A 56,475-nucleotide genomic window follows, 5' to 3' on the forward strand; every position below is an offset into this window, starting at 1 on the left:
GGATCCTCAGATGTCACGGCCGGGCAAAGTGTCAATGCCACAGCTTCGGTGGTGTGCTTGAGCCCCGCTACATTGTCGGCGCGGAATCACTTGACCAGTGAGCTATTACGCACTCTTTAAAGGGTGGCTGCTTCTAAGCCAACCTCCTGGTTGTCAATGCAACTCCACATCCTTTCCCACTTAGCACACGCTTAGGGACCTTAGATGGTGGTCTGGGCTGTTTCCCTCTCGACTACGGAGCTTATCCCCCGCAGTCTCACTGCCACGCTCTCACTTACCGGCATTCGGAGTTTGGCTAACGTCAGTAACCTGGTGAGGCCCATTAGCTATCCAGTAGCTCTACCTCCGGTAAGAAACACGTGACGCTGCACCTAAATGCATTTCGGGGAGAACCAGCTATCACGGAGTTTGATTGGCCTTTCACCCCTACCCACAGCTCATCCCCTCAGTTTTCAACCTAAGTGGGTTCGGTCCTCCACGACGTCTTACCGTCGCTTCAACCTGGCCATGGGTAGATCACTCCGCTTCGGGTCTAGACCCAGCGACTAAATCGCCCTATTCGGACTCGCTTTCGCTACGGCTTCCCCACACGGGTTAACCTCGCCACTGAGCACTAACTCGCAGGCTCATTCTTCAAAAGGCACGCTGTCACCCCACAAGGAGGCTCCAACGGATTGTAGGCAAACGGTTTCAGGATCTATTTCACTCCCCTCCCGGGGTACTTTTCACCTTTCCCTCACGGTACTTGTCCGCTATCGGTCACCAGGGAATATTTAGGCTTAGCGGGTGGTCCCGCCAGATTCACACGGGATTTCTCGGGCCCCGTGCTACTTGGGATACTTCTCTGGAGTGCACATCATTTCGTCTACGGGGGTCGCACCCTCTGTGCCGGGCCTTTCAATGCCCTTCGACTATAACGCGCATTTTTGACTCCATGTCAGAATGTCAGTACTGACTGAAAAGTCCCACGACCCCGACCATGCAACGCCTGACAGCTATCACACATGATCGGTTTAGCCTGTTCCGCTTTCGCTCGCCACTACTCACGGAATCGCGGTTGCTTTCTCTTCCTGTGGGTACTGAGATGTTTCACTTCCCCACGTTCCCTCTACCCACCCTATGTGTTCAGGTGGGAGTGACTGGACTTGCCTCCAGCCGGGTTTCCCCATTCGGAAATCCTCGGATCACAGTCTGGTTATCGACTCCCCGAGGCTTATCGCAGATTCCTACGTCCTTCTTCGGTTCCTGGTGCCAAGGCATCCACCGTTTGCCCTTATAAACTTGAGTTTACAAAGATGCTCGCGTCCACTGTGTAGTTCTCAAGGTACGGGCGGCCCCTTCCCCGTGTCGGTGCCTACCGCAGTGTGTCTGTTCAACAGCACCGTGCGGTGGTTCATCCGTGGGAAGGGTCCTGGCCGATCTACCGGCCTGAGGTTCAAGCTTTCGCCCGAAGCCCTCAGGACCCAACAACGTGTCAGGCGCCGGCACCCTCTCGTTCGCGTTCCCAGTCCGAAGACCTGTACTTGCTTGCGAGTTGATGTCAGCGCCAAATAATCGATGTTCCACCCTTGAGCTCCTGGTGTAGGACATACGCCTACAGACCAGGCTCTGGATCGCTTTCGCGACCAGTGCTCCTTAGAAAGGAGGTGATCCAGCCGCACCTTCCGGTACGGCTACCTTGTTACGACTTAGTCCCAATCGCCAGTCCCACCTTCGACGGCTCCCCCTCAAAGAGTTGGGCCACCGGCTTCGGGTGTTACCGACTTTCGTGACTTGACGGGCGGTGTGTACAAGGCCCGGGAACGTATTCACCGCAGCGTTGCTGATCTGCGATTACTAGCGACTCCGACTTCATGGGGTCGAGTTGCAGACCCCAATCCGAACTGAGACCGGTTTTTTGGGATTCGCTCCACCTCGCGGTTTCGCAGCCCTTTGTACCGGCCATTGTAGCATGCGTGAAGCCCAAGACATAAGGGGCATGATGATTTGACGTCATCCCCACCTTCCTCCGAGTTGACCCCGGCAGTCTCCTATGAGTCCCCACCATTACGTGCTGGCAACATAGAACGAGGGTTGCGCTCGTTGCGGGACTTAACCCAACATCTCACGACACGAGCTGACGACAACCATGCACCACCTGTATGCGAGTGTCCAAAGAGTTCTGCATCTCTGCAGCGTTCTCGCATATGTCAAGCCTTGGTAAGGTTCTTCGCGTTGCATCGAATTAATCCGCATGCTCCGCCGCTTGTGCGGGCCCCCGTCAATTCCTTTGAGTTTTAGCCTTGCGGCCGTACTCCCCAGGCGGGGAACTTAATGCGTTAGCTGCGGCACGGATCTCGTGGAATGAGACCCACACCTAGTTCCCAACGTTTACGGCATGGACTACCAGGGTATCTAATCCTGTTCGCTCCCCATGCTTTCGCTTCTCAGCGTCAGTAGTGGCCCAGAGACCTGCCTTCGCCATCGGTGTTCCTCCTGATATCTGCGCATTTCACCGCTACACCAGGAATTCCAGTCTCCCCTACCACACTCTAGTCTGCCCGTACCCACCGCAAGTCCGAGGTTGAGCCTCGGATTTTCACGGCAGACGCGACAAACCGCCTACAAGCTCTTTACGCCCAATAATTCCGGACAACGCTCGCACCCTACGTATTACCGCGGCTGCTGGCACGTAGTTAGCCGGTGCTTCTTCTGCAGGTACCGTCACTTTCGCTTCTTCCCTGCTGAAAGAGGTTTACAACCCGAAGGCCGTCATCCCTCACGCGGCGTCGCTGCATCAGGCTTTCGCCCATTGTGCAATATTCCCCACTGCTGCCTCCCGTAGGAGTCTGGGCCGTGTCTCAGTCCCAGTGTGGCCGGTCGCCCTCTCAGGCCGGCTACCCGTCGTCGCCTTGGTGAGCCATTACCTCACCAACAAGCTGATAGGCCGCGAGTCCATCCCAGACCGAAAAACTTTCCAGACGATAGCCATGCAGCTTCGTCTCGTATCCGGTATTAGCTCCGGTTTCCCGGGGTTATTCCAGAGTCTGGGGCAGGTTACTCACGTGTTACTCACCCGTTCGCCACTGATCCGGTAGGAGCAAGCTCCCACCATCACCGTTCGACTTGCATGTGTTAAGCACGCCGCCAGCGTTCGTCCTGAGCCAGGATCAAACTCTCCATTGATGTTTAGCTCGTAGTCCGAAGACCACGAAACTGCTACCCAAGAAGGGTTGTTTCACTGACTGAGCAAGAACAACTAGCTATTGCTAGAAATTCATTGTCAACCAAAGGATTTTCGTTCGACGTGACTGCATCCCCAAGCCGATGGCCTGGTTCGCTGCCACCTCGAGACGAGGTAATTGRCATCGATTTTTGACACGCTGTTGAGTTCTCAAGGTTCGGACGCGCACCATCGACGGACCTTTCGGTCTGTGTCCGGGGCAACCCTTCAAAGTTACTCGCATCGCTCTTGGGCGTCAAATCCTTGCGCTTCCAGCTGGAAGCGGTGGATCGAGCGCGCTTGGCTCTCCGCGAGGTGTCCCACACTAGCAGGCTGTTTCCGTTTCCAGAAACTCGCTGTCCGGCGTCCGACTGCCCTCTCAGGCGGTGCGGATGCCCTCCGGCGAAGCACTTGCTTTGCGGTGGGGCGCCCACTGTAGCAGTCTCTCGACCCGCTCCTGACCACCCTTGCGGGCGCTCCGAAGCGTCCTGGTTTCCCAGGTGCTGTTCGGTGGGGTCTGCCCCGGGACCGGCCTACTTCGCGTGAACTTTCGTTCACCGCGGTGGTGTCCGTTCCTCCCTGTCGGGCTGACGTCGAGAACAGTAGACGGGGCTTGTCGCAAAACACAAATCCGCAGGTCAGCGGCCTGCGCTCCTCAGTGGCGAAGGCGCCCAGCGGCCAGGGACCTGCGTCCACGCCGCAGGAGGGCCACCCGCCCGTGCAGGAAGTCGGCCGGCGCGAGCTGCTGCTCGGGGTCGGCGAGCCTGACGTTGTTGAGCGAGGCACCACCGTCGCCAATCGCCCGACGGGCAGCGTTCCGGGAGTCGACGAGCCCCACGGCCACGAGGGCGTCGGTCACCGACATCCCCACTGCCACCTCTCCCCCGGGCAGCTCGCCGGTGACATCGGCGAGCGTCTGTTCGTCGAGCGCCGACACGTCCCCCTTGCCGAACAGCGCCTCGGAGGCAGCCTGCACGGCCGCGGTCGCCTCCGCGCCATGGACCAGCGTCGTCACATCGGCCGCCAGGGCCTTCTGCGCCTCACGGAGGAACGGCTTGTCTGCCAGGGACCGCTCGAGCTCCGCTACCTGCTCCTCCGTGCGGTCCGTGAAGACCTTGAGGAGCGTGACCACCGAGGCGTCCTCGGTGTTGATCCAGTACTGGTAGAAGGCGTAGGGGCTGGTCATGGCGGGGTCGAGCCAGATGGCGTTGCCCTCGCTCTTGCCGAACTTGTTGCCGGCTGCATCCGTGAGCAGGGGTGTCGTCAGCAGGTGCACCGACTCCCCCTCTACGCGGTGGATGAGGTCGGACCCCGCGGTGAGGTTGCCCCACTGGTCCTGGCCCCCGGTCTGCAGCGTGCAGCCGTAGTCGCGGAAGAGCTGGAGGTAGTCCAGCCCCTGGAGCAGCTGGTAGCTGAACTCGGTGTAGGAGATCCCCTCCTCGGAGTTCAGCCGTGCCGCGACCGCGTCCTTCTTGACCATCTGGTTCACCCGGAAGTGCTTGCCGATGTCGCGCAGGAAGTCCAGCGCGGTCATGGGGGCGGTCCAGTCGAGGTTGTTGACGAAGATGGCCGGGTTGTCGCCCTCGACGGACAGGAACGGACGCACCTGCCGCTCGATGTTGGCCACCCACTCGGCCGTCTGCTCCTTGGTCTTGAGGACGCGTTCGGACGAGGGGCGCGGGTCACCGATGAGCCCGGTCGAGCCGCCGACGAGGCAGATCACCCGGTGGCCGGCCCGTTGGAGGTGGCGCATCACGACCAGCTGCACGAGGTTGCCGAAGTGCAGTGACGGTGCAGTGGGGTCGAAGCCGCAGTACGCCGTGATCGGCCCGTCGGCGAGGGCGTCGCGCAGCGCGGACTCGTCGGTGGTCTGGGCCACCAGTCCCCGCCACTGCAGCTCGTCGAGGATGTTGCTCACGGTGGGTCGCTCCTTCGCGTCGCACGACGTGCCGCGCACTCGCGGCACGAGCACAGCCTGCCCTATGCCGAGGGCCTGCGTGCACGGGACGTGGTTGGTCGATTCGGTGCCGGTCGGTACGCCGAGACCGTGGGCTCACCCTCCAGCCAGAAGCGCCAGGGGTATGCCGCGACGTCACCGCCTGCTCCCGACACCCCGACGCGGGGGCCGGACCGCACGAGGCCGTCCGCCCCGCGGACCGGACCCGCCAGGGTGACGGGGCCACGCGGCATACAGGCGTCGAGGCCGGACTGCTCGCCGCGCAGGGCGAGGGTCGTCGCGAGGCGAGCCGGGCCCCGCGCCCAGTCGCGGCGCACCACCCCCGCACGACGAGCAGCGGCGAGCTCCTCGCCGGCCACGACCTCACCGGCGCGCAGCAGGACCGCGCTGGCCTCCCCTGTCGGTCCGCACACGATGTTGGCGCACCAGTGCATTCCGTAGGTGAAGTAGACGTAGAGGTGACCGGCCGGGCCGAACATCACCTCCGTGCGTGGGGTGGGCCCTCGAAAGGCGTGTGAACCGGGGTCGGACTCCCCGGCATACGCCTCGACCTCGGTGAGCCGCACGGTGACCCCGGCGTGCGTGATCGTCGCCCCGAGGAGCGCTGGCGCCACCTTCAGGACGTCGCCCCCGAAGAACGCCCTGGTCAGGCTCCGCGACGTCTGATCTTGTTGCCCAGCCACACGACGGGATCGTAGTGGCGGTCGACGACACGCTCCTTGAGCGGGATGAGGGCGTTGTCGGTGATCTTGATGTGTTCGGGGCAGACCTCTGTGCAGCACTTGGTGATGTTGCAGTAGCCGAGGCCGTGCTCCTCCTTGGCCGCGGGACGGCGGTCGGCCGTGTCGAGCGGGTGCATGTCGAGCTCGGCCACCCGCATCAGGAAGCGGGGGCCTGCGAAGTTGGTCTTGTTGTCCTCGTGGTCGCGCACCACGTGGCAGACGTCCTGGCACAGGAAGCACTCGATGCACTTGCGGAACTCCTGGCTGCGCTCGACGTCGACCTGCTGCATGCGGTACTCGCCGGGCTGCAGGTCGGCGGGCGGCGAGAACGCCTGCACCTCACGCGCCTTCTGGTAGTTGAACGACACGTCGGTCACCAGGTCGCGCATCACCGGGAAGGTGCGCAGCGGCGTCACCGTGATGGTCTGGTCCTCGGTGAAGGTGCTCATCCGGGTCATGCAGAGCAGCCGCGGCATGCCGTTGATCTCGGCGCTGCACGACCCGCACTTGCCTGCCTTGCAGTTCCACCGGACCGCCAGGTCGGGCGTCTGCGTCGCCTGGAGCCGGTGGATGATGTCGAGGACGACCTCGCCCTCGTTCACCTCGACCGCGTAGTCCTCCAGGCCGCCGCCTGCGGCATCGCCCCGCCACACCCTGAACTTGGCCTCGTAGCTCATGACTGGTCGCTCCCCTGCGCGCTGTCGGCACCGCCCGCGTCGAGGCGGGACAGTTCGGGTTCGGTGAGGTACTTGGACAGCTCGCCGCGCTCGAAGAGCTCGAGCAGGTCCTGGCGGATCTCCGGGACGGGCTGCCGCTTGAGCTGCACGCCGTCGGACCCGTCGAGCGTGCAGATCAGGTTGACCCCTCGCCACTGGGGATCCATGCCCGGGAAGTCCTCGCGCGTGTGTCCCCCTCGGGACTCGGTGCGCTCCAGTGCCGCGAGGGCGACGCAGCGGCACACCGCGAGCATGTTGCGCAGGTCGAGCGCCAGGTGCCATCCGGGGTTGAACTGGCGATGTCCTTCCACCCCAACGGAATCGGCGCGTTCGTCCAGCCCGTCGAGCATCTCGAGCGCCTCGCGCACCTCGCCCTCGCGCCGGATGATGCCGACCAGGTCGTTCATCTTCTGCTGGAGCTCCTGGTGGAGGGTGTAGGGGTTCTCCTTCGCGTCGCGGAACGGCGCCAGCGCCGTCTCGGCGGCACGGTCGACGTCGGCGTCGTGAATGGCGGGACGCGAGTTCCCAAGCGCACCAATGTAGTCCGCAGCACCCACTCCGGCCCGTCGCCCGAAGACCAGCAGGTCCGACAGGCTGTTGCCGCCGAGGCGGTTGGAACCGTGCATGCCCCCTGCAACCTCGCCCGCGGCATACAGTCCGGGCACGCTGGTGGCCGCGGTGTCGGCGTCGACCTCGACCCCACCCATGACGTAGTGGCACGTCGGGCCGACCTCCATGGGCTCGGCCGTGATGTCGACATCGGCCAGCTCCTTGAACTGGTGGTGCATCGACGGGAGCCGGCGCCTGATCTCCTCGGCCGGCAGACGCGTGGACACGTCGAGGAAGACGCCGCCGTGCGGCGAGCCGCGCCCCTCCTTGACCTCGCTGTTGATGGCTCGCGCCACCTCGTCCCGGGGCAGCAGCTCAGGGGGTCGCTTGTTGTTCTCGGGGTCCTTGTACCACCGGTCCGCCTCCTCCTCCGTGTCGGCGTACTGGCCACGGAAGACATCGGGGACGTAGTCGAACATGAAGCGCTTGCCCTCGGAGTTGCGCAGCACTCCTCCGTCGCCACGCACCGACTCGGTGACGAGGATGCCCTTGACCGACGGCGGCCAGACCATGCCGGTGGGGTGGAACTGGATGAACTCCATGTTGACGAGCGACGCCCCGGCTCGCAGGGCCAGCGCGTGGCCGTCACCGGTGTACTCCCACGAGTTGCTGGTGACCTTGAACGACTTGCCGATGCCGCCGGTGGCCAGGATGACCGCCGGCGCCGAGAACAGCACGAAGCGGCCGGACTCCCGCCAGTAGCCGAAGGCCCCCGACACCGCACCGTCGTCACCCTTGAGGATGTCGGTGATGGTGAGCTCGGCGAACACCTTGAGCCGGCCCTCGTAGTCGCCGGTCTCGCGGTGGTCCTCCTGCTGGAGGCTGACGATCTTCTGCTGGAGGGTGCGGATCAGCTCCAGGCCGGTGCGGTCCCCGACGTGCGCGAGCCGGGGGTACTCATGGCCGCCGAAGTTGCGCTGGCTGATCTTGCCGTCGGGGGTGCGGTCGAAGAGGGCACCGTAGGTCTCGAGCTCCCACACCCGCATGGGGGCTTCCTTGGCGTGCAGCTCGGCCATCCGCGGGTTGTTGAGGAACTTGCCCCCGCGCATCGTGTCGCGGAAGTGCGTCTCCCAGTTGTCCTTCTCGTTCGCGTTGCCCATCGAGGCCGCGATGCCGCCCTCGGCCATGACCGTGTGCGCCTTGCCGAACAGGCTCTTGCAGATCACGGCGGTGCGCAGTCCCTGCTCGCGAGCCTCGATCGCCGCCCGCAGCCCGGCACCGCCGGCTCCGATGACGATGACGTCGTACTCGTGGCGTTCGAGGTCGGTCAAGGCGGTCCCTTAGTTGATGAGGCGGAGGTCGGAGATCGCGCCCGAGGACACCAGCGCGATGTACGCGTCCGTGACGACGAGGCTGCCGAGGGTGACCCAGGCGTAGGTCATGTGGCGGGCGTTGAGCTTGCCCACCACTCCCCACGCCTTGTAGCGCAGGGGGTGCTTGCTGAAGTGGTTGAGCCGCCCGCCGACGATGTTGCGGCAGGAGTGGCATCCGAGGGTGTAGCACCACAGCAGCACGACGTTGGCCAGCAGGATCAGGGTGCCCAGGCCGAGGCCGAAGCCGCCGTCCCTGCCGCGGAACGCGTGGAGCACGTCGTAGGTGTTGATGAGCGAGATGACCACGGCGGCGTAGAAGAAGTAGCGGTGCAGGTTCTGCATGATGAGCGGGAAGCGGGTCTCACCGGAATAGCCCTGGTGCGCCTCGGGCACAGCGCACGCGGGCGGGCTCATCCAGAACGACCGGTAGTAGGCCTTGCGGTAGTAGTAGCAGGTCAGCCGGAAGAGCAGCAGGAACGGCAGGGTCAGGGCCGCGAACGGGATCAGCGCCGGCCACTCTCCGAAGGGCGTGCCGAAGTGCGTCGACCCCGGGACGCACGAGGTCGACAGGCAGGGCGAGTAGAACGGCGTGAGGTAGCCGTAGTCGGCGACGAAGTAGTCCTTCTGGAGGCTCGCACGGACGAGGCCGTAGAGGAGCCAGGCCGTGAAGCAGACGAAGGTGACGAACGGCTGGAGCCACCAGCGGTCCTCGCGCAGCGTGCGTGCCGCGATGCGGGCCCGGCCTGGTGCATGAACGCCTCCGCTGAAGGGGACGTAGGCCACCTCAGTGGTCCCTGGAGGGGCCGACGCCCTCGTCCTCGGCATCGGACCACAGGGCGGGGTCGTACTCCTCGTCCGTGATGAAGACGATCTCGCCCGGGCCCCCGGCGCGGTCCTGCGAGCCGACTCCGGCACCTCGGGCCACGAGGTCGACGTCGTCGGCAAGGCGCACGATGTCGTCCCGCAGCCGCTGGATGTCGATGGTGTTGCCGAGCTCCTTGGAGAGCGCGGTCACCGCCCGTCGTAGCCCGGCCACGTGTCCCGCAGCCGTCGTGAGGTCGTCCCTGACGCCCATGACACCGTCCCTTCGCAAGGCGGATGCGGATCGCCTGTGACCCGCGCCACGAACCTATCGCGTGGCTCCCGAGATTTCTCGGAAGCCGGCCGACGGGTATGCCGTCAGCGCACCACGATGGGGTCGCTCGCCCAGGCGCGTGCGGCGGTGACGGCCTCCACGACCCGGTCACGTTGCTCCGCGACCCGGGTCGGGGCGGTGCCTCCCTTGGCGTTGCGCGAGGCCAGGGAGCCCTCGACGCTGAGGACGCTGCGAACTCCCGGCGTGAGGTGCTCCGAGACCTCGGCCAGGTCCGAGTCGCTCAGGTCCCACAGCTCGATCCCCCGGTCCTCGCAGGCCCGGACGCATGCGCCGGCGACTTCGTGGGCGACCCGGAACGGCACTCCCTCACGGACCAGCCACTCGGCGATGTCGGTGGCCAGCGAGAACCCCTGTGGCGCGAGCGAGGCGAGCCGGCCGGTGTCGAACACCATCGTCGCGACCATCCCGCTGAAGGCAGGGAGGAGGACCTCGAGGGTGTCGACGGCGTCGAAGACGGGCTCCTTGTCCTCCTGGAGGTCGCGGTTGTAGGCCAGCGGCAGTGCCTTGAGGGTCGTCATCAGGCCGGTCAGGTCACCGACCAGGCGACCGGCCTTGCCGCGGGCCAGCTCGGCGACGTCGGGGTTCTTCTTCTGCGGCATGATGCTCGACCCGGTCGAGTAGGCGTCGTCGAGCCTGACGAAGGAGAACTCCTTGGTCGCCCAGATCACGACCTCCTCGGCCAGTCGCGAGATGTCGACCGCGGTCATCGCCGCGACGAAGGCGAACTCCGCGACGAAGTCCCTGGAGGCGGTGCCGTCGATGGAGTTCTCGACCGACGTGGTGAACCCCAGGTCGGCAGCGACTGCCTCGGGGTCGAGGCCGAGCGAGGAGCCGGCGAGCGCTCCGGAGCCGTAGGGCGACACGGCCGCCCGCACGTCCCAGTCCTGGAGCCGCTGCACGTCGCGCAGCAGGGCCCAGGCGTGGGCGAGCAGGTGGTGTGCGAGCAGCACCGGCTGGGCGTGCTGGAGGTGGGTGCGTCCCGGCATCGGGACCCCGGCGTTACGGGTGGCCTGGTCGACGAGGGCGTCGACGACGTCGAGCACCAGCCCCGCCACGGACCGCGCGTGGTCGCGCAGGTACATCCGGAACAGCGTGGCGACCTGGTCATTGCGGGAGCGGCCGGCACGCAGCCGCCCGCCGATGTCGACTCCTGCCCGGTCGATCAGGCCGCGCTCGAGGGCGGTGTGCACGTCCTCGTCGTCCTCGGCCGGCAGGAACGCCCCGGAACGCACGTCGTCGGCCAGCTGCGCCAGCCCCGCGATCATCGCGTCGAGGCCGGCATCGTCGAGCAGGCCGGCGGTGTGCAGCACCCGGGCGTGGGCGCGTGACCCGGCGATGTCGTACTGCGCCAGCCGCCAGTCGAAGTGGGTGGACTTGCTCAGCGCGGCCAGCGCGTCGGCTGGTCCTCCGGCGAAGCGCCCGCCCCACAGGCTGACCTTCTGCTCGCTCACTCGTTCTCCTCCGTGTGCGGGGTGGCCTGGCCGAGCAGGTCGGAAGCGACCGTGCGGCTGGCCGCGGTCCCGGTGGTGATGACCATGATGGTGTCGTCACCGGCGATGGTGCCCAGCACCCCCGCGAGGGCGGCGTGGTCGATGGCCGAGGCGAGGTAGTTCGCCGCCCCCGGCGGGGTGCGCAAGACGACCAGGTTGTGCGACGGCTCGGCCGTCACGAGGAGCTCCTCGCAGACCCGGCGCAGCCGTGCTGTCAGCTGCGACCCGTCGGGAGCAGGGCGCGCGGTGCGGTCCCCACCCTCTCCCGGCACGGCATACACGAGGGTGCGTCCGGAACGGACCTTGACGGCACCGATCTCGAGGAGGTCGCGCGACAGCGTGGCCTGCGTGACGTCGATGCCGTCGTCGGCGAGCAGGTCGAGCAGCTCGTTCTGCGACCGGACCTCGGTGCGTCCGAGGATGGCCACGATCCGCTGCTGGCGACCGGTCCTGGTGGCGGCGATGCTCATCGCTCAGGCCTCCTCGGTGTCCTCGAGGAGGAACGACAGGAGGGCCTTCTGGGCGTGCAGGCGGTTCTCGGCCTCGTCCCAGAYCACCGACTGCGGTCCGTCGATGACCGCCGCCTCGACCTCGAAACCGCGGTAGGCCGGCAGGCAGTGCAGGAAGATCGCGTCACTGCTGGCCGTCGCCATCAGGGACTGCGTCACTGCGAAGGGCACGAACGGGCTCTGCGCCCCCTGACGGTCGCCCTTCTCCCCCTCCATCCCCATGGACACCCACGTGTCGGTGACGACGACGTCGACGCCCTCGACGGCGGCGACCGGGTCGTCCGTCACGAGGACCGAGCCGCCCTGCTCCTCTGCGATCTCCTGTGCCCTCGCGAGGATCTCCCGCGACGGTGGGTGGGTCGCCGGGGTTCCGATGCGCACGTGCATGCCGGCCAGGGCACACCCCAGGAGGTAGGAGTGGGCCATGTTGTTGGCGCCGTCGCCGACGTAGCCGAGGGTGAGGCCGGCGAGCGCTCCCTTGTGCTCGAGAACGGTGAGCAGGTCGGCGAGGATCTGGCACGGGTGGAAGTCGTCGGTCAGGGCGTTCACGACGGGGACGCCGGCATGCGCTGCCATCTCCTCGATCCTGTCCTGGCCGTAGGTGCGCCAGACGACCGCTGCGGACTGTGGGCCGAGGACGCGCGCGGTGTCGGCCACCGACTCACGGGTGCCGATCTGCGCGAGGTTGCCGTCGACGACCAGCGGGTGGCCGCCCAGACCGGTGATGGCGCCCGCGAAGGAGACCTGGGTGCGCAGGGTCGGCTTGTCGAACACCACGGCCACCGTGCGCGGCCCCTCGAGCGGGCGTCGGGAGAACGGCGCGGCCTTGAGCTCGAGCGCCCGCCGGAGGACCAGCGCCTGCTCCTCGGCAGTCAGGTCGTCGTCGCGCAGGAAGTGACGAAGGCTCATGCGGTGTCCTCGGAGTCGGCGGCTGCGTCGAGCAGCGCGGGCAGGGCGTTGACGAAGGAGTCCAGCTCCTCGGTGCTGATGACCAGAGGCGGTGCGAGCCGGATCGCTTGCGGCGCAACGGGGTTCACGATGAACCCGGCATCGCGTGCAAGGGCTGCCACCCGTGCCGCCACCGGCCGGGAGAGCACTATGGCGCGCAGGAGACCGGCACCACGCACCTCTGTGATGAGCGGATGTCCAAGCGCGAGAACGGAATCCGCGAGGTGCTGGCCGGCCTCGGCGGCGTGCGCGACGAGCCCCTGGTCCTCGATGGTCTCGAGGACGGCCAGCCCGGCGGCCGCCGCCAGCGGGTTCCCGCCGAACGTGCTGCCGTGCTGGCCTGCCGTGAGCAGCCCGGCCACCTCGGGACCGAAGGCGACGAGGGCGCCGATGGGCACTCCCCCACCGAGTCCCTTGGCGAGGGTGATGGCGTCGGGGACGATGCCGGCCTGCTGGAAGGCGAACCACGTCCCGGTACGGCCGATGCCCGTCTGGATCTCGTCCAGGACCAGCAGGGCTCCGTGCTGGCGGGTCAGCTCGCGGGCCAGCTGGAGGTATGCCGTGCCGGGGCTCAGCACGCCGGCCTCACCCTGCACGGGCTCGAGGACCACTGCCGCCGTCTCGGAGGTGACGGCGGCGCGCAGGGCCGCCTCGTCACCGAACGGGACGTGGCTGACGCCGGCGATGAGGGGCTCGAACGGCTCGCGGTAGGCAGGCTTGTGGGTCAGGGCGAGGGCACCGGTGGTGCGTCCGTGGAAGGCCCCTTCTGCGGCGACGATGCCGGAGCGGCCGGTGCGGCGGCTCAGCTTGATGGCAGCCTCGATCGCCTCGGCCCCGGAGTTCGCGAAGAAGACGGCGGACCCCTCGGGAGCACCGGCGAGCTCGATCAGCCGCTCGGCCAGGGCGATCTGGCCCTCGGAGGTGAACAGGTTGGAGACGTGGATCGCCTCACCGGCCTGCTTGCTGATCGCGCTGACGAGCGCGGGGTGCCCGTGACCCAGCGCGTTGACGGCGATGCCGCCGACCAGGTCGAGGTAGCGGTTGCCGTCGACGTCCCAGACGTGGCACCCGCTGCCGTGCGACAGCACGAGGGGCGGGAGTCCGAAGACCCCCATGACCGAGCGCTGGTAGCGGGCCAACAGCTCGTCGTTGCGCGCACCCATCAGGACTCCTCGTCCGGGACGATCATCGTGCCGATCCCCTCGGAGGTGAAGACCTCCAGGAGCAGGGAATGGGGTTGGCGGCCGTCGATGACGTGCGCCTGGGGGACACCACCCCGGACTGCCCGGATGCACGCCTCGAGCTTGGGGATCATGCCCGAGTCGACGTCGGCCAGCAGTTCCTGCGCCCCTCCCACCGTCAGCGACGACAGCAGGGAGTCGCGGTCCGGCCAGTCGGCGTAGACGCCCTCCACGTCGGTGAGCATGACGAGCTTGTGGGCCTTGAGCGCGACGGCCAGCGCGGCGGCGGCGGTGTCGGCGTTGATGTTGAGCACCTGGCCCTCGACGTCGAGGTCGGGCGCCACGGTCGACACGACCGGGATCCGGCCTGCGTCCAGGATGTCCTGCACCGCCCCGGGGTTGACCGTCTCGACATCCCCCACGAGTCCGAGGTCGACCGCTTCGCCGTCGACCTGCGTGCCCCGGCGGCGCGCGCCGAACAGGGCGGCGTCCTCGCCGGACAGCCCCACGGCCACCGGGCCGTGCTGGTTGAGCAGCCCGACGAGCTCGCGACCGACCTGGCCCGTGAGGACCATCCGCACGACGTCCATCACCTCGGGGGTCGTGACGCGCAGCCCACCACGGAACTCGCTCTGCAGGCCGAGTCGGTCGAGCATGGTGGCGATCTGGGGTCCGCCGCCGTGGACGACGACGGGCCGCAGCCCGGCATACCGCAGGAAGGCGACGTCCTGGGCGAAGGCGGCCTTGAGGCCGTCGTCGACCATCGCGTTGCCACCGTACTTGACGACGACGAGGGCGCCCCGGAACTGCTCGAGCCAGGGCAGCGCCTCGACGAGGGTCTGGGCCTTGCCCTGGGCCACGCGCAGCGCGGCGGCCCCGATGTGGCCGCGGACGGTGTTGGTGGGACGGCTGGGCGGTGGGGTCATGAGGAGTAGGCCGAGTTCTCGTGGACGTAGTCGTGGGTGAGGTCGTTGGTCCAGACCGTGACCGAGTGGTCTCCGGCGTGGAGGTCGACGAGGACATGGACCTCGCGCGGGGTGAGGTCCACGAGGCTGCGGTCCTCCCCCACGCCGCCCGCGCGGCAGACCTGCACGCCGTTGATCGACACGTCGAGCTCGTGGGGGGCGAAGGCAGCCCTGGTGGTGCCCACCGCGGCGAGCACCCGCCCCCAGTTCGGGTCGTTGCCGAAGACGGCGCACTTGAAGAGGTTGTTGCGGGCGATCGACCGAGCCACCTCGAGCGCGTCGTCCACGGAGGCCGCGGTGCGCACCTCGATCGCGATGTCGTGGTGGGCGCCCTCGGCGTCGGCGATGAGCTGCCGGGCCAGACTCGCGCAGACCTCGGTGACGGCCGCCGTGAGGTCGGCCACGTCGACCGCGACGCCAGAGGCGCCGGACGCCAGCAGCACCACCGTGTCGTTGGTCGACTGGCAGCCGTCGGAGTCGATGCGGTCGAAGGTCACAGCCGTGGCGGCCCGGAGGATGCCCTCCAGCTCCCCTTGCCCGACGACGGCGTCGGTGGTGACGACCACGAGCATCGTGGCGAGCGCGGGGGCGAGCATGCCGGCGCCCTTGGCCATCCCCCCGACGGTCCAGCCGTCGCGCGGGGCCTGCGCCACCTTGTGGACGGTGTCGGTGGTCTTGATCGCCGCCGCGGCGTCCACGCCGCCATCGGGTGCGAGCGCTCCGGCCGCGCGCTCGACTCCTTCGAGCAACGACGGCATGGGCAGCAGCTCGCCGATCAGCCCGGTCGAGCAGACGACGACGTCACCCGCGGAGATCCCGAGGACGGCGGCGACCTTCTCGGCCGTGGCGTGGGTGTCGGCGAAGCCCTGGGCGCCGGTGCACGCGTTGGCGCCACCGGAGTTGAGCACCACCGCGTCGACCCGGCCGTCACTGACGACCTGGCGCGACCACGTGACCGGTGCCGCCTCGACCCTGTTGCTCGTGAACACCGCGGCGCCGTGGTGGTCGGGGCCGTCGTTGACGACGAGCGCGAGGTCGGGGGCTCCGCTGGCCTTGAGTCCCGCAACCACACCCGTCGCCCGGAAACCCTGCGCGGCCGTCACGCTCATGACGTGCCTCCCGAGAGCCTGGCGGGGGCAGCGGTGTTGCCACCGCGCTTCCAGGTGGCCATCGCCTCGTCGGCATGCTCGGAGCCGATGAGGATCCAGTCGGTGTCGTAGGTCGACAGCGCGAGGATGCTGATCCCCTGCTTGGCGAGCGGCTCGAGCAGTCCCGACAGGACGCCGACCGTCGAGAAGTCCAGCGGCCCGGCGATCTCGAACGCGATCAGGGGTCCCTGCACCCGGGCGTCCTTCGGCACCGAGTCGAACGCACAGACGACCGAGGTCTCGCTGTCGGTGTAGGTCATCGAGGCGAGCGGGCCGGTCCGCCAGTCCCAGTCGGGGTCCTGGCCTCCCGGCAGCCGGACGAACGCGACCGGCTCGGCGTGCCGCATGAGGTGCAATGGCAGGCTCATGGCGCCACCCCTGCGATCGGCAGCCCGGTCGTCTCGGGCAGCCCGAGAGCAAGATTCATGCACTGCACGGCGGCACCTGCCGTTCCCTTGGTGAGGTTGTCGATCGCCGCGATGGCGACGACCCGCCGGGCACGCTCGTCGAACGTGACCTGGACGTGCACGCAGTTGCTGCCCAGCACGCTCGCGGTGGATGGCCACTGCCCTTCGGGCAGCAGGTGCACGAACGGTTCGTCGGCATACGCCTTCGCCCACGCCTCCCGTATGCCACGTGCATCTGTCTGGCTCGCGACGTCACTGAGGCGGGCGGTGCAGGTCGCGAGGATTCCCCGGGGCATCGGGGCGAGGGTCGGGGTGAAGGACACCCGGACGTCGGTGGTGGCGGCTCCGGAGGCCGCGGTGAGGTTCTGCTCGATCTCCGGGGTGTGCCGGTGCACCCCACCCACGCCATAGGGGGACATCGCACCCATCACCTCGGCCCCCAGGAGGTGTGGCTTGAGCGACTTGCCGGCGCCGGAGGTGCCCGAGGCCGCCACGACCACCACGTCCTCCCCCGACAGCAACCCCGCGGCATACCCGGGGGCGAGGGCGAGGGAGACGGCGGTCGGGTAGCAGCCGGGCACGGCGATGTGGCTGGTCCCGGTCAGCGCCTCGCGCTGGCTGCCACCGCCGCCCACAGGAAGCTCGGGAAGGCCGTAGGCCCACGAGCCCGCATAGGGCGTGTCGTAGAAGGTCGTCCAGGCCGACTCGTCCCGCAGCCGGAAGTCCGCACCGCAGTCGATCACCGTGACCGAGTCCGGCAGCTGAGCCGCGAGTGCCGCCGAGTGCCCGTGCGGGAGGGCGAGGAAGACGACGTCGTGACCGGCGAGCACCTCGACCGCGGTGTCCTCGATGAGACGGTCGGCCAGCGGGGTGAGGTGCGGGTGGACCTCGCCGAGGCGCTGACCGGCACTCGAGCCCGCCGTCAACGCACCGATCTCGACCTCGGGGTGCCCGAGCAGCAACCGGAGGATCTCGCCTCCGGCATAGCCGCTTGCACCTGCCACCGCTGCTGACTTCACCTGCATGACTATACACCGCGGTGTGAACTTATGCACCGAAGCGTCCAGGGTGCGTCTGCGATACCTCGCGACTCGGGACTGCCTCCAAGGTAAAGGTTTGACCAGAACCCTACAGCTTCTAGCCATGTTCCCCTACGGTGCTGTCACCGAGCCGCCCGAGGGGGGGAGGCTGACGAAGGGAGGCGTAGTGAGGATTACCCATCTACTTGCAGCGGCGGTTCTTCCGGTGGGACTGGTGTCGATCGCGCCGCCTGCGAACGCAGCGAGCGGCTCCGCCACCAGATGTGAGTACACCGTGCAGTATCAAGTCTTCACCAGGGCATCCGGATACGCGTCGACCAGCGCGGAAAGCTATTGGCTGACTGGCCCCGGTTCGATCTCCTACACCGAGAGCGAGGAGTCGTCCCACGCAGTGGGTGTGAATGCATCCGTCACGATGAGTGCCAGCGCCATCGTGGCGAAGGCAGAGGCAACCTTCGGCGTCGACTACACCTACACGTCTTCGAAGACAACGGCTTGGGGTTACAACCTGAGTGTCCCGTCGGGAAAGACGTCTCGCGGTCTCGTCCTTCATCGTGCCGACAAGTCCGGCGTCAAGAAGCTCACCTACAACGCCACCACGTGCACTGTCAGCCGAACCGATGACGGGACTGCCTGGTACCCGATCAACTCCACCGCGAACAGCACCTACTGCGTGGCCCGAGACGACATGCCCGCATTCAGCGGCTGGAGGGCGACGTGCGCCGCTACGTAGCGCGGCTGACGCTCATGACGCTCGCGACCTCCGCCATGATCAGTGCGTGCGGCGACGACAGCACGCAGCCGCGGGCGGCGCCATGTCGCGGTCTTGTCGACGTCTCGGACTCCGCTGCTTTCGTGAAGTACGGCGTCGACGGCGCCAAGTACTGGGATGTCACCCTGGCCATGCTCCAGAATCCCTGTCCCCACTCGATCGACATCGTGTCAGTCGACGTGGGCACCGAGGCTGACGTCACCGCGCAGGGGGTTTCCGTGGCACCCAAGCCCGATCAGGTGTTCGCTGCTGCGCCGGTCGAGCCCGTGGCCCTGCCCGCACTCGAGCCGTTCGTTGTTCCCGCCGGCGGCACCGTTCAGGTCGTCGGCAGGTTTGCCGTGAGCGGTGTCCACCCCGCGCGCGTTCCCCCTGCGGCCCTTGCGTTCCGAGTTGGCCAGGACCCTGGCACGCTGACTCTGACCCCCACGGTGTCGCTGTGCACCTGCGGACCACCTGCCTGAGGCCAGAGAGGAGCTCAGCGCAGAATCAGGCCAAGGACGACCCGTTCACGTGAGCGGGTCGTCGTCGCCCCACCGCAGCAGTCCCAGGGTGCGGTCGGACTCGCCGAGCCCCTTCGCGGCACGGACGCGGAGCGACTCGGGGGTGTCGACGCCGGCGCGCACCAGGCGACCGTTCCAGTCGTCGAGCTCGCCGGCAGCGATGGCGAGGAGCAGCTCGGCCACGACCGCAGGCTCGGTCCACTCCGTGCGGTCACGATGGGCGTCCATCGCCTCCGTCATGTCGGTGCGCACCACGCCCGGGGCGAGGTCGAAGGCGCGCACGCCGTGCCTCGAGTTCAGGCCCGTCGCGGCGGTGAGGCGGGCGAGCGCGCCCTTGCTGATGTTGTAGGCCGTGGCGATGTCGTAGTTGCGGTAGGCCGCGCCGGAGTTGATGTTGACGATGCGTCCGGCTCCCGCCGCCACCATGTGCGGAAGAACGGCGTGTGTCATGAGGTAGGGACCGCGCAGGTTCACCTCGACGGTCCGCCACCACTCGTCGGGATCGCTGTCGAGCAGCGACACCTCGGCGTCGATCACGCCGGCGTTGTTGACCAGCAGGTCGACGCGCCCGTGCCGGGCGACGATGTCACCCACCCAGTGCTCCACGGCCGGTCGGTCGGTGACCGGTGCGACGGAGCGCGAGCCGCGCTCCACGGCATACCCGGCCTGCTCGAGTGCGGTGGCCAGGTGGTGGCCGATGCCGCGGGAGGCACCGGTCACCACGGCAACGGGGGCGGCGCTCACCGCTGGATCGCGCCGGTCTGCGCCGCGGCCGCGGCGACGGCCTTGTCGCGCAGCGCGCTCACCTCGTCGGTGGTCAGGGTGCGGTCGGCGGCGCGGAAGGTCAGGCGGTAGGCCAGCGACTTCCTGCCGGACCCGACCTGCTCACCGCGGTAGACGTCGAACAGCACCACGGACTCGAGGCTGTCCCCCGCACCCTCGCGCAGGGCAGCCTCCACGGCAGCCGCGGGCACGCCCTCGTCGACCACCAGGGCGACGTCGGTGTGGGCCAGCGGGTAGGTCGAGAGGGCACCTGCCTGGAGGGGTGTGCCCGTCGCGGTGACGAGCACGTCGAGGTCGAGCTCGCCCGCGACCGTGCGTGCGGGCAGCTCGAGCGCTGCCGTCACCTTGGGGTGCAGCTCACCCGCGTGTCCCACCACCGTGCCGTCGGCCAGGGCGAGCTGGGCGCAGCGACCGGGGTGCCAGGGAGCGCGGACGGCGGACGTCACCACGAGGTCCAGCCCCACCGACCGGCCCACGGCCAGCGCCCAGGCCACGGCGTCCGAGGTGTCGGCCTTGCGGCCCGGTCCCCACGGTCCGCCGTGCTCGACCTCACCAGCTGCTGCGTATGCCGCGTGGCGGGGCTGCGGAGGCACGGCACCCAGGATGGCGGCGAGCGTCGCGTTGTCGGGGCGCTCGTCGATGCCGGGGACGGGCGCGCTCGTGGGGTCCTGCTGGGCGCGCGTGACGAGGCCGATCTCGTAGACGGCGACATCGCGCGCCCCACGAGCGACGTTGCGTCGCAGGGTGTCGAGCAGGGTGTCGAGCACCGACGTGCGCATGACGGGCGCCTCGTCGGACAACGGGTTGACCAGCGACACCACCTGTCTGCGCTCGTCGTCGGCGGCCAGGCCGAGCCGGTCGAACAGCGACCGGGCGACGAACGGGTAGCTCAGCACCTCGGTGAGGCCCTGGTGGGCCAACGTCGTGGCGACGACCCGACGGATGCGCTGACCATGGGTCAGCCCGCGACCGGCCGCCTTGGGCTGTGGCAGGACCGACGGGATCTGGTCGTAACCGCGCACCCGCGCGACCTCCTCGACCAGCTCGGGCCCGTTGGTGAGGTCGGGCCGCCACGAGGGCGGGAGCACGCTCACGAGGTCTGCGCCGGGCCCGCCTTCGGTGTCGGTGCCGGTGCCGGTGCCGGTTCCGGTGCCGGTGTCGGTGTCGGTGGGCGTCACGGCGCACCCGATCGCGCGCAGCGTCGCGACCACCTCGTCGCGGGGGTACTCGAGCCCGACGTAGCGGGTCGGCAGCATGGTGTCGAAGACGAACGGTTCGGCGGGCACGCGGTGGTCGACGTCGGTGACACCCGCGTCCGCACTGCCGCCCCCGTGCTGGACCAGCAGGTCGACCGCCAGCTGGGCCGCAGCCGCGGCGACGGCGTGGTCCACGCCACGCTCGAACCGCTTCGACGCCTCGGTGGTGAGGCGGTGCCGACGCGAGGACCGGGCCACCGTGATCGGGTCGAAGTGGGCCGCCTCGATCAGGACGTTGGTGGTCGTGTCGGTGACCTCCGACGCTGCGCCACCCATGACGCCGGCGATGGCCAGCGGGGTGTCGGCCCCGTCGACGATGAGCAGGTCCTCGGGGTCAAGCGCGCGGGCCACGTCGTCGAGGGTGGTGAGCTTCTCCCCGGGCCGCGCGCGACGCGTCCCGATCGAGCCCGAGAGGGTGTCGAGGTCGAAGGCGTGCAACGGCTGGCCCAGCAGCATCATCACGTAGTTGGTGACGTCGACCGCCAGCGAGATCGGTCGCATCCCGACCTGGGTGAGCCTCTTCTGCATCCAGCGGGGGCTCGACGCGGTGACGTCCACGCCGCGCACGACGCGGGCGACGTAGCGGTCGCAGCCGGGAACGCCCTCGAGCGGCGAGGCGTCGGCGAGCTGCACGGCATACCCGGTGTCGTCGGGCTCCGGCGTCGTGACCTCGGCCGGGTCGCGGAAGGCGACACCGGTCGAGAGGGCGTACTCACGGGCGATCCCGCGCAGGGAGAAGCAGTAGCCACGGTCGGGAGTCACGTTGACCTCGACGACCTCGTCGGCGAGGCCGAGCAACGCGATGGCGTCATCACCCGGCGTGAGGTCGGCGGCAGCGTCGTCGCCGAGCAGCTCGGAGAGCACGATGATGCCGTCGTGGTCCTCACCCAGCCCGAGCTCGCGGGCCGAGCAGATCATGCCGTTGGAGACGTGGCCGTAGGTCTTGCGCGCGGAGATCTCGAACCCGCCGGGCAGCACCCCGCCGGGCAGCACGCAGACGACCAGGTCCCCGGCGCTGAAGTTGTGCGCCCCGCAGACGATCTCCTGGGCCTTGCCCTCGGAGACGCGCTGGCCGTGCTCGCCCACGTCGACGGTGCACCAGTTGATCGTCTTGCCGTTCTTCTGCGGCTCGGACTCGACGGACAGCACCCGGCCGACGACGAGGGGACCGGCGATGTCGCCACCGTGCAGGCCCTCCTCCTCGAGGCCGACGCGCACGAGCGCAGCAGCGATGTCCTCACCGGTGGCGTCCGCGGGGACGTCGGCGAGCTCGCGCAGCCAGGACACGGGCGCGTGCATCAGATCTCCATTCCGAACTGCTGGGAGAAACGCACGTCTCCCTCGACGATGTCGTGCATGTCAGCGACGTTGTGGCGCAGCATCAGCGAGCGCTCGATGCCGAGCCCGAACGCGAAGCCGGTGTAGCGGTCGGTGTCGACCCCCGCCGCGCGCAGGACGCGCTGGTTGACCATCCCCGACCCACCGAGCTCGATCCAGCCGGTGCCACCACAGGTGCGGCACTTCTCGCCCTCAAGCGAGCCGGACCCGCCGCAGATCCAGCAACGGCAGTCGATCTCGGCGCTCGGCTCGGTGAACGGGAAGTAGTTGGGACGCAGCCGGGTCACGATGCCCTCACCGAACAGCCGCTGGACGAACGCGTCCAGGGTGCCCTTGAGGTGCGCCATCGTGATGCCCTCGTCGACGACGAGTCCCTCGAACTGGTGGAACACCGGCGTGTGGGTCGCGTCGAGGTCGTCGGTGCGGAACACCTTGCCGGGGCACAGGACGTAGATGGGCGGCTCGCGGTCGAGCATGGTGCGCACCTGCACCGGCGAGGTGTGGGTGCGCAGGACCAACCCGGAGCCGGCGGGCTCGACGAAGAAGGTGTCCTGCTCCTGGCGGGCGGGGTGGTCGGCCGGGATGTTCAGTGCGTCGAAGGTCAGCCACTCCGACTCGACCTCGGGTCCCTCGGCGATCTCCCAGCCCATCGAGACGAAGATGTCCTCGACGCGTTCGGAGACGAGGCTTATCGGGTGGCGGGCCCCCAGCGGCCTGCGCGGCACCCGCACCGTCACGTCGACGGTCTCGTCCACCAGGATGCGCTCGTCCCGCTCGGCCTCGAGCTCGGCCTGTCGCGCGGCGAGGGCCTGCGACACCTGGCCGCGGGCCTGGCCGACGCGCTTGCCGGCCTCGGCCTTGGCACTGGGCGGCAGCGCGCCGATCTCGCGGTTGGCCAGCGCGAGGGCGCTCTTCTCGCCCTGGTGCGCCAGTCGAGCGGCCTTCAGCTGGTCGAGGTCCGTGGCGGCCGCGATGGCCTGCCGGGCATCGGCCACGGCCTGCTCCACCACGGCGGGATCGAGCGCTGCGACCTCGACGGGGTCGTACTGCTTGTTGGGTCCAGACACCCCGGCAGTCTAGGGAAGAGTCAGGCGAGGTAGTCGGGCGGCTCGGATGGCAGGCTGAGACGGAACTGCGCGCCACCGTTGGGCGCCGACTCCACCTGGACCCGCCCGCCGTGGGCCTCGACCAGACCTTTGACGACGTAGAGGCCGAGCCCGGTGCTCCCCCGGCCCGAACCGTGCCAGAACCTGCTGAACACCAGGTCCCGGTGGTCGGCCGCGATGCCCTTGCCCTCGTCGCTGACGACCAGGTCGACGCCGGTGGCGCTGTGCCCCTTGGACTCCAACGCCTCCTGGCCGTTTCCGGTCGTGGGCTGCGCCCCGAGGGTCACCAGGCCGTCGCCGTGGCGGAACGCGTTCTCGATCAGGTTGGACAGGATCTGGTCGAGTCGGTCGGGGTCCGCCCACACCTCGGGCAGGGCCTCGGGCACCTCGATGGAGAACCGGTCACGCTCCTGGCCGCTGGCCACGGCCCGCTCCACGTGGCGGCCGTAGACCGCCGCGACGTCGATCGGCAGGGGCCGGATCTGCAGCCGCCCCGAGTCGATCCGTGACACGTCGAGCAGCTCGGTGATCAGGCGGGTCACCCGGTCGGCGTCGGCCTCGATCGTCTCGAGCATGAGCCGCTTCTGGTCGTCGGTGAAGCGGTCCCAACGACGCAGCAGCGTCGAGGAGAATCCCTTGACCGAGGTGAGCGGCGACCGCAGCTCGTGGGCGACGGTGGAGATGAGCGCCGCGTGGTCGGCCTCGAGCCGACGGCGAGCCTCCGCGTCGCGCAGCATGAGGATCACCCGGTTGACCGGCTTGTTGCGCCCCGGGCGGAGGTACTTGGCGGTGACGAGCACCTCGGCGCCGCCATCGACCATGAGGTACTTCTCGCGATGGCCGGTGCGGATGTCCAGACCGTTCCACGGGTCCGTGACTTCCCACCAGTCGGTGCCGTCGTTGTCGCGGAGCACGAGCGCGGTGCGGATGTCGCGGCCCACGAGCTCGCCGCGGGCGATGCCGAGGATCTGGGCGGCCCGACGATTGACGAAGCTCACCTTGGCGTCCGCCTCGGCCGCGACCATCCCGTCAGGCAGGAGCTCAGCGGCCAACGCGGCCTGCTCGGGCGGCAGGATGGAACCGGGCCGGAAGTCCATGCCGCCGACCCTAGTGGTTCTGGGCGCCCGCGGACGCGTAGAGGCACACCGTGGCGGCCATCGCGAGGTTGAGCGACTCGGCCTTGCCGTAGATCGGCACCCGGACGACGTCGTCACACAGGTCACGGACCGCGGGCTCCAGCCCCCAGGCCTCGTTGCCCATGACCCAGACGTGGGCGGGCACCAGGTCGACCTCGGGCAGCAGCGTCGGCCCGACGCCGTCCGCCGCGAGCACCCGGATGCCGGCCGCGCGAAGCCTGGCCAGCGTCTCCTCGACCGGCAGTCCGGTCACCAGCGGCAGGTGGAACAGCGAGCCGGCGGTCGACCGCACCACCTTGGGAGCGTGCACGTCGACCGACGCGTCACTCACCAGGACCGCGGCGGCACCGGCCGCGTCCGCGCCGCGGATGACCGTCCCTGCGTTGCCCGGATCCCGGACGTTCGTCAGTAGCACGAGCAGACGAGGTCCGCGCGCGAGGACCTCGTCCAGACTGGCGGTGACCACGCGGCATACCGCGGCCAGCCCCTGGGGGGCAGGCGTGTCGCACATCGCCGTGAGGACGTCCTCGGTCACCTCGTGGAGGTAGAGGTCCGCCGCCTGGGCGGCCGCGACGATGTCGGCGTGCCGTGCGCGGGCCTCTGCGGTGAGGTAGAGGTCGACCACCTGCGCAGGGCGGTGGACGACGACCTCACGGACCGACTGAGGTCCCTCGACGAGGAACCGGCCGGTCTTGTCACGCACTGAGCGCCGGGACAGTGCCCGCACCGACTTCACCCGGTCGGCCCCTGGATTGGTCATCACAGGAGGTTCGCGGTGGGTCGGCGGGGGCATGTCCCGGCGCTCGGAGGGTGCTTGGTCGATCAGGCCGACGCGGCCGCGGTCTCCGTGGTCGCCGGCACGTTGGCGCGGGCGATCTCGACCAGGGCGGTGAACGCTGCCTCGTCGTTGACGGCGAGCTCGGCCAGCATGCGACGGTCGACCTCGATCTCCGCGGCCTTGAGGCCCTGGATGAACCGGTTGTAGGTCATGCCGTTCGCACGGGCGCCGGCGTTGATGCGCTGGATCCACAGGCGACGGAAGTCACCCTTGCGGGCGCGACGGTCACGGTAGGCGTACCCGAGGGAGTGGGTGACCTGTTCCTTGGCCTTGCGGTAGAGCCGCGAGCGCTGTCCGCGGTAACCGCTGGCGCGCTCGAGGACGACCCGGCGCTTCTTCTGGGCGTTGACTGCCCGCTTCACGCGTGCCACGTGAGTTCTCCTTGCTGTCTAACTGCTTGCGAGGCTGCTTGCTGAGCCCGGCCAAACAATGGGATGGGTGGGCTCGGCTACTTGCCGAGGAGCTTCTTGACCTTCTTGGCGTCCGGCTTCGACACCTGGACATCGTTCGCGATCGAGCGGGTGAAGCGCGAGGACTTGTGCTCGAGCAGGTGGCGGCCGCCCGCCTGCTCACGCATGACCTTGCCGGTGCCGGTGAGGCGGAAGCGCTTCTTCGCGCCAGAGTGCGTCTTCATCTTCGGCATGGGCCGATCTCCTTGTGTTGATGTAACCGTGTGTCGTTCGTGCGTGTGGTTCGGGGTGGAGCGGGCCTCAGCTGGCCGACTCGGTGGCCTTCGGCTTGGCGGCGGGCTTGGCCGTGGCGGCGGGCTTCGCTGCGGGCTTCGCCGTGGCGGCGGGCTTCGCTGCGGGCTTGGCCGTGGCGGCGGGCTTCGCTGCGGGCCTTTCCGTGGCGGCGGGCTTCGCCTCGGGGGCGGTGACCTCTGCCTCGGGGGCGGTGACCTCTGCCTCGGGGGCGGTGACCTCTGCCTCGGGGGCGGTGACCTCTGCCTCGGGGGCGGTGACCTCTGCCTCGGGGGCGGCGGGCTCCGCGGCCGTCTCGACCGAGACGTCCTGCACCTGGTCGACGGCCGGGGCGTCCTGCGCCTGGTCGGCGTCGCCCACCTGGGCGGCGTCGTCCGCGTGCGCGGGGGTGGCCGACCGGGCGCGGCGCTGCTCGGCCATCGCCTCGGACTTCTTCTTGGTCGGGCCCAGCACCATGATCATGTTGCGGCCGTCCTGCTTGGGGGCCGACTCGACCGTGCCCAGCTCGATGACGTCCTCGGCGAGGCGCTGCAGCAACCGGAAACCGAGCTCGGGGCGCGACTGCTCGCGTCCGCGGAACATGATCGTCACCTTGACCTTGTCGCCGCCCTTGAGGAACCGCTCGACGTGGCCCTTCTTGGTGCCGTAGTCGTGCGGGTCGATCTTCGGGCGGAGCTTGATCTCCTTGATGACCGTGTTGACCTGGTTCTTGCGCGCTTCGCGAGCCTTCAGTGCCGCTTCGTACTTGAACTTGCCGAAGTCCATGAGCTTGGCGACGGGAGGCTTGGCCATCGGGGCAACCTCGACGAGGTCGAGGTCAGCCTCGGCGGCCAGACGCAGCGCGTCTTCGACGCGCACGATGCCGACCTGTTCTCCGTTGGGGCCAACCAACCGCACTTCGGGAACCCGAATGCGGTCGTTGATGCGAGGTTCGCTGATGTTGGTGCTCCTCTGTTGGAAGTTCACTGCCCGTGAATGTTCACTGTCCGGCCGCTGCAACGAAGAAAGGCTCCCCGTCGCCGTTGCGCGGGAAGCCTCACCTGATCCGATTCACGAGTTCACCAAGGGCAGGTATGCCGCGTGGCTCGCGCCCACGGCATACGCCTTGCGTGACCTCGTTGACCCGGCAACCGTGAGGTTGACGCGGGTGGAAGCAGGTGCTGCTTCACTTGCACACCGGGCCCGGTGCTGGGTCACCCTCTCAGGTCACCCGACGATGGACACGGCCGGTCGATCTGCAAGGCTACCAGCGTGAGCACCGAATCTCCCAATTCCCCCGAGGGCCCCGACCTCGCCGCCGCCATCGGTCACGAGCAGGCCACCCGCGACATCGCCGAGGTGCCGGCCGTCGAGGTCATCACCACCGCGGCCATCCACCTGATGAGTGCGGCCGCCGTGAAATGCGGGCTGGCCGAGGGGCCGGACGCGAGCGAGCACCTCGACCTGGACGAGGCGCGACGGCTGATCAGTGCCCTCGCCGGCCTCATCACCGCGGCGGCGCCCGACCTGGGTAGCCAGCACGCAGCCCCGCTGCGGGACGGGCTGAAGTCGCTGCAGCTGGCTTTCCGCGAAGCCTCCGTGATCCAGGACGCGCCGGGCCAGGGGCCCGGCGAGAAGCTCACCGGTTCGGTCGTCTGAACCAGGGTCGCCGAGATCCCGGCTCTCGGGTCGCCACACCTCGACCTGGACCGAGAGCTGGGATCTAGGGAGAGCGGCTCAGGCGTCGGCCGCGGCGCTCAACCTCTGGGCGGCCCTGCGTTGCGACGCCCGGCCTGAGGTGGCCGCGGCTCCCACGAGGGCGACCAACAGGCCCATCCCAGCGACGACGAGGAAGCCCGCCTGCCACCCACGCTGGTCGATGGCGAACCCCGCCATCGGTGCGCCCAGCGCCATCCCTCCGGTCATGAACGAGCCGTGCCAGCCCATCGCCTCGCCCCGCGCAGCCGCCGGGACCACCCGGCTGACCTGGTCCACCGTCGCCGTGATGGTGGGGGCGCAGAAGAGCCCCGCCACGAAGGACAGGACCGCCAGCGAGGGGACGCCGGTGGCCAGCGCCATCGGGGCGCTGACGAGCGCGAGCCCGCCGAGCAACCAGAACGCCGAGACCGACTTCTGCAGCCCGCCGTAGACCAGCCCGCCCAGGAGGGAGCCGAAGCCCCAGACGGCCAGCACCCAGCCGATCGAGGGCTGCGCGTCGAAGTCCCGCAGGGCGGCCACGATGGCGATGTCGGTGCCACCGAGCACGACGGTGGTGGCGGCTGCGGCCAGGCAGATGACGATGAAGCGTGCTTGGAACCAGTCCGATCTCGCCACGCGCGGCACCGCAGCGCCCACGCCCTCGTCGTCGACCAGTCCGGCGTCCGCCATTCCCTGGCCCACCGGCTCGGCCGCCTCGTCGTGCATGACGGGGTTGGCGAACCAGAGCAGCACTCCGGCCAGCACTCCAAGCATCTCGATGGCGAACAGCACCCACTGGGTCGGCCAGAGCGTGGCGGCCCAGACTCCGGCGGCCGGGCCCACCATGAAGGACAGCTCGACGGCCACGGAGTCGAGGGARATCGCCGTGCGCCGGTCGTCCTCGTGCACGGCGGCGATCACCGCCTGGCGGATGATCGAGAACGAGGGGATGACGAAGAGCCCGGCCAGTGCCGCGAGCCCCAGGAGCCACCAGTAGGACACGAAGGGCGCGATCGACCAGCACAGGGCTGCCACGACGATGGAGGGCAGGACCACCCGGCGCAGGCCGCGGCGGTCGAGGAGACGGCCACGCCAGGGTCCACTGATGGCGATGGCGATGGTCGCCGCAGCGGAGACCAGACCCGCCGCCGCGTAGGACCGCCCGAGGTGGGAGACGACGTGGAGGGTCAGCACCACGCCGCCGGCGAAGATGGGCATGCGCACCAGGAAGCCCAGCACCAGCGCCCGCCGCAGGGCGGCACTGGCGAGGACGCGGCGGTAGCGGGCGTTGGCGAGCAGCACCCACCCACTCTGCCAGCCACCACTGACACTGGCCAAACTGTTTTTGCTCCTGTCAGGGCAGGTGCTCCTGTCGGGGCAGGTGCGCCTGTCACGCGGGCTGGGTGGCGGCACGCGGCATACCCCTGCTCCGGCCCGCAGGGGCGCTAGGTTGCGGACCGTGACGATCTACCACCTTGCCGAGCCGGACAAGTGGGAGCAGGCCCGGCGGTCCGGGAGCTACACCGAGTCGACGCGAGGTCGGACGATGGCGCAGGAAGGCTTCATCCACTGCTCCTCCAGGGAGCAGTGGCCCGTGGTGCGGCGCTCGTTCTATGCGGACTACCCGGAGACCCTTCTCCTGCTCGAGATCGACCCGTCCCGACTCACCGAGCCACCGGTCGAGGAGGTCGGCAACCCGGAGACGGGCGAGACCTTCCCGCACCTGTATGCCGCCCTGCCGGCCGACGCCGTCGTGGCCGTCACCGAGCTCGCGCCTCCGCACACCTGAACGAGGCGCGGACCTCAGGAGATCGAGAAGGCGAGCCCGTCGATCCGGGCACGGATCTCGCCGTCGGTGGCGAGCCGTTCGCCGACCGCGGTGGCGACCGCCTGCACGGTGGCCGCGTCCAGACCCGGCGCCAGCTGCAGGGTCACGCGGAGCACGCCTTCGCCCGGGGAGCCCGGGCCGATCTCGTGGGCGAGCACGGCCTCCTGCTCACGGACCGCATTGGCCACCGCTCGCCGGACCGTCCCGTCCTCGTGGGCCGGCAGCCAGGCGCGCTGCTGGGCCAGCGCCCAGACCATGCTGGGTCGCAGCGCCACCGTGAGCGGGCCCGCCAGGTCGACCACCATGACGTCGCAGCGCTCGCTGACCGCGGCCTGCGCGGCCCGCGCCGCAGTGACCGGAACCGGCCGGGCGGCGGCGTCCCAGGCCGCGATGGCTGCCATCGAGGAGAACACCGGCAGTGCCCGCGTGCCGTCGGGCGCCACGAGGGTCACCGCTGCCATGTCGGTCTGCTTCTCGACGGCGTGCTCGCCCCCCGTGTCGACGGAGACGGGTTCGGCGACGATGGGCACGAGCAGACGTGCGGCTGCGACAGCGGTCATCAGGGCCACCTCGTCGAGCGGGTCCGCCAGGGCTGTCACGAGAGCCGCATCGGCCTCGCCCGTGTCCCCGTCGAAACCGGTGCCGGTGAGCTCACGTCCGCCGAACGGGATCCCGGCGGAGTCGTGGGAGCTCACGGACGACCCGCCGCGTCCAGCGCGTCGGGCAGCGTGAACGCGCCGCGGTAGAGCGCCGACCCGACGATGGCGCCCTCGACACCGTCGGGCACCAGACCCCGGATCGCCTCGATGTCCTCCAGCGTCGACACGCCACCCGACGCCACCACGGGGCGGTCGGTGCGGGCGCAGACGTCGCGGAGCAGGTCGAGGTTCGGGCCCTTGAGCATGCCGTCCTTGTTGACGTCGGTCACGACGTAGCGGGCGCACCCCTCGGCGTCGAGCCGGGCCAGGGTCTCCCAGAGGTCGCCGCCGTCCTTCGTCCAGCCACGCGCAGCCAGGGTCGTGCCACGCACGTCGAGGCCGACGGCCACGCGGTCGCCGTGCTCCGCGATCGCGTGAGCGGTCCACTCAGGGTCCTCCAGCGCGGCCGTCCCGAGGTTGACCCGGCGACAGCCCGTGGCCAGTGCCGCCTCGAGCGACTGGGCGTCGCGGATCCCGCCGCTCATCTCGACCTTGAGGTCCAGCCGGCCGACGATGTCCGCCAGCAGCTCTCGGTTGGAACCTCGCCCGAAGGCGGCGTCGAGGTCGACGAGGTGCAGCCACTCGGCGCCCTGCTGCTGCCACGCGAGCGCGGCCTCCCACGGGTCACCGAACTCGCCCCCGCTGCCGGCCACCCCCTGGACGAGCTGGACGGCGCGGCCGCCCTGGACGTCGACGGCGGGCAGGAGCTCGAGTCGGGGAGCGTCGTTCATGCGGGATCCTCGGGTCGGGTTTCGGTCGGGAGTGCTGTGTCGGTCGGCGCTGCGGTGTCGGTCGGCAGCCCCGTGTCGGTCGGCGCTGCGGTGTCGGTGTGCGGCGTGGTGTCGTCCGCCTCCGCGACGTCGTGTCGCCGGCCCTGCACCAGTAGATACCCGCCGACCAGCACCAGCGCAGCCACCACCAGCGCGATCCGCACGGGCCAGGACGCCCCGGCGAAGGCCGCCACCGCCAGGGTCGCGAGGCCCGCGCCGATCGTCGTGGCGACCTTGGGCTGGGCCCGTCGTCGCGTGGTGGTACGCCGGGTCGTGCGGCGCCGCGTCGTGGTGCGACGAGAGGTGCCGGCGGTTGTCGTCCTCTTGCGAGTTGCTGCCTTGCGAGCCGGCGTGCCGCTCGCCGACCTGGCCGACTTCGCGGTCTTCCTCGTTGCGTTCACAGTGTCTTCACCCAGTTCTCGAGGAGGGACAGGCCTGCGTCACCGGACTTCTCCGGGTGGAACTGGGTCGCAGCCAGCGGACCGTTCTCCACGGCCGCGACGAACCGTCCACCGTGGTCGGCCCAGGTGACCTTGGGGGCGACGGCGGCGAAGGCGCCGGTGGGCTCCTCCAGCGTCCAGGACTGCACGGCATACGAGTGGACGAAGTAGAAGCGCTCGGACTCGACGCCGGAGAAGAGCCGGCTCCCGCTGGCGACCTGCACGTCGGACCAGCCCATGTGCGGCACCACCTCGGCCTGGAGGCGAGCCACCGTCCCCGGCCACTCCCCCAGGCCGTCCTGGGGGGCGCCGCTGGGTTCGTCGGAGCCGTCGAACAGCACCTGCATGCCCACGCAGACGCCGAGCACCGGCCGTCCCCCCGCCAGGCGCAGGTCGATGACGACCGGGCCGTCGGCGGCGCGCAGCCCCGCCATGCAGGCGTGGAAGTTGCCCACACCCGGCACGAACAGACCGTCCGCGGCGAGCGCTGCCGCCCGGTCACCGGTCAGCTCCACCTCGGCACCCACGTGCTCCAGGGCGCGCACCGCCGACCGGACGTTGCCACTGCCGTAGTCGAAGACGACCACCCGGCTCATGAGTTCTCCTCGAGTTCGGTGCGGTGCCGGGCCTGCTCGGCCATCCGCGCGTCGAAACGGGCCACCGCCTGTGCCGTGGGTGCCACCACCTGGCCGCGCAGGCCGACCCCCGGCCCGACCAGCTCCGAGCCAGGTAGGCCCAGGACGGACATCAGGTCGGTGATGAGGCGGTCGGCCGTGCCCTGGCGTTCCGTGACGACCCGCACCACCGCACGCTGGTCCCCCGTCCGACCTGCTGCGGCCAGAAGGTCCGCCGGCCGCGCCACCTCGAGGTGCGGTGCGCGCACCACGCCTGCACCGGGCTCCCACACCAGCCACCGGGCGACGTGGCGCCAGCCCGGCCCGTGGGCGGTCAGCACCGCCCGGCCGTCGACGGTGAAGAACCCGAGGGCGCCTCGCAGCCGCCGCGGCACGGGGCGCGCGGCGAGCAGGGCGAGGGCGTCGTCATAGGGCGGCTCCGCGCGCGACCGGCGCTCGGTGGGCAGCACCGCGGTCCAGTCCCCGAGTGGAACCACCTGGCAGGCCACCAGACCCCGGCGGAGCCAGGACGACACCGGCCCGGGCCCACCGCTCACCAGGAGCAGTCCGCGCGCCTCCTGCGCGGGCTGCCACGGCACGCTCACGTGGAGAGGCTGCCCTTCGCGCTGGGTATGCCGCTGACCCGGGCGTCGCGGGCGACCGCGGCGCGCAGGGCGCGGGCCACCGCCTTGAACTGGGCCTCGACGATGTGGTGCGGGTCGCGGCCTGACAGCACGCGCACGTGCAGGGCGATCCCGGCGCGTCCGGCGAAGGACTCCCAGACGTGGCGGGTCAGYGACCCGACGTAGGTGCCGCCGATGACGACGTAGGCCTGGCCCTCGGGCTCACCGGTGTGCACGACGTAGGGACGTCCCGCCACGTCCACGACCGCCTGGACGAGCGCCTCGTCGAGCGGAACCGTCGCGTCGCCGAAGCGGGAGATGCCGCTCTTGTCGCCGAGGGCCTCGCGCAGCGCGTCGCCGAGCACGATCGCGACGTCCTCGACGGTGTGGTGCGCGTCGACGTCGACGTCGCCCGTCGCCTTGACGCGCAGGTCGATGAGGGAGTGCTTGGCCAGGGACGCGAGCATGTGGTCGTAGAACCGCACGCCCGTGGAGATGTCGGACTGACCGGTGCCGTCGAGGTTGAGCTCGACCTCGACGCTGGACTCCGACGTCGAGCGGCGGAGCGAGGCCGTGCGGTCACCGGGCTGGGCACCCTGCGTCGCGACCTCCTGCGTTGCGGTCTCCTGCGTTGCGGTCTCCTGCGTCACAGCGCGCTCCTGTCCTGCTCAGGTCGGGCGATCTGCGCCATGGCGGCGAGGAACGCACCAGTCTCGTCCGGGGTCCCGGCCGTGACACGAAGATAGTGGGGTATGCCGACGTCGCGGACGAGTACTCCCCGGTCCAGCAGCGCGCGCCAGGTCTGGGCGGCGTCCGCGAGGCCGCCGAAGAGGACGAAGTTGGCGTCGCTGGGCACCGGCGCCAGGCCGAGCTCGGCCAGTCCGGTGACCATCCGGTCGCGCTGGTCCTTGATCGCCTCGACGGTGCCGAGCATCTCGGGAGCGTGCCGCAGAGCCGCCAGGGCGATCGCCTGGGTGGGCGCCGACAGGTGGTAGGGCAACCGCACCAGCCGCAGGGCGTCGACGAACGCCGGGTCGGCGGCAAGGTAGCCGAGCCGGCCACCCGCGAACGCGAACGCCTTGCTCATCGTGCGGGTGACGACGAGCCGCGGGCGTCCCTCCAGCAGCGTCAGGGCGCTGGGCGTGCCCGGGCGGGCGAACTCGGCGTAGGCCTCGTCCACGACGACCACGGCCCGCTCCGCCGCGGCATACACGGCCTCCACCACGTCGAGGCCCAGCGCCGTGCCGGTCGGGTTGTTGGGCGAGCAGAGGAAGACGACGTGCGGGTCGACCTCGCGCACCTGCCTGACCGCTGACTCCACGGTCAGGTCGAAGGGGGTGCCGCCCTGACCACGCAGGCCGTCCACCCAGGCGGTGCCGACCGAGGTGCTGATGATCGGGTGCATCGAGTAGGCCGGCGTGAAGCCGAGTGCCGTGCGCCCTGGGCCACCGAACGCCAGCACGACGTGCTGGAGCACCTCGTTGGAGCCGTTGCCTGCCCACACCTGGGCCGGGTCCACGGCAGTCCCCGACGACGACAGGTATGCCGCGAGGGCAGTCCGGAGGTCGGTGAACTCCCGGTCGGGGTACCGGTTCAGGCCGGCCGCGACGTCGGCCACCGCGGCCATGATCTCGGCCACGACCGATGGCGGGACGGGGTAGGAGCTCTCGTTGGTGTTGAGGCGCACGGGCACGTCGAGCTGGGGTGCGCCGTAGGGGGTGCCACCGCGCAGGTCCTCGCGCAGCAGGCCCTCGATGCGGGAGCCGCCGATCTCGGTCATCGGCCGGTCACGACCCGTCGAAGCGGACCTGGACCGCCTCGCCGTGGGCGGGCAGGTCCTCGGCCTGCGCGAGGGCGACGACGTGGTGGGCGACCTCCTGGAGGGCGGCCTCGGTGTAGCTGACCACGTGCACTCCGCGCAGGAACGACTGCACCGAGAGCCCGCTGCTGTGGCAGGCGCACCCACCGGTCGGCAGTACGTGGTTGGACCCGGCGACGTAGTCACCGAGGCTCACCGGCGAGTGTGGCCCGACGAAGATCGCGCCGGCGTTGCGCACGCGCTGGCTGACCCTGGCGGCGTCGGCGACCTGCAGCTCGAGGTGCTCCGCGGCGTAGGCGTTGACGACGGCCACGCCGGCGTCGAGGTCGTCCACGAGGACCACTCCGGACTGGGGGCCCGTGAGGGCCTCGCGGACGCGTTCGGAGTGCTTGGTGGTGGCGACGCGGTCCTCGAGGTCGGCTTGGACCGCCTCGGCCAGGGCGACCGAGGCGGTCACCAGGACGGAGGCAGCCTGCGGGTCGTGCTCGGCCTGTGAGATCAGGTCGGCGCTGACGTGGGCAGGCACCGCCGTGTCGTCGGCGAGGATCGCGATCTCGGTCGGGCCGGCCTCGGAGTCGATGCCGATGACGCCCTTGAGGTAGCGCTTGGCCGCCGCGACGTAGATGTTGCCCGGTCCGGTGACGAGGCTCACCGGCTCGCAGACGACCCTCGCCCCCTCGGCGCCGGAGGCGTCCTCGAAGCCGAAGGCGAACGCTGCCACGGCCTGGGCGCCGCCCACGGCATACACCTCGTCGACGCCGAGCAGCGCGCACGCGGCGAGCACCGTCGGGTGGGGGTAGCCGGTGAAGACACCGGAGTTGTCGCGCTGGGGTGGGCTGGCGACGGCCAGCGAGCCGACACCGGCGATCTGGGCCGGCACGACATTCATGACGACGCTGGAGGGGTAGACCGCGCGTCCACCGGGGACGTAGAGGCCGACCCGGTCGACCGGGATCCACCGCTCGCTGACCTCGCCTCCGGGGACGACGGTCGTGGTGGTGGTGGCGCGGCGCTGGTCCTCGTGGACGATCCGAACCCTGCGGATGGCCTCGTCGAGGGCGGCCCGCACCTGCGGGTCGAGGGACTCCAGGGCCGCCGCGAGCACGGCCACCGGGACGCGCAAGGTCGTCGGGCGCACGCCGTCGAACCGCTCCCCCAGCTCGTAGAGCGCGGCGGCACCACGGTGACGGACGTCCTCGCAGATCGGCCGCACCGTCTCGACCGCGGCGGCGACGTCGAACTCCGCCCTCGGCAGCAGGTGGCGCAGCTCGCGGATGCCGAGCGGCCGGCCGCGCAGGTCGATCGTGGAGAGCATGGGTCAAGTCTAGGTCGGGTGCTCTGGGCGACCCCGTGCGGTCTCAGCCCCCGGTCTGTGCGGAAGACCGCTCCACTTCGGAGACCTCCCCCGTCTCCCGCGCCTCGGCCTTTCCGGCGGCCTGACCCACAGCGGCCTGGCCCGCTGCAGCCTGGCCTGCTGCGGCCTGACCTGCTGCGGCCTGACCCACTGCGGCCTGGCCGACTCCCCCTTGGCGGGCCACGGCCAGGCGGGCCACGACCTGGGCCGCCCCGCCCTGCCGGACGGTGAAGGTGGCCTCGACGCTTCCGGCCAGCTCCTCCTTGGGCCACCGGGCCGCGAGCAGCACGAGCACCCCGAGGGTCACGACGGCACAGATGCCGACGGAGGCTGCGGGTGTCGTGCGCTCGGAGATCCAGCCGGCAGCAAGGAAGCAGGCACCCGTGATGCCGACGGACAGGGCCCCGGCGAGCCCGAACACCCGACCTCGCATCGCGGTCGGGACGAGCAGGGTGAAGGCTGCCTGCAGCGGCAGCATGTAGCACTGCAGGGCGCCGCAGAGGAACCACGCGGCCCCCACCACGAGCAACGGCGGCTCGAAGATCGTCACGAGCAGGGGCAGCGGGGTGAGCAGTGCCAGGCGCATGACGAGGGCGGACTGCCGCTCTGCGGGAAGTCGGCCGATGATCAGCAGCCCGACGACGGCACCGAGGATCGGCGCGGCCATCAGCAGGCCGCCCCAGGTCGGCGACGGGCTGTGCTGGGCGGCGTAGGGCAGAGCCACGGCCTCAGGCGCCGCGATGGCCAGTGCGCTCGCGAGCGACAGCATGAGCATGTAGGTCAGCACCCGGCTGGACCGGATCTGGCGCCAGGCCTTGCCGACGTCACCGACCAGGCCGGAGAGCGGTGCGTCGTCCACCTTCACGATCGACTTCGGCGGCTTGACCACCATCAGGATGACGGCGCCGACGAGGAACGTCGCCAGGTCGAGCAGCAACGTCTTCGTGTCCCCGACGAGGCCCACGACGGCACCGCCGATCGCCAGGCCGATCGCCTGGTTGACCTGGGCGGCGAGCGTGGTGAGCCCGAACGCCCGGGCATAGAGCCGGCGGTCCGGGAAGATGTCGGTCAGCAGCATCTGGCTGGCCGTCACTGCCGGGCCGCCGACGAACTCGAGGACGGCGACGAGCGTGAGCACGAGCCACAGGGACTCGGTGGCCGAGACCGCCACGATGAGCACGCCGACCAGAGCCGCTCGGATCAGATGCGTCCCGACGAGGCAGACCCGGGGCGGCATCCGGTCGCACAGCGGCGAGAGGAGTGCCCGCCCCAGGATGCTTGGCACCAGGGAGACCGCGAACGTCGCCGCTGTCGCCAACGCCGAACCCGTCCACGAGTAGACCACCGCCGCCACGGTGATGCGGGCGATGTAGTCGCCCCACGTCGAGAGCGTCGCGACCACGAAGACCGGCAGGAACACCGGGGCGCGGAGGACCTCGGAAAAGGAGGGGACTGTGACGGAGTCGTCCCTGCCCGTGGCCATGCGCCGACCGTACCTTCCTAGGTTGAACCGTAAAAGTTGAACTCCGTCACGGTACGCGCATGACGGGCAGTTCGGCGGTAGTCCTCCGCAAGATCTGCACCACTTCCGGGCTCGCCACCGAGAATTCTGCTGACGCCGTCGGCGACCCGCAGGTCGGACGGCACGCTGTCGACTGCCTTGCCTCGGTAGAGGACGGCAGCGTTGCGCAGCCGGGAGGCGAACGACCACGCGTCACGCAGGGCGGCAGCGTGGTCCGCAGTGATCAGCCCGGCGGTCTCGGCAGCCTCGAGGGCGGGCAGCGTGCTCGTCGTCCGCAAGGTCGGCACGGCGTGGGCGTGGCGCATCTGCAGCAGCTGCACGGTCCACTCCACGTCGGAGAGTCCGCCTCGGCCCAGCTTGAAGTGGCTCTTGGGGTCGGCACCGCGGGGCAGTCGTTCCGCCTCCATCCGCGCCTTGAGCGTCCGGATCTCCCGGACCTGCTGGTCGGTGAGGCCGTCCCGGGGCCACCGCAGCGGGTCGATGAGCTCGACGAAGCGCGCACCCAGCTCGAGGTCGCCCGCCAGGGGGGCGGCCCGCAGCAGGGCCTGGGACTCCCAGGTGAGCGACCACCGGCTGTAGTACGCGCGGTAGCTGGCGAGGCTGCGCACGAGCGGGCCGCTCTTGCCCTCGGGGCGCAGGTCGGCATCGAGTCCGAGCTGGGGGTCGGGACCTGCCGAGGCCAGCAGGCGACGCAGCTCCTGCACGGTCTCGAGGGCCTGCTCCTGGGCGGTTGCCTCATCCGCCCCGTCGAACGGCTCGTGCACGAACAGCACGTCGGCGTCGGAACCATAGGCGACCTCGCCACCCCCGAGCCTGCCCATCCCCACGGCCAGGAGCCGGGTCGACAGTGGTCCGTGCTTGTCCTCCACGACGCGTTGGGCCACCTGGAGCGCCGTCTCGACGAGCGCAGCGGTGAGGTCGGTGAGGGCCCTGCCCACCCCGGCGAGGTCGAGGGTTCCCGCGAGGTCCGCCACGGCGATCCGGAACAGCTCCTGCCGTCTGATGCTGCGGGCCGCCCGCACGGCCTTGTCGGCATCGCCCTGCCGTCCCGCCGCCGCTGCCATCCTGCGGACCAGGTCGTCGCGGGACGACGGAGTGAGCCCTCCCGAGTCGCCGAGCATCGCGACCGAGTCGGGCGCGCCGACGAGCAGGTCGGCGGCGTAGCGGCTGCGGGCGAGGGTGTGCGCGAGGCGTTCGGCGGCCGAGCCCTCGTCGCGCAGCAGCCGCAGGTACCAGTGGGTCGAGCCCAGCTCCTCGCTCACCTTGCGGAAGGCGAGCAGACCTCCGTCAGGGTCCGCCTCATCGGCGAACCAGCCCAGCATGACGGGCAGCAGGGTGCGCTGGATGGCGGCCCGACGGCTCACCCCGGCGGTCAGTGCCTCGAGGTGGCGCATCGCCCCGCCGGGGTCGCGGAAGCCGAGCGCGGCCAGTCGCTCCTTGGCGGCCTCGGGTGCGAGTCGGGCGTCGGTCGAGCTGAGCCGTGCCACGGCAGCCAGCAGGGGTCGGTAGAACAGGCGCTCGTGGATGCGGCGGACCTCGCGGGCCTGCTGCTGCCACTGGGCGACCACGGCCTTGGCGGCGTCGGAGCGGTGGCCCAGGGCGCGGCCGAGCCGGCGCAGGTCGGTGTCAGCCGTCGGCATGAGGTGGGTGCGACGCAGCCGGAACAGCTGGATGCGGTGCTCGAGCGTGCGCAGGAGGCGGTACGACGCGTCGAGGGTCGCAGCGTCCTCGCGGCCGACGTAGCCACCGCGCGCCAGCGCATCGAGGGCCTCGAGCGTCGTCCCCGAGCGCAGCGCGTCGTCGGAGCGGCCGTGGACGAGCTGGAGCAGCTGGACGCTGAACTCCACGTCGCGCAGCCCACCCGGGCCGAGCTTGAGCTGGCGCTCGGCCTCCCCGGCAGGCACGTGCTGCTCGACCCGCCGGCGCATCGCCTGCACGTCCTCGACGAAGTTGTCCCGCGAGGCCGCGCCCCAGACCAGCGGGTTGACGGCGGCGATGTAGGCGTCACCGAGAGCCCGGTCGCCGGCCACCGGGCGCGCCTTGAGGAGGGCCTGGAACTCCCACGTCTTGGCCCACCGCTCGTAGTAGGCACGGTGGCTGTCGATCGTGCGCACCAGGGGGCCGTTCTTGCCCTCTGGACGCAGGGCGGCGTCGACCGGCCACAGGGTCCCCTCGCCCGTCGAGGTCGAGCAGGCCCGCATCAGGTGGGTGGCCAGACCCGTGGCCGCCGCGATGGCGCTGGCCTCCTCGACACCGTCGCGCGGCTCGGCGACGAAGATGACGTCGACGTCGCTGACGTAGTTGAGCTCACGTCCGCCCGTCTTGCCCATGCCGATGACCGCGAAGTCGCACAGCTCGGCCTGCTCCCCCATCTCCACCCGGGCGATGACGAGCGCCGCCTCGAGGGCCGCTTCGGCCAGGTCGGCGAGCGCCGCGGCGGCCTCGGGCAGGGCCAGCTCGGGGTCACCGGAGGTGAGGTCGAGAGCCGCGATACCCAGCAGCTGGCGTCGATAACCGATCCGCAGTGCGTCGTATGCCGTGTGCTCGCCAGGTGCGCGCACGGCCTCGACGAGCTCGTGGATGCGTTCGTCTGGCGTGCGTGGGCGGGCGTCCGCGACGCTGCGCCAGTGCTCGGGGTGGGCCACGAGGTGGTCGCCCAGGGCGGTGGAGGCACCGAGGACGGCCAGCAGCCTGTCGCGCGCGGGACCGCGGTGGCGCAGGGCCGCCACGAGGCCCGACACCTGCGCCCCGGACCCGGACTCGACGTCGCGGCGCCGCGGCGCAGAGGCACGCAGCGACTCCATGAGCCGGACGAGGCTGAGCAGGGCGAGGTCGGGGTCGGCGACGGCACCGAGGGCATCGGGCAGACCGTCGCTGAACAGGTCGTCGAGGGGGTCGATGAGCCCGGCGAGCGCCGGGTCGGCGAGCAGGTGCTCCGCGCGAGGTGGATCGGCGAACCCGAGTCGGGCGAGGGTGGCCGTCTGGGAGACAACGCGGCCGGAGGTCACCGCGACAGACTACCCACTGGTAGGTGACACACGCCTGCCCCGGTCAGCGGGCGGCATACCGGAGCAGGCGGACGGGTCGGTCACAGACCGGGCAGGTAGCGCTCGAGCTCGAACCGGGTGATCTCGCCGCGGTAGTCGTCCCACTCGGCGCGCTTGTTGCGCAGGAAGAAGTCGAAGACGTGCTCGCCCAGCGTGTCGGCGACGAGCTCGCTCTTCTCCATCACGCGGATCGCCTCGTAGAGCGAGGTGGGCAGCGGCTCGATCCCCATCGCCTGGCGCTCGGCGGAGGTGAGGCCCCACACGTCGTCCTCGGTCTCGGCGGGGAGCTCGTAGTCCTCCTCGATGCCCTTCAGTCCCGCAGACAGCATCAGCGCGAAGGCGAGGTAGGGGTTGCAGGCGGCGTCGAGGGTACGCACCTCGACGCGGCTGCTCTGGCCCTTGGTGGGCTTGTACATCGGCACGCGGACCATCGCGGACCGGTTGTTGTGGCCCCAGGTCAGGTGGGCCGGGGCCTCGCCGCCGCCCCAGAGCCGCTTGTAGGAGTTCACCCACTGGTTGGTGACCGCGGTGATCTCGGCGCCGTGACGCAGCAGCCCCGCGATGAACTGCCGCCCGACCTTGCTCAGCTGGTAGGGCGCGCCCGCCTCGTAGAAGGCGTTGCTGTCACCGTCGAACAGCGACATGTGGGTGTGCATGCCGGACCCCGGGTGCTCGGAGAAGGGCTTGGGCATGAAGGAGGCGAAGATGCCCTGCTCGAGCGCGACCTCCTTGATGACGGTGCGGAAGGTCATGATGTTGTCGGCGGTGGACAGCGCGTCGGCGTAGCGCAGGTCGATCTCGTTCTGGCCCGGCCCACCCTCGTGGTGGCTGAACTCGACCGAGATCCCCATCGACTCGAGCATGGTGATCGCGGCCCGCCGGAAGTCGTGGCCGGTGCCGTGCGGGACGTGGTCGAAGTACCCGGCCTGGTCGATGGGCTCGGGGTTCTCGCCCGGCTTGAACCCGGCCTTGAGCAGGTAGAACTCGATCTCGGGGTGGGTGTAGAAGGTGAAGCCGAGGTCGGCCGCCCGGGCGAGGGCGCGCTGCAGGACGTGTCGCGGGTCGGCGTGGCTCGGCGAGCCGTCGGGCAGCGTGATGTCGCAGAACATCCGCGCCGTGCCGGGGTTGTCACCGCGCCACGGCAGCACCTGGAAGGTCGCGGGGTCAGGCTTGGCGAGCATGTCGGCCTCGTAGACCCGCGCGAAGCCCTCGATGGCCGAGCCGTCGAAACCGATGCCCTCGGCGAACGCCCCCTCCAGCTCGGCTGGTGCGACGGCCACGGACTTGAGGGTCCCGAGCACATCGGTGAACCACAGCCGCACGAAGCGGATGTCGCGTTCCTCGATGGTGCGGAGGACGAACTCCTGCTGACGATCCATGTGACGAATCCTGCCCTAGTTGTGTTTCCCCAGCGTTACGTCGCGAACCCGCGAGTCGCTGTGTCTTCGCAGGGGGTCGGGTGCGCGTGCGGGGCGCAGCGCCTCTCGCGGCAGCTCAGCCCTTGAGCACCGACATGGCCGCGTTGTGACCCGGTATGCCGCTCACTCCCCCACCACGTCGGGCGCCGGCTCCCGCGATGCGCACCTTCTCGTGCGGTGTCTCGACGCCCCACGTGCCGACCTCGTCCTCCCGCTCGGCCCACGGCCACTGGAGCGAGCGGTGGAAGATGTTGCCGCCAGGCAGGCCGAGGTCCGCCTCGAGCTCGACCGGGGTCCGCGCCTCGATGCAGAACGCTCCGTCGGGGTCGCGCAGCAGGACGTCCTGGATCGGCTCGGCCAGCACCGAGTTCAGCGACTCCAGGGTCCGGGCGAGGGCGAGGTCCTTGACCAGGTCGTGTTCGGTGGTCGTCCCCCGGAACAGGCGGGCCGGCAGGTGCAGCCCGAACAGGGTGAGGGTCTGCGCGTCGCCGGCGGCGAGCTCGGGTCCGAGAATCGAACGGTCCGACAGGCTGTGGCAGTAGATCTCGCACGGCGGCACCTGCGGCACCCGGCCGGCGGCAGCGGCGGCATACGCCTCCTGCAGCTGGGCGTAGCCCTCGTTGACGTGGAACGTGCCCGCGAACGCGGCAGTCGGGTCGACGTCCCGGTCGCGCAGCCGCGGCAGGCGCGACAGGAGCATGTTGACCTTGAGCTGGGCGCCCTCGGGCGCCTCCTCGGTCGGGACGGTGTCGGCGCCCGCCGCGCGGAGCAGCGTGTTGAGGACGGCGGGCGCGCAGGCCGCATGGATCGTCGAGCCCCGCGCCTCGCCACCGTCCCAGCTGACCACACCGTCGGGGTCGACCGCGAGCGCCCTTGTCCCCGTGCGGATCTCGGCTCCCGCCTTGACTGCGGCGCGAGCGAGTCCGTCCGTCACGGCACCCATGCCACCGACGGGCACGTCCCAGTCGCCCGTCCCTCCCCCGATGAGGTGGTAGAGGAAGCAGACGTTCTGCCGCAGGTCGGCCGAGCCCATGTCCGCGAAGGTGCCGATGAGGGCGTCGGTCGCCACGATGCCCCGCACCGTGTCGTCGCCGAACTCGGCCTCGAGCACCTCACCCAGCGGGCGTCGGACCAGGGCTTCCCAGAGCGCGTCGTCCCCGACGAGGGCGGCCACCTCTGCCTCGGTGCGCAGGGGTTCGAGCACGGTCGGGAAGACCTGCTGGGCGAGATGGTGCACCCGCCCGTAGAAGTCCTGCCACGCGGCATACTCCGCTGCTCCTCCGGTGAGGGCCGCGAAGCCGGCCGCCGTCGAGGCGGCGTCACCATGGTCGACCAGCAGCCCGCGCTCCGGGCGGTCAGGGACGGGCGTGAAGGAGGAGTAGCGCCGCCGGATCAGCTGGACGTCGAGGTCGAGGTCGCTGATCACCTCGCGCGGCATCAGCGACACGAGGTAGGAGTAGCGCGACAGGCGCGCGTCGACGCCGGCGAACGCCTGGGCCGACACGGCCGCCCCACCGACGTGGTTGCCGGCCTCGAGCACCAGCACACGGCGCCCTGCCCGGGCGAGGTATGCCGCGGCGGTCAGCCCGTTGTGACCGGCACCGATGACGACGTCGTCGTAGTCCACCCGGGAAGCCTACGGGCCGGGCTACCTCGTGGTCTGGTCGGCCTCGGGGTCGTCGACCGGTGCGTGGGCACGGGAGGCGTCGACGCCTGCCGCCACGGGACCGTCCGCCCCGGGGGTGTCGGCAGAGGCGGCCGCACCGGTCCCCTGGTCAGCCGGTGGCACGTCGTCGCCGGCGTCGGTGAGCTCCGGGATGTCGGGGTCGATCTCCTCGTACCGCCGGTGCAGCTCGGCAGGGTTCGGTTCCAGGCCGAGCGACTCCAGCTCAGCGCTGACCGCTGCCACGACCGCCTCGGGGCCCTGCCCCGCCGCCTTGGCCTCGCCGCGCAGCTGGGCCGCCACGACCTCGTGCCGCTTCTCCTCGGGCAGCTCGCCCCCGGAGCTGCTCTGGGCGACCTCGAAGTTGTCTGACATCAGTCCTCCATCACCGTTGTCGCCGCTGGTCGGCGACCTCTCCCGAGTCTGTCCCGGGGACAGTGGACGCACCACTCGAGCCGGGATCAGCATGCGAGGGGCACGCGAAACGGGGCCCCGGGATCGCTCCCGGGGCCCCGCCCCGTCTTACGCCCGGCGGACCCCTGCCAGCCGGGCGCAGGTCACTTGAAGCTGACCTGGACCTGCAGCAGGTTGCCGCCGTCCTCCGACTTGTTGACCTTCATGACCGTGCCGGATCCGGCAACCTGGACCGAGGACCAGGGGTTCTTCGCGCTCCAGTACCGCATCGGGTCGCTGTCGTCGAAGACCGGCATGGCCGGCTGGGAGGCGACGTCGAGCGCGGTGCCGTTGCGGTGGAAGGTCACCGCGTCGGTCCGCTCGAGCCCGAAGGTGGCGTCCCACGGCTGCCGACGGTTGCCCAGGCGGGCGCCGTCGGCGAAGGTCACCGGTGCCGGACGGGCGTCGACCGGCAGCGACTGGCCGCCACCCGCGTGGCCCGAGGTGTTGTTGTCGGTGAACTCACCGTCGACGTACCAGACCAGCATGCCGTTCTGGTAGGGGAACCGCTCCACCCAGTCAGGCCTGGAGTTCGCCCAGCCGAAGTTGTACGGACCCGTCTTGAGGGTCGCGTCGTATCCGGTGTAGGTGCGGTTCTCGGCCAGGTAGTAGTGGCTGACGACCTCGGAGGTCGAGCCCGTCATGCGGCTGAACCCCTTGGCGGTCCAGCCGTTGGTAGCGCCCTCGACGTCGTCGGACACGGTGGTGCCGCCGACGGTGACGGCCAGGTCGTCGAGGAACGGACCCTCGAAGTGCAGACCGCCGTCGGTGGCATAGCGGAAGCGGAACTGGACGCTCTGGCCGGCATACGGCGTGAGGTCCCAGGACTTCTGGGCCCACGGGGTCAGACCGGCGTTGTCGGAGGGACCGGAGATCGGCGCCGCCGCGTCCTTCCAGGTCGCGCCACCGTCGGTGCTCACCTCGGCGTAGAGGTAGTCGTAGTCCTGCTCGATGTTGTACTGCAGCCAGGCCGAGACCGAACCGCTGGTCGCGCCGGTGAGGTCCACCGTGCGGGTCAGGGTGTTGTTGAGGCTGTCATTGGCCCCGCCCCACCACTCGTACGAGCCCGAGTGCGGGGTGTTGTAGTCGGCCTTGATCGTCTTGTCCGGCAGCGTGACCGCGAGGGCCTGGTAGGACGACGTGGTCTTCGGCTGGTCGGCCGGGTTGAGCTTGACCGTCATGTCCTGGCCGTAGGGCACGGTCTTGTAGTCGAGCCAGCCGAGCTGGAGCTTCTCGAGCGGACCCATGTAGCCCGGCGTGGTGCCGATCGAGTCGGTGCCGTGGTTCAGCCACGAACCACCGGACATCAGCGTCCAGAAGCCGGTGCCGTTGTCGCCGCCTGCGGTGTCGTAGTAGTCCGGCAGGCCGAGGTCGTGGCCGAACTCGTGGGTGAAGACGCCGAGGCCACCGTTCTCGGGCTCGGTGGTGTAGTCACCGATCCAGATGCCGGAGTTGCCCAGCGGCACGCCTCCGAGCTTCGCGCCCTCCGGGCCGGTCTTGCCGGCGTCGGTGGAGTAGGCGTACCAGCGGTGCGACCAGATGGCGTTGGTGCCCTGGGCGCCACCGCCTGCCTCTTCGCCCTCGCCGGCGTGGATGGCCTGGAAGTGGTCGATGTAGCCGTCCGGCTCGTTGAAGTTGCCGTCCTGGTCGGCGTCGTAGCGGTCGACCTTGTCGAACTGCTTGAGGTAGGTCGTGATCTCGGCGTCGCTCTTCCCGGCCGCCTTCTGGGCGTCGTACCAGGAGGTGGCGGTGTCCTTGACGTAGTTCCAGTAGCCGTCGGCGTTGTTGCTCCGGCCGTAGCGGGCCTCGTTGTAGGGGACGGTCACCCAGTCGGAGACGTCACCCTTGGCCACGAAACGACCATTCGACTGCTTGAGGTAGAAGTCCTTGAACGACTCGCCCTCGCCGAACATCATCTCCTCGTAGTGGGCGCGGCTGAAGTCCGCGGTCCAGGCGGTGGAGTTGTCGTCGGTCCTGTCCCCGTCCCAGACGCGGTCCGGTGCCGGGATCTGGTTGTGCACCGGACCCGGGGTGGCGTCGAAGCCGGTCTTGGTCTGCGTCCCGAAGTCGGTGAGGACGGTGAAGATGTCCTCCTCGCGCTCGACCGGGTAGGACACGAAGCGGTCCTGGGCAGCCTTGCTCCCCTTGGGCGCCTGGGCGTTGCCCGCGAGCTTGATGACGCGCTGGCCACCCCGCATCTCGGTGGTCGCCTCGCCCTTGACGAGCTTGTCGACGGCCTCCTTGCGCAGGGCGCGGGCGGCGTCGCCGAGCGGGTTCGGCAGGTCGTGCTCACGGTTGTTGGCCGTGGGCTCCTTGTCGCCCTGCACAGGGGTTGCCTGTGCAGGTGCGGAAGCCAGGCTCAGGGCGACGGCGGTAACCGCAACTCCCGAGACCAGGCTCAGATGACGTCTGTTCACGAATCCTCCAGTGTCTGTGCGCGACCCCTCTCGGCACACGCAAGGGCGAGCCAAACACGCGGCGGGCGGCATACCAAGGCCTCGTCGGTTATGGACTTCGTAAATTTCTGACCGATCGGTCGCTATCCCATTCGCCCGATTTGCGATTTCAGCCCGCTCGGCTCGACCGAGCCCCCCTGGCTCCAGTGGGCACCTCATGGGCGCCGGGAGGTCGCCCGGACCGTGCCTCGACCCCCTCCTAGGATGGCGGGATGAGCGATCAGCCAACGACGCCTCCCCCCACCGGCGAGGTCACGGCCCCTTACGGCACGGGCGCCCAGGCCGCGCCCCAGCGCCGCGTGCGCATCCCGCACCTTCAGGCGATGAAGGAGAAGGGCGAGAAGTGGGCCATGCTCACCGCCTACGACATGTACTCCGCCGAGATCTTCGACGAGGCGGGCATCCCCGTACTGCTCGTCGGTGACTCCGCCGGCAACAACGTCTACGGCTTCGAGACGACCGTGCCGGTGACGGTGGACCACCTCGTCCCGCTGGTACGGGCGGTCACCTCGGCCGCCAAGCACGCCATGGTCGTCGCCGACCTGCCGTTCGGGTCCTACCAGGCCAGCCCGCAGCAGGCCCTGGCCACGGCCACCCGGATGATGAAGGAGGGCCTCGCCCACGCGGTGAAGCTCGAGGGCGGCAAGCCGATGGTCCCGGAGGTCGAGCTGCTGGTCCGCGCCGGCATCCCGGTCATGGGTCACATCGGCTTCACGCCCCAGAGCGAGCACGTCCTCGGCGGCTACCGCGTCCAGGGCCGAGGCGACTCCGGCGACCGGCTCGTCGAGGACGCGGTCGCGCTGGAGAAGGCCGGCTGCTTCGCCGTCGTCATGGAGATGGTCCCCGCGCCGCTGGCCGCCAGGGTCACCGAGGTGCTCACGATCCCGACGATCGGCATCGGTGCCGGACCGGACTGCGACGCCCAGGTGCTCGTCTGGCAGGACATGGCCGGCCTGCGGGGTGGCAAGGCTCCCCGCTTCGTCAGGAAGTACGCCGACCTTCGCACCGAGCTGGGTCAGGCGGCTGCCGCGTATGCCGCCGACGTCGCCTCCGGCTCGTTCCCCGCGCCGGAGAACTCCTTCCTCGAGTAGACCCGCACAGCCCGGCGCGCGGGGGTTCCGGCTGACGACGTGAAGGTCTAGATTCCCTGAGGTCCGGGCCGGGTCGGCACATGACCCGGTCGGCATTGACGAAGGGGAACCCCAATGGTCCAACTGCGCAAGCACGCCGCAATCGCCGCGACGACAGCCCTCGGCCTCGTCGGGCTGGCCCTGGCCACGCCGGCGCAGGCCGCAAAACCAGGCAACGGCCAGTCCACCGGCACGGGCGCGGTGTTCATGGTCAACCCCGTCCAGTCGAGTGGCGACCAGTCGCTGACCGACCAGAAGGACTCGGCCACCGCGGTGCCCGCAGCCCAGTACCGCAACGTCGCGCTGCGCAACCTCGACGGCTCCGGCCGTCTCGTCGGTTCCTGGGTCAACGTCCGCTCCAGCACCGGCGACGAGGCCTACAGCCCGACCAACACCTTCGTCTACGACCGCCGGGACGACCGCTTCGAGCAGGTCATGACGTACTTCTGGATGAACCAGGCCCAGGAGTACCTCCAGTCGTTGGGCTTCGGCTCCACCCTGCGTCCGGTCAACAAGGAGAGCCAGGACGCCCGCATCGACCAGTTCGGCGCCGACAACTCCTACAGCTGGGACAAGCACGACTACATCCGGCTCGGCAAGGGAGGGGTCGACGACGCCGAGGACGCCGAGGTTATCGTCCACGAGTACGGCCACGCCGTGCACGACTCGCAGGTCACCGGCTTCGGCGTGGGCGTCGACGCGGGAGCGATCGGCGAGTCCTTCGGTGACTACCTCGCGGTGACCGTCGGGCTCGATGCCGCCAAGGACTACGGCTGGCCGGTCGCGGCCAACCCGGCCTGCGTCATGGACTGGGACGCCACCTCCTACGATCCCACCACTCCGCACTGCCTTCGCCAGATCGACCTCGACCTCAAGGTCGCCGACCGCGTGCAGCGCGTGCACTTCGACGGCCAGATCTGGAGCCGCGCGCTCTGGGACATCCGCCAGGGCTACGTCGCGCTGGGCCTCACGACCGAGGACTGGGACCGCACCCTCGTCGACAGCCAGTTCGACTACGCGGCCGACACGACGTGGGCTGCCGCGGCCAAGGCGACGTACACCAAGGCGCTGGCCAGCGACGGCGCCGCCGCAGCAGCGGTGGTCAAGGCCGGCTTCGCCGCGCGCGGAATCACCTTCTAGTCCACCGGTGCGGCGGTGCGGTGCGGTGGACCGCACCGCCGCAGCGCGAGCACGGCATACGCCCGCGCACAGGCCACGACCTCGGACAGCCGCACCGACTCGTCCACGGCGTGTGCGGCCCGCAGCTCGCCCGGACCGAACTGCACGGTGGGTATGCCTTGCGCCGCGTAGTGCCGCAGGTCGGAGCCATAGGGCGCACCCTCCACCCTCGGGGCCTCCGACCCCACCGCGGCGGCTGCCGCAACCGTCTCGGTCAGGAGCGGGTGCCCGTCCGGGAGGGAGCCGAACGCGAAGACCCCACCGGGCCAGGTGACCCGGACGGGGTGCTCGCGCAGCCACGGGTCCTGGTCACCAAGGCGGGCGACCGCCTCCTCGAAGACGTCCCGGGCGCCGGGCAACGGCTCGCCCGGCAGCACGCCGTACCGGCCCTCCGCCACGAGCAGGTCCGGGACGGTGCTCGCCCAGGTGCCGGAGCGGACGATGCCGATGGAGATCGGCGCCGTCAGGTCGAGGTGGGCGAACAACTCCGGGGGCTCCGCGTTGCGCTGGGCCTCGAGCGCGCGCAGGGTCGACTGCACCACGGCGAGGTGGTCGACGGCGCTCTCGCCCTCGGTGCGCGTCGAGCCGTGGGCCGCCCGCCCGTCGATCTCCAGCCGGAAGGTGAGCGACCCGGCGTTGGCAGGGATGACCGCGCCACCGGTGGGCTCGGCGATGACACAGGCCGCACCGAGGTGTCCGGCACGGAGCGTCGCGAACGCGCCGGCCCCGCCGTCCTCCTCGCCGCTGACGACGTGCACCGCCAGCGGTCGGGCCAGCTGTGCTCCCGACGACCTCAGGGCGCGGACCGCGGCGAGCACCGCGGCGACGCCGCCGAGCATGTCGCAGGTGCCGCGTCCGCTGAGGATCCCGTCGTGGAGGGAAAGCCGGAACGGGTCGGTCCGCCACCGCGTGGGGTCCTCGACGGGCACCACGTCCGTGTGGCCGCAAAGGACGAGCGCCGGTGTCTCGCCCGCGGACTCGCTGCCATCGGGTCCCCACACCCCGACCACCGCCACCAGGGTGTCTCGCTCGACCTCCATGCCGGGGAAGTCCGGGTGCGCCACCTGGGCCGGCAGGTCGACGTCCCACTCCGTGACCGTCAGCCCGAGGTCGCGCAGCCGGTCGGCGCACCAGCGCTGCACGGCCGGCTCTCCCTCGCTGCCACCCACCGGTGCGAACGAGACGAGCTCGGCGAGGTCGGCCAGGAGGGCGTCAACATCCACCGCGGCCGCGGCCCGGCGCTCGTCGTCGGTCAGTGCGGATCCGAGGGGCCGGTCGTCGTCGGTGAGCGCTCCGGGCGGTGTGGCCATGGCCCGAGCCTGTCACGCGTCCCGCGAACCCAGTGGAGGACCCTCTTTGCGTGGAACCCTCGGAGCAGGACCCGGCCACGCGGCATACGGTGGGCGCATGACGCTGCGCATCGGGTACAAGGCCTCCGCCGAGCAGTTCGCCCCCCGGGAGCTGTTGGACTTCGGGGTGCTGGCCGAGCAGGTCGGGCTGGACAGCGTCCTGATCTCCGACCACTTCCAGCCGTGGCGTCACCACGGTGGCCACGCGCCGTTCTCCCTCGCCTGGCTGGCGGCGTTGGGCGAGCGCACCGAGCGGGTGCAGATCGGCACGTCGGTCATGACGCCGACGTTCCGCTACAACCCCGCCGTGGTGGCGCAGGCGTTCGGCACACTCGGGTCGCTGTACCCGGGGCGGGTCGTGCTCGGCATCGGGACCGGCGAGGCCCTCAACGAGGTCGTGGTCGGGTCCGTGCAGGAGTGGCCGGAGTTCAAGGAGCGGTTCGCCCGGCTGCGTGAGGCCGTCGCGCTCATGCGGCGGCTGTGGAGCGAGGAGCGCGTCAGTTTCGAGGGCGACTACTACCGGGCCGTGGACGCGACCGTCTACGACCGGCCGGAGCAGCCGGTCCCCGTCTACATCGCCGCCGGCGGCCCCCTCGTCGCGCGGTATGCCGGCCGGTCCGGTGACGGGTTCATCTGCACCTCCGGCAAGGGTGAGGAGCTCTACCGCGACAAGCTCCTCCCGGCCGTCGACGAGGGCCTCGGCAAGGCCGGCCGCACCCGGGAGGACCTCGACCGGATGATCGAGATCAAGCTGTCGTGGGACCCCGACCGAGGGCAGGCCGTGGCCAACTGCCGGTTCTGGGCGCCGCTGTCCCTGACCGCTGATCAGAAGCACGGCACGAGCGACCCCCTTGAGCTCGAGAGGCTCGGCGACGAGCTCCCCGACGAGCAGGTCGCCTCGCGCTGGATCGTCTCGGACGACCCGGAGGAGGTCGTGGCTGCGGTGAAGCCCTACGTCGACTGGGGTTTCAACCACCTCGTCTTCCACGGTCCCGGTCACGACCAGGCGCGGTTCCTGCGCACCTTCGCCGACCGCGTCCTGCCCGGGCTCCGCGACCTGGGCTGACCGACTCTGGGCGGCCCCGTCCGGCTCCGACCGGCTCCGACCGGCTCCGTCCGGCTCCGACCGGCCGACCGGCTCGGCGTCACCTGCCCGGCCCTTTCCCCTGCGGCACGCCGAACCTACGCTGGAGGGCATCACCGCACGACCATGGACGAGGGTGAGTGAGCATGACCGAGATGGAGCCCCGCACACGGTGGTCCGAGGTCTCGGGCGGGCCCGGCGCGGCGACCGCGTACCAGCAGCGGTTCGACGACCTCGCCGCCCAGGGGATGGACATCCACGGGGAGGCCGCCCTGGTCGCGTCGCTGCTCGCTGCGCCGGCGCGCGTCCTGGACGCGGGCTGCGGCACTGGCCGGGTCGCGACCCAGCTCACTGCCCTGGGCTACCACTGCGTGGGCGTCGACGCAGACGCCGCCATGATCGAGGTGGCCGAGCAGCGCGACCCCTCCACGACCTGGGTGCGCCAGGACCTGAGCCGACTGCAGCTGCGGTCCCAGGCCTTCGAGCTCGCCGTGCTGGCCGGCAACGTGATCCCGCTCCTTGCCCCGGGCACCCTGCTCCTCGCCCTGCAACGGATGGCCGCGCACCTGCAACCCGGCGGACTGCTCGTCGCCGGCTTCGGCCTGGACTCGTCGCACCTCCCGCAGGGGTGCCCGGTGACTCCACTGGAGGACTACGACCGGGCGTGCGAGGTCGCCGGCCTGACGCTGACGCGGCGTTTCAGCACCTGGGGCCGTGAGACCTGGGGGCCGGAGTCGGGATACGCCGTCTCCGTCCACCGCTCCGGCGGCTGAGCGCTGCGGGCAACGGCTGGCTCAGTCCTCGGAGCGACCCTCTTCCCACGCCCTGTCCTCGGCTTCCCACTGCTCCGTGCGCTCACGGGCGGTCTGGAGCGCATTCGCAGCCTCCGCCTCGGAGCCGTACGGGCCCATGAGGTCCTCGCCCTGGCTCTTGTTGTCGTCGCTCTCGACCTGACCGCTGCTCACGTTGTACCAGTAGGCCATGGGGTGCCCTCCAACTCGACGGATCTGCATACGTCCCTAGACTCCACCGTATGCCGTTGACCTACGCAAGCGTGGCCCCGGGCGTGGTGTCCCCGCGTCTCCCGGTGCCGGCGTCGATCAGGCGGCCGGAGTACGTCGACCGGCCGGGCCCCACCCGCGACGACGCTCCCGAGGTCAAGGACGCCGAGACGATCGAGCTGATGCGGGTCGCCGGGCGCATCGCCGCGCAAGCCATGGCCGCGGCGGCCGCCGTGATCGCGCCGGGTGTCACGACGGACGAGATCGACCGGGTCGGCCACGAGTTCCTGATGGACCACGGCGCCTATCCGTCGACCTTGGGCTACAAGGGATTCCCCAAGTCGCTGTGCACCTCTGTCAACGAGGTGATCTGCCACGGCATCCCCGACGACCGCCCCCTCGAGGACGGTGACATCGTCAACATCGACATCACCGCCTTCATCGGAGGTGTCCACGGCGACACCGACGCGACCTACCTGTGCGGAGACGTCGACGAGGAGTCGCGGCTGCTCGTCGAGCGCACCCACGAAGCCATGATGCGCGGCATCAAGGCCGCGATCCCGGGCCGCGAGATCAACGTCATCGGACGGGTGATCCAGAGCTATGCGCGCCGTTTCGGCTACGGCGTCGTCCGCGACTTCACCGGTCACGGCATCGGGCGGTCGTTCCACAGCGGTCTGGTCATCCCCCACTACGACGCCGCGCCGTCCTACAGCACCATCATCGAGCCGGGCATGACCTTCACGATCGAGCCGATGCTCAACCTCGGGACGCAGGACTGGGAGATGTGGGACGACAAGTGGACCGTCGTCACCGCGGACCGACGCCGGTCGGCGCAGTTCGAGCACACCATCCTCATCACCGAGACCGGCAACGAGATCCTGACGCTGGCCTGAAGTTCGACCACCCAGGGCAGGGCAACCGCAAGGAGGCGGACCGATGGCGAAGGAAGCCAAGCAGGCCAAGCACGGGCTCCCGTTGGGGATCGACGTGGGAGGCAGCGGCATCAAGGGCGCACCCGTCGACCTGTCCAAGGGCGCCTTCGCGGCCAAGCGGATGCGGATCGACACCCCCCTCCCGTCGACGCCGGAGGCGGTGGCCCAGGTGATCGACCAGATCGTCGACCACTTCGACGACGTCCGTGGCGACTCCCCCATCGGAGTGACCATCCCGGGCGTGGTGACCCATGGCGTCGTCCGCTCGGCTGCGAACATCGACAAGGCCTGGCTCGACTTCGACGCCGAGCCGATGCTCGAGAAGGTCCTCGGCCACGACATCGTGCTCGTCAACGACGCGGACGCCGCCGGGGTCGCCGAGCTCCACTACGGCGCCGCCAAGGGCCAGAAGGGCCTGGTGGTGATGACGACCCTGGGCACCGGCATCGGGTCCGCGCTGATCTACGACGGGGTCCTCATCCCCAACTCCGAGCTGGGGCACCTCGAGATCGACGGCTACGACGCGGAGACCCGCGCCGCCTCCTCGATCAAGGACAAGGAAGGGCTGAGCTACCCGGACTGGGCCAAGCGGCTGCAGCGCTACTACAGCCACCTCGAGGCGCTCCTGTGGCCGGACCTCATCGTCGTGGGTGGCGGGGTGTCCAAGGACGCCGAGCAGTTCCTGCACCTGCTGACGCTGAAGACACCGATCGTGGCCGCCACGCTCCAGAACAAGGCCGGCATCATCGGCGCAGCCCACCTCGCGGCCCACAAGTAGCCCAGCCCACCCGACGGCACACCGTGGGCGCGCGGACCGCTGCCGCGCCCACGTCGCGCGGCAGCCGTCCGTCAGCGCATCGAGATGAGGTCCTGGAGCAGGATCGCCTGACGTCGGCGGAACAGGTCCGCACCCATCCGGGCCCCCACGACCAGCGCGGCCACCCCCAGCGCAGGTCCGACCGCCAGGACCGTCCACGCCGCCCACTGCCAGCCGACCCAGGCCAGGACACCCAGCACCAGCGCCGGGATGGACAGCGCGAACACGGCTGCGCCACAGACCGCCTGCACTCCGAGGGTGACCCCCGTCGAGCCCGGACGACTCGTGAACGGGTTCTCCCCCGGCGAAGGCACGCCGTACTGCTTCACGGCGCTGGTCACGCAGGCCACCGCGAAACCGTTGAGCGCCAAGGCGCAACCCACGCCGAAGGTGGCCGGCAGCAACCGCCAGGGCGCGCCCAACACCGGTCCCAGCACGGCATACGCGGGAACGCAGACGACCGCCATCAACCCTGAGGGAAACAGCCGTCCCAGCCGGTCGCTGACCCCGTCGACTCCGGCGGCGACGTGCATCCAGAAGGCCGTGGAGTCGTAACCGACGTCGTTGTGCTGTCCCCAGCCGATCATGTAGGCCGAGGCGAGCGGCATGGCGACCAGGGCCAGCTCCGACCCGGACCCGATGCCGGGGATGAGCAGACCCGCGGGGAGCAGGATCGTCATCACGGCCGGCATGTTGAAGCGGGGGTCGCGGACCCAGTAGGTGCCGGCTCGCGCCGCGATGGCACCCATCGGGGTACCGGGAAGCCGGGCGAACAACCCCAGTCCACCGGACACCGCGCCACCGTCGCCCGAGGTGGGCCTCGGGTTGCGCAGGACGGAGACGAGCAGCCGCTCCCACACCACGAGCAGGGCCAGACAGAGGACCGCAGCCAGGGCGAGTCGAGCCAGTCCGGCACCCCAGTGGCCGAGGGCCAGGTCACCAGCGGGCGCCCACGCCCAGCCCAGCGGCGTCCAGGCGAGTACGTCGGCGAGCCTGTCGAGGGTGGCCCGGTCGAGGCCACCGTCGCTGAGTCCACCGACGAGCGGACCCACGCTCACGAGGACGAGCAGGCCGGCCACGCCCGCCACGTCGCGGCCGCGCCGCGTGCCGAGCACCGCAGACGCGGCAGCCGTGACGATCCGRCTGAGCAGGACGCAGGTGGCCAGGCCGAGGAACCCTCCGATGAGCGCCACCAGCGTGGTTGCGACCGACCGGGAGCCCGCAACCACGCTGCCCAGCACCAGGAGGATGGTCGCGACCCCGGGCAGTCCGACGAGGGCGCTGAGCGCGAGCCCGAGGGCAAGGGTGCGTTCGCGTACGGCGAAGGTCGCGAACCGGGTGGGGTCCAGCGTGGGGTCGATGCCGAACAGCAGGACCGGAAGGAGGGCCCATCCGGCCAGCCCCGCCGCTCCGGCGATGACGACCGCGGTGCGCGCCAGGTCGATGTCACCCTGGGCCCGGAGCGTGACCGTCGCGGCGAGCCCTGCCACGACGAAGCCGCCTCCGTAGAGCACGCCGACGACCATCCCCACGATGGCGGCGACGCTGCGCCGCAGCCCGTTGCGCAGGAGGTCGAGCTTCAGTCGGAGGAGGTGCGCAACCACGCCAGGCCCTCCACGTGGGTGTCGCCCCCGACGAGGCCGAGGAAGCGGTCCTCCAGCCCTTCGCCCGCCCGGACGTCGTCGAGCGTCCCCGCCGCCCGGACCGTGCCCTCCGCGATGATCGCCACATCGGTGCAGATCCGCTCGACGAGGTCCATGACGTGGCTCGAGAGCACCACGGTGCCGCCGGTGGCCGCGAAGTCCTCGAGGATCCGACGGATCGTGCGGGCTGACACCGGGTCCACGGCCTCGAACGGCTCGTCCAGGACGAGCAGCCGGGGGGCGTGGACCAGGGCGCAGGCGAGGGTGATCTTCTTGGTCATGCCCGCGGAGTAGTCGATGACCAGCTTGCCGGCGGCATCGGTGAGTCCCAGCGCCGCGAGCAGCTCGCCGGTGCGCTCGACGACGAGGCCACGGTCCATCCCACGCAACAGGCCGGCATACGTCACGAGCTGTTGGCCGGTGAGGCGGTCGAAGAGGCGAAGCCCGTCCGGGAGGATCCCGATCTGCGACTTGGCGCCCACGGGGTCGGCCCACACGTCGGTGCCGAGGACGTGCGCGCTGCCCGCATCGGGACGCAGCAGCCCGGTGGCCATCGAGAGCGTCGTGGTCTTGCCTGCGCCGTTGGGCCCGACCAGCCCGTAGAAGGACCCGCGCGGCACATCGAGGTCGAGGCCGTCGACGGCGGTGGTCGAGCCGAACCGCTTGGTCAGGCCGCGTAGGCGCAGGGCGATCTGTGGCGCGGGCTCCGGCATGGACCCGACGCTAGCGTCAGCGCTGCCTGGCGATGAGCAAGGCCTTCTTGGGCACGTTCGTGTCGACCGTGTAGCGGCGGGGCTTGTCGGCGTCCTGCTCGGCGTAGCCCATCTTCGCGAGGCGCATCAGCACCACAGGACACTGCGCACACCGCGGCTTGTCCTTGCAGCACTTCTTCTTCGCCTTGGCGAGCTTGGTCCCCTTGGCGGCCTTCGGGTTCTTGGGCACGCGAGGAGAGTAGGTGAGCCTTACCTAACTCTCCAAATCCGGTCCACCAGCCGGGCGAAGAGGGTATGCCGGGTGGTCGCCGTCGCTGCCCACCGTTGCCCAGCCATCGCTCAGTCCCGCTCAGCCCTCTCAGCCCCTCAGCCCCCGCTGGCGAACTCCTCGGGCTCGCCGTCGGCGAGGTCGTGGATCCGGGTGTCCTTCGACCCGAGGTTGCCCGCCT

At 70.1% G+C, this 56,475-nt stretch carries 53 protein-coding genes and 2 rRNA genes (1 of these 55 only partly in view); 10 read left to right on the plus strand and 45 right to left on the minus strand.

From position 1 onward, the window contains the following. From AC1DVZ_RS10885 to argC, 16 genes are all read right to left on the minus strand, one after another. A 23S ribosomal RNA gene (locus tag AC1DVZ_RS10885) occupies window positions 1–1,287 on the minus strand; the annotation flags it as partial. 352 nt (window positions 1,288–1,639) lie between these two features. Beyond that, window positions 1,640–3,165, minus strand: a 16S ribosomal RNA gene (locus tag AC1DVZ_RS10890). A gap of 692 nt (window positions 3,166–3,857) precedes the next feature. Further along, a complete protein-coding gene (tyrS, locus tag AC1DVZ_RS10895) occupies window positions 3,858–5,120 on the minus strand; it encodes a tyrosine--tRNA ligase (protein WP_477618264.1) in 1,263 nt (420 codons plus the stop codon). Between the two features lie 62 nt (window positions 5,121–5,182). Then, on the minus strand, window positions 5,183–5,842 hold the full coding sequence (locus tag AC1DVZ_RS10900; protein ID WP_477618212.1) for a DNA-3-methyladenine glycosylase: 660 nt from the start codon (window positions 5,840–5,842) through the stop codon (window positions 5,183–5,185). Continuing rightward, complete coding sequence (locus AC1DVZ_RS10905; RefSeq protein ID WP_477618213.1) at window positions 5,806–6,558, minus strand: succinate dehydrogenase/fumarate reductase iron-sulfur subunit; 753 nt, start codon at window positions 6,556–6,558, stop codon at window positions 5,806–5,808. Before AC1DVZ_RS10905 ends, AC1DVZ_RS10900 begins: the two co-directional genes overlap by 37 nt. Next, window positions 6,555–8,477: a fumarate reductase/succinate dehydrogenase flavoprotein subunit gene (locus tag AC1DVZ_RS10910; protein ID WP_477618214.1), complete on the minus strand. Its 1,923-nt coding sequence runs from the start codon at window positions 8,475–8,477 to the stop codon at window positions 6,555–6,557. The genes AC1DVZ_RS10905 and AC1DVZ_RS10910 overlap by 4 nt, the downstream gene beginning before the upstream one ends. A 9-nt stretch (window positions 8,478–8,486) precedes the next feature. After that, window positions 8,487–9,302, minus strand: coding sequence for a hypothetical protein (locus tag AC1DVZ_RS10915; protein WP_477618215.1), 816 nt, complete (start codon window positions 9,300–9,302; stop codon window positions 8,487–8,489). Window position 9,303: 1 nt separating this feature from the next. Beyond that, window positions 9,304–9,594, minus strand: a complete 291-nt coding sequence (locus AC1DVZ_RS10920) for a hypothetical protein (RefSeq protein ID WP_477618216.1) — start codon at window positions 9,592–9,594, stop codon at window positions 9,304–9,306. 104 nt (window positions 9,595–9,698) lie between these two features. Continuing rightward, window positions 9,699–11,126 carry an argininosuccinate lyase gene (gene argH, locus AC1DVZ_RS10925; protein WP_477618217.1) on the minus strand — a complete coding sequence of 476 codons (1,428 nt, stop codon included), beginning with the start codon at window positions 11,124–11,126 and terminating at the stop codon, window positions 9,699–9,701. Beyond that, window positions 11,123–11,635, minus strand: coding sequence for an arginine repressor (locus AC1DVZ_RS10930; protein WP_477618218.1), 513 nt, complete (start codon window positions 11,633–11,635; stop codon window positions 11,123–11,125). The genes argH and AC1DVZ_RS10930 overlap by 4 nt, the downstream gene beginning before the upstream one ends. Before the next feature lie 3 nt (window positions 11,636–11,638). Then, window positions 11,639–12,583: an ornithine carbamoyltransferase gene (argF, locus tag AC1DVZ_RS10935; protein WP_477618219.1), complete on the minus strand. Its 945-nt coding sequence runs from the start codon at window positions 12,581–12,583 to the stop codon at window positions 11,639–11,641. Continuing rightward, window positions 12,580–13,785, minus strand: coding sequence for an acetylornithine transaminase (locus AC1DVZ_RS10940; protein WP_477618220.1), 1,206 nt, complete (start codon window positions 13,783–13,785; stop codon window positions 12,580–12,582). Before AC1DVZ_RS10940 ends, argF begins: the two co-directional genes overlap by 4 nt. Then, the gene (gene argB, locus AC1DVZ_RS10945) at window positions 13,785–14,729 is read right to left on the minus strand and encodes an acetylglutamate kinase (protein WP_477618221.1); all 945 of its coding nucleotides are present in this window, start codon (window positions 14,727–14,729) and stop codon (window positions 13,785–13,787) included. The genes AC1DVZ_RS10940 and argB overlap by 1 nt, the downstream gene beginning before the upstream one ends. Then, window positions 14,726–15,877, minus strand: a complete 1,152-nt coding sequence (argJ, locus tag AC1DVZ_RS10950) for a bifunctional glutamate N-acetyltransferase/amino-acid acetyltransferase ArgJ (RefSeq protein WP_477618222.1) — start codon at window positions 15,875–15,877, stop codon at window positions 14,726–14,728. Before argJ ends, argB begins: the two co-directional genes overlap by 4 nt. Next, a complete protein-coding gene (locus AC1DVZ_RS10955) occupies window positions 15,874–16,284 on the minus strand; it encodes an ACT domain-containing protein (RefSeq protein WP_477618223.1) in 411 nt (136 codons plus the stop codon). The genes argJ and AC1DVZ_RS10955 overlap by 4 nt, the downstream gene beginning before the upstream one ends. After that, on the minus strand, window positions 16,281–17,348 hold the full coding sequence (argC, locus tag AC1DVZ_RS10960; protein ID WP_477618224.1) for an N-acetyl-gamma-glutamyl-phosphate reductase: 1,068 nt from the start codon (window positions 17,346–17,348) through the stop codon (window positions 16,281–16,283). The genes AC1DVZ_RS10955 and argC overlap by 4 nt, the downstream gene beginning before the upstream one ends. 118 nt (window positions 17,349–17,466) lie before the next feature. Between argC and AC1DVZ_RS10965 the strand changes: the two genes are divergently transcribed. Continuing rightward, the gene (locus tag AC1DVZ_RS10965; RefSeq protein ID WP_477618225.1) at window positions 17,467–18,096 is read left to right on the plus strand and encodes a hypothetical protein; all 630 of its coding nucleotides are present in this window, start codon (window positions 17,467–17,469) and stop codon (window positions 18,094–18,096) included. Next, window positions 18,081–18,596, plus strand: a complete 516-nt coding sequence (locus tag AC1DVZ_RS10970; protein ID WP_477618226.1) for a hypothetical protein — start codon at window positions 18,081–18,083, stop codon at window positions 18,594–18,596. The genes AC1DVZ_RS10965 and AC1DVZ_RS10970 overlap by 16 nt, the downstream gene beginning before the upstream one ends. A 45-nt stretch (window positions 18,597–18,641) precedes the next feature. Here the strand turns inward: AC1DVZ_RS10970 and AC1DVZ_RS10975 are convergent, their stop codons facing one another. The 8 genes from AC1DVZ_RS10975 to infC form a co-directional block, all read right to left on the minus strand. Further along, a complete protein-coding gene (locus tag AC1DVZ_RS10975; RefSeq protein ID WP_477618227.1) occupies window positions 18,642–19,379 on the minus strand; it encodes an SDR family oxidoreductase in 738 nt (245 codons plus the stop codon). Beyond that, complete coding sequence (gene pheT / locus AC1DVZ_RS10980) at window positions 19,376–21,973, minus strand: phenylalanine--tRNA ligase subunit beta (RefSeq protein WP_477618228.1); 2,598 nt, start codon at window positions 21,971–21,973, stop codon at window positions 19,376–19,378. The genes AC1DVZ_RS10975 and pheT overlap by 4 nt, the downstream gene beginning before the upstream one ends. Further along, window positions 21,973–23,079: a phenylalanine--tRNA ligase subunit alpha gene (gene pheS / locus AC1DVZ_RS10985; protein ID WP_477618229.1), complete on the minus strand. Its 1,107-nt coding sequence runs from the start codon at window positions 23,077–23,079 to the stop codon at window positions 21,973–21,975. The genes pheT and pheS overlap by 1 nt, the downstream gene beginning before the upstream one ends. 20 nt (window positions 23,080–23,099) lie before the next feature. Further along, window positions 23,100–24,215 (minus strand): PAS domain-containing sensor histidine kinase, encoded by a 1,116-nt coding sequence (locus AC1DVZ_RS10990; RefSeq protein ID WP_477618230.1) that lies wholly within the window; start codon window positions 24,213–24,215, stop codon window positions 23,100–23,102. Window positions 24,216–24,225: 10 nt separating this feature from the next. Next, complete coding sequence (locus AC1DVZ_RS10995) at window positions 24,226–25,014, minus strand: TrmH family RNA methyltransferase (RefSeq protein WP_477618231.1); 789 nt, start codon at window positions 25,012–25,014, stop codon at window positions 24,226–24,228. 62 nt (window positions 25,015–25,076) lie between these two features. Next, entirely contained in the window at window positions 25,077–25,463 is a 387-nt protein-coding gene (rplT, locus tag AC1DVZ_RS11000) for a 50S ribosomal protein L20 (RefSeq protein ID WP_140737333.1), read from the minus strand. A gap of 77 nt (window positions 25,464–25,540) precedes the next feature. After that, entirely contained in the window at window positions 25,541–25,735 is a 195-nt protein-coding gene (gene rpmI, locus AC1DVZ_RS11005) for a 50S ribosomal protein L35 (protein WP_140737332.1), read from the minus strand. Between the two features lie 67 nt (window positions 25,736–25,802). Continuing rightward, window positions 25,803–26,759, minus strand: coding sequence for a translation initiation factor IF-3 (infC, locus tag AC1DVZ_RS11010; RefSeq protein ID WP_477618232.1), 957 nt, complete (start codon window positions 26,757–26,759; stop codon window positions 25,803–25,805). A gap of 285 nt (window positions 26,760–27,044) precedes the next feature. Between infC and AC1DVZ_RS11015 the strand changes: the two genes are divergently transcribed. Next, the gene (locus tag AC1DVZ_RS11015) at window positions 27,045–27,431 is read left to right on the plus strand and encodes a DUF1844 domain-containing protein (RefSeq protein ID WP_477618233.1); all 387 of its coding nucleotides are present in this window, start codon (window positions 27,045–27,047) and stop codon (window positions 27,429–27,431) included. A 78-nt stretch (window positions 27,432–27,509) separates the two neighbouring features. On the opposite strand, the gene AC1DVZ_RS11020 is transcribed toward AC1DVZ_RS11015, so the two are convergent. Beyond that, window positions 27,510–28,772: an MFS transporter gene (locus AC1DVZ_RS11020; RefSeq protein WP_477618234.1), complete on the minus strand. Its 1,263-nt coding sequence runs from the start codon at window positions 28,770–28,772 to the stop codon at window positions 27,510–27,512. Window positions 28,773–28,929: 157 nt separating this feature from the next. Between AC1DVZ_RS11020 and AC1DVZ_RS11025 the strand changes: the two genes are divergently transcribed. Then, complete coding sequence (locus AC1DVZ_RS11025) at window positions 28,930–29,259, plus strand: DUF952 domain-containing protein (RefSeq protein ID WP_477618235.1); 330 nt, start codon at window positions 28,930–28,932, stop codon at window positions 29,257–29,259. A gap of 14 nt (window positions 29,260–29,273) precedes the next feature. On the opposite strand, the gene AC1DVZ_RS11030 is transcribed toward AC1DVZ_RS11025, so the two are convergent. The 14 genes from AC1DVZ_RS11030 to AC1DVZ_RS11095 form a co-directional block, all read right to left on the minus strand. Then, the gene (locus tag AC1DVZ_RS11030; RefSeq protein WP_477618236.1) at window positions 29,274–29,993 is read right to left on the minus strand and encodes an SseB family protein; all 720 of its coding nucleotides are present in this window, start codon (window positions 29,991–29,993) and stop codon (window positions 29,274–29,276) included. Next, window positions 29,990–30,727: a bifunctional 1-(5-phosphoribosyl)-5-((5-phosphoribosylamino)methylideneamino)imidazole-4-carboxamide isomerase/phosphoribosylanthranilate isomerase PriA gene (gene priA / locus AC1DVZ_RS11035; protein ID WP_477618237.1), complete on the minus strand. Its 738-nt coding sequence runs from the start codon at window positions 30,725–30,727 to the stop codon at window positions 29,990–29,992. The genes AC1DVZ_RS11030 and priA overlap by 4 nt, the downstream gene beginning before the upstream one ends. Next, window positions 30,724–31,167 (minus strand): hypothetical protein, encoded by a 444-nt coding sequence (locus AC1DVZ_RS11040; protein WP_477618238.1) that lies wholly within the window; start codon window positions 31,165–31,167, stop codon window positions 30,724–30,726. Before AC1DVZ_RS11040 ends, priA begins: the two co-directional genes overlap by 4 nt. After that, the gene (gene hisH / locus AC1DVZ_RS11045; protein WP_477618239.1) at window positions 31,164–31,802 is read right to left on the minus strand and encodes an imidazole glycerol phosphate synthase subunit HisH; all 639 of its coding nucleotides are present in this window, start codon (window positions 31,800–31,802) and stop codon (window positions 31,164–31,166) included. Before hisH ends, AC1DVZ_RS11040 begins: the two co-directional genes overlap by 4 nt. Continuing rightward, a complete protein-coding gene (locus AC1DVZ_RS11050) occupies window positions 31,799–32,425 on the minus strand; it encodes a hypothetical protein (protein WP_477618240.1) in 627 nt (208 codons plus the stop codon). The genes hisH and AC1DVZ_RS11050 overlap by 4 nt, the downstream gene beginning before the upstream one ends. Further along, window positions 32,422–33,093, minus strand: a complete 672-nt coding sequence (gene hisB, locus AC1DVZ_RS11055) for an imidazoleglycerol-phosphate dehydratase HisB (RefSeq protein WP_477618241.1) — start codon at window positions 33,091–33,093, stop codon at window positions 32,422–32,424. Before hisB ends, AC1DVZ_RS11050 begins: the two co-directional genes overlap by 4 nt. Continuing rightward, the gene (locus AC1DVZ_RS11060) at window positions 33,090–34,223 is read right to left on the minus strand and encodes a histidinol-phosphate transaminase (RefSeq protein ID WP_477618242.1); all 1,134 of its coding nucleotides are present in this window, start codon (window positions 34,221–34,223) and stop codon (window positions 33,090–33,092) included. The genes hisB and AC1DVZ_RS11060 overlap by 4 nt, the downstream gene beginning before the upstream one ends. Before the next feature lie 7 nt (window positions 34,224–34,230). After that, entirely contained in the window at window positions 34,231–35,577 is a 1,347-nt protein-coding gene (gene hisD, locus AC1DVZ_RS11065) for a histidinol dehydrogenase (RefSeq protein WP_477618243.1), read from the minus strand. A gap of 43 nt (window positions 35,578–35,620) precedes the next feature. Further along, a complete protein-coding gene (locus AC1DVZ_RS11070; protein WP_477618244.1) occupies window positions 35,621–37,099 on the minus strand; it encodes an MFS transporter in 1,479 nt (492 codons plus the stop codon). 17 nt (window positions 37,100–37,116) lie between these two features. Further along, window positions 37,117–40,146 carry a bifunctional [glutamine synthetase] adenylyltransferase/[glutamine synthetase]-adenylyl-L-tyrosine phosphorylase gene (locus tag AC1DVZ_RS11075; RefSeq protein ID WP_477618245.1) on the minus strand — a complete coding sequence of 1,010 codons (3,030 nt, stop codon included), beginning with the start codon at window positions 40,144–40,146 and terminating at the stop codon, window positions 37,117–37,119. An 80-nt stretch (window positions 40,147–40,226) separates the two neighbouring features. Further along, on the minus strand, window positions 40,227–41,564 hold the full coding sequence (gene glnA / locus AC1DVZ_RS11080; protein ID WP_477618246.1) for a type I glutamate--ammonia ligase: 1,338 nt from the start codon (window positions 41,562–41,564) through the stop codon (window positions 40,227–40,229). Between the two features lie 115 nt (window positions 41,565–41,679). Next, on the minus strand, window positions 41,680–43,230 hold the full coding sequence (locus AC1DVZ_RS11085; protein WP_477618247.1) for a phytoene desaturase family protein: 1,551 nt from the start codon (window positions 43,228–43,230) through the stop codon (window positions 41,680–41,682). Between the two features lie 21 nt (window positions 43,231–43,251). Then, window positions 43,252–43,641, minus strand: coding sequence for a hypothetical protein (locus tag AC1DVZ_RS11090; RefSeq protein ID WP_477618248.1), 390 nt, complete (start codon window positions 43,639–43,641; stop codon window positions 43,252–43,254). Window positions 43,642–43,823: 182 nt separating this feature from the next. Continuing rightward, the gene (locus AC1DVZ_RS11095; RefSeq protein WP_477618250.1) at window positions 43,824–46,136 is read right to left on the minus strand and encodes an immune inhibitor A domain-containing protein; all 2,313 of its coding nucleotides are present in this window, start codon (window positions 46,134–46,136) and stop codon (window positions 43,824–43,826) included. A 251-nt stretch (window positions 46,137–46,387) separates the two neighbouring features. Here AC1DVZ_RS11095 and panB point away from each other — a divergent pair, with 251 nt between their 5' ends. Together panB and AC1DVZ_RS11105 are read left to right on the plus strand one after the other, a co-directional pair. Next, window positions 46,388–47,266 carry a 3-methyl-2-oxobutanoate hydroxymethyltransferase gene (gene panB, locus AC1DVZ_RS11100; RefSeq protein ID WP_477618251.1) on the plus strand — a complete coding sequence of 293 codons (879 nt, stop codon included), beginning with the start codon at window positions 46,388–46,390 and terminating at the stop codon, window positions 47,264–47,266. A 114-nt stretch (window positions 47,267–47,380) separates the two neighbouring features. Next, entirely contained in the window at window positions 47,381–48,445 is a 1,065-nt protein-coding gene (locus tag AC1DVZ_RS11105) for a M36 family metallopeptidase (RefSeq protein ID WP_477618252.1), read from the plus strand. Here the strand turns inward: AC1DVZ_RS11105 and AC1DVZ_RS11110 are convergent. Then, entirely contained in the window at window positions 48,442–49,794 is a 1,353-nt protein-coding gene (locus tag AC1DVZ_RS11110) for an ArgE/DapE family deacylase (RefSeq protein ID WP_477618253.1), read from the minus strand. The two genes, AC1DVZ_RS11105 and AC1DVZ_RS11110, sit on opposite strands and share 4 nt — an antisense overlap. 97 nt (window positions 49,795–49,891) lie before the next feature. Here AC1DVZ_RS11110 and fgd point away from each other — a divergent pair, with 97 nt between their 5' ends. Together fgd and AC1DVZ_RS11120 are read left to right on the plus strand one after the other, a co-directional pair. Next, a complete protein-coding gene (gene fgd / locus AC1DVZ_RS11115; RefSeq protein WP_477618254.1) occupies window positions 49,892–50,899 on the plus strand; it encodes a glucose-6-phosphate dehydrogenase (coenzyme-F420) in 1,008 nt (335 codons plus the stop codon). A gap of 164 nt (window positions 50,900–51,063) precedes the next feature. Beyond that, window positions 51,064–51,690 carry a class I SAM-dependent DNA methyltransferase gene (locus AC1DVZ_RS11120; RefSeq protein ID WP_477618255.1) on the plus strand — a complete coding sequence of 209 codons (627 nt, stop codon included), beginning with the start codon at window positions 51,064–51,066 and terminating at the stop codon, window positions 51,688–51,690. A 21-nt stretch (window positions 51,691–51,711) separates the two neighbouring features. Here the strand turns inward: AC1DVZ_RS11120 and AC1DVZ_RS11125 are convergent, their stop codons facing one another. Further along, window positions 51,712–51,900, minus strand: coding sequence for a methionine aminopeptidase (locus tag AC1DVZ_RS11125; protein WP_477618256.1), 189 nt, complete (start codon window positions 51,898–51,900; stop codon window positions 51,712–51,714). A 50-nt stretch (window positions 51,901–51,950) separates the two neighbouring features. Here AC1DVZ_RS11125 and map point away from each other — a divergent pair, with 50 nt between their 5' ends. Further along, window positions 51,951–52,814, plus strand: a complete 864-nt coding sequence (gene map / locus AC1DVZ_RS11130; RefSeq protein WP_477618257.1) for a type I methionyl aminopeptidase — start codon at window positions 51,951–51,953, stop codon at window positions 52,812–52,814. Window positions 52,815–52,857: 43 nt separating this feature from the next. After that, window positions 52,858–53,631, plus strand: coding sequence for a polyphosphate--glucose phosphotransferase (gene ppgK, locus AC1DVZ_RS11135; RefSeq protein WP_477618258.1), 774 nt, complete (start codon window positions 52,858–52,860; stop codon window positions 53,629–53,631). A gap of 71 nt (window positions 53,632–53,702) precedes the next feature. Here ppgK and AC1DVZ_RS11140 read toward each other — a convergent pair whose 3' ends face one another. The 4 genes from AC1DVZ_RS11140 to AC1DVZ_RS11155 form a co-directional block, all read right to left on the minus strand. Then, window positions 53,703–55,274, minus strand: coding sequence for a hypothetical protein (locus AC1DVZ_RS11140; RefSeq protein WP_477618259.1), 1,572 nt, complete (start codon window positions 55,272–55,274; stop codon window positions 53,703–53,705). Beyond that, window positions 55,250–56,026, minus strand: coding sequence for an ABC transporter ATP-binding protein (locus AC1DVZ_RS11145; RefSeq protein ID WP_477618260.1), 777 nt, complete (start codon window positions 56,024–56,026; stop codon window positions 55,250–55,252). Before AC1DVZ_RS11145 ends, AC1DVZ_RS11140 begins: the two co-directional genes overlap by 25 nt. 16 nt (window positions 56,027–56,042) lie before the next feature. After that, the gene (locus tag AC1DVZ_RS11150) at window positions 56,043–56,255 is read right to left on the minus strand and encodes a hypothetical protein (protein ID WP_477618261.1); all 213 of its coding nucleotides are present in this window, start codon (window positions 56,253–56,255) and stop codon (window positions 56,043–56,045) included. A gap of 137 nt (window positions 56,256–56,392) precedes the next feature. Continuing rightward, a protein-coding gene (locus tag AC1DVZ_RS11155) for an MBL fold metallo-hydrolase (protein ID WP_477618262.1) crosses the window boundary here: on the minus strand, window positions 56,393–56,475 show its 3' end. Its footprint extends 586 nt past the window's final position; only the last 83 of its 669 coding nucleotides appear in the window; the start codon falls outside the window, past its right edge; its stop codon occupies window positions 56,393–56,395.

The organism is Pedococcus sp. P2_E5 (assembly GCF_056403895.1).

What these genes read in the sequence shown, in the direction of transcription:
- AC1DVZ_RS10905 (WP_477618213.1), bottom strand. Translation starts at nt 6,558, where the DNA reads ATGAGCTACGAGGCCAAGTTCAGGGTGTGGCGGGGCGATGCCGCAGGC.
- AC1DVZ_RS10920 (WP_477618216.1), bottom strand. Translation starts at nt 9,594, where the DNA reads ATGGGCGTCAGGGACGACCTCACGACGGCTGCGGGACACGTGGCCGGG.
- AC1DVZ_RS10930 (WP_477618218.1), bottom strand. Translation starts at nt 11,635, where the DNA reads ATGAGCATCGCCGCCACCAGGACCGGTCGCCAGCAGCGGATCGTGGCC.
- AC1DVZ_RS10940 (WP_477618220.1), bottom strand. Translation starts at nt 13,785, where the DNA reads ATGGGTGCGCGCAACGACGAGCTGTTGGCCCGCTACCAGCGCTCGGTC.
- argB (WP_477618221.1), bottom strand. Translation starts at nt 14,729, where the DNA reads ATGACCCCACCGCCCAGCCGTCCCACCAACACCGTCCGCGGCCACATC.
- argJ (WP_477618222.1), bottom strand. Translation starts at nt 15,877, where the DNA reads ATGAGCGTGACGGCCGCGCAGGGTTTCCGGGCGACGGGTGTGGTTGCG.
- AC1DVZ_RS10955 (WP_477618223.1), bottom strand. Translation starts at nt 16,284, where the DNA reads ATGAGCCTGCCATTGCACCTCATGCGGCACGCCGAGCCGGTCGCGTTC.
- argC (WP_477618224.1), bottom strand. Translation starts at nt 17,348, where the DNA reads ATGCAGGTGAAGTCAGCAGCGGTGGCAGGTGCAAGCGGCTATGCCGGA.
- AC1DVZ_RS10965 (WP_477618225.1), top strand. Translation starts at nt 17,467, where the DNA reads ATGTTCCCCTACGGTGCTGTCACCGAGCCGCCCGAGGGGGGGAGGCTG.
- pheT (WP_477618228.1), bottom strand. Translation starts at nt 21,973, where the DNA reads ATGCACGCGCCCGTGTCCTGGCTGCGCGAGCTCGCCGACGTCCCCGCG.
- AC1DVZ_RS10990 (WP_477618230.1), bottom strand. Translation starts at nt 24,215, where the DNA reads ATGGACTTCCGGCCCGGTTCCATCCTGCCGCCCGAGCAGGCCGCGTTG.
- AC1DVZ_RS10995 (WP_477618231.1), bottom strand. Translation starts at nt 25,014, where the DNA reads ATGACCAATCCAGGGGCCGACCGGGTGAAGTCGGTGCGGGCACTGTCC.
- rpmI (WP_140737332.1), bottom strand. Translation starts at nt 25,735, where the DNA reads ATGCCGAAGATGAAGACGCACTCTGGCGCGAAGAAGCGCTTCCGCCTC.
- priA (WP_477618237.1), bottom strand. Translation starts at nt 30,727, where the DNA reads ATGAACGACGCTCCCCGACTCGAGCTCCTGCCCGCCGTCGACGTCCAG.
- hisH (WP_477618239.1), bottom strand. Translation starts at nt 31,802, where the DNA reads ATGAGCCGGGTGGTCGTCTTCGACTACGGCAGTGGCAACGTCCGGTCG.
- AC1DVZ_RS11060 (WP_477618242.1), bottom strand. Translation starts at nt 34,223, where the DNA reads ATGACCGAGATCGGCGGCTCCCGCATCGAGGGCCTGCTGCGCGAGGAC.
- hisD (WP_477618243.1), bottom strand. Translation starts at nt 35,577, where the DNA reads ATGCTCTCCACGATCGACCTGCGCGGCCGGCCGCTCGGCATCCGCGAG.
- AC1DVZ_RS11070 (WP_477618244.1), bottom strand. Translation starts at nt 37,099, where the DNA reads ATGGCCACGGGCAGGGACGACTCCGTCACAGTCCCCTCCTTTTCCGAG.
- glnA (WP_477618246.1), bottom strand. Translation starts at nt 41,564, where the DNA reads ATGGATCGTCAGCAGGAGTTCGTCCTCCGCACCATCGAGGAACGCGAC.
- AC1DVZ_RS11090 (WP_477618248.1), bottom strand. Translation starts at nt 43,641, where the DNA reads ATGTCAGACAACTTCGAGGTCGCCCAGAGCAGCTCCGGGGGCGAGCTG.
- panB (WP_477618251.1), top strand. Translation starts at nt 46,388, where the DNA reads ATGAGCGATCAGCCAACGACGCCTCCCCCCACCGGCGAGGTCACGGCC.
- AC1DVZ_RS11105 (WP_477618252.1), top strand. Translation starts at nt 47,381, where the DNA reads ATGGTCCAACTGCGCAAGCACGCCGCAATCGCCGCGACGACAGCCCTC.
- AC1DVZ_RS11110 (WP_477618253.1), bottom strand. Translation starts at nt 49,794, where the DNA reads ATGGCCACACCGCCCGGAGCGCTCACCGACGACGACCGGCCCCTCGGA.
- fgd (WP_477618254.1), top strand. Translation starts at nt 49,892, where the DNA reads ATGACGCTGCGCATCGGGTACAAGGCCTCCGCCGAGCAGTTCGCCCCC.
- AC1DVZ_RS11120 (WP_477618255.1), top strand. Translation starts at nt 51,064, where the DNA reads ATGACCGAGATGGAGCCCCGCACACGGTGGTCCGAGGTCTCGGGCGGG.
- AC1DVZ_RS11125 (WP_477618256.1), bottom strand. Translation starts at nt 51,900, where the DNA reads ATGGCCTACTGGTACAACGTGAGCAGCGGTCAGGTCGAGAGCGACGAC.
- map (WP_477618257.1), top strand. Translation starts at nt 51,951, where the DNA reads ATGCCGTTGACCTACGCAAGCGTGGCCCCGGGCGTGGTGTCCCCGCGT.
- ppgK (WP_477618258.1), top strand. Translation starts at nt 52,858, where the DNA reads ATGGCGAAGGAAGCCAAGCAGGCCAAGCACGGGCTCCCGTTGGGGATC.
- AC1DVZ_RS11145 (WP_477618260.1), bottom strand. Translation starts at nt 56,026, where the DNA reads ATGCCGGAGCCCGCGCCACAGATCGCCCTGCGCCTACGCGGCCTGACC.